This window comes from Halomonas sp. MMSF_3323 (genome assembly GCF_030733595.1).
In the GTDB taxonomy this organism is placed as follows: Bacteria; Pseudomonadota; Gammaproteobacteria; order Pseudomonadales; family Halomonadaceae; genus Halomonas; species Halomonas litopenaei.
The window spans coordinates 1-57,671 of record NZ_JASHIT010000025.1; the positions used below are offsets into that span (position 1 = coordinate 1).

The 57,671-nt window shown below is 64.9% G+C and carries 46 protein-coding genes, 2 tRNA genes and 1 pseudogene (1 of these 49 running past the window's edge); 29 read left to right on the forward strand and 20 right to left on the reverse strand.

Features of this window, described 5'->3' with window-relative positions:
• Nucleotides 1-62: 62 nt before the first annotated feature.
• Both ppk1 and hemB read right to left on the reverse strand, forming a co-directional pair.
• Entirely contained in the window at nt 63-2,285 is a 2,223-nt protein-coding gene (ppk1, locus tag RBB39_RS13525) for a polyphosphate kinase 1 (RefSeq protein WP_306169148.1), read from the reverse strand.
• Between the two features lie 47 nt (nt 2,286-2,332).
• On the reverse strand, nt 2,333-3,340 hold the full coding sequence (gene hemB / locus RBB39_RS13530; RefSeq protein ID WP_108132299.1) for a porphobilinogen synthase: 1,008 nt from the start codon (nt 3,338-3,340) through the stop codon (nt 2,333-2,335).
• A gap of 204 nt (nt 3,341-3,544) precedes the next feature.
• Here hemB and elbB point away from each other — a divergent pair, with 204 nt between their 5' ends.
• Nucleotides 3,545-4,210, forward strand: coding sequence for an isoprenoid biosynthesis glyoxalase ElbB (gene elbB / locus RBB39_RS13535; RefSeq protein ID WP_306169149.1), 666 nt, complete (start codon nt 3,545-3,547; stop codon nt 4,208-4,210).
• A 167-nt stretch (nt 4,211-4,377) separates the two neighbouring features.
• On the opposite strand, the gene tatC is transcribed toward elbB, so the two are convergent.
• The 13 genes from tatC to RBB39_RS13600 form a co-directional block, all read right to left on the reverse strand.
• Nucleotides 4,378-5,154: a twin-arginine translocase subunit TatC gene (tatC, locus tag RBB39_RS13540; RefSeq protein WP_045991159.1), complete on the reverse strand. Its 777-nt coding sequence runs from the start codon at nt 5,152-5,154 to the stop codon at nt 4,378-4,380.
• Nucleotides 5,151-5,600 carry a Sec-independent protein translocase protein TatB gene (gene tatB / locus RBB39_RS13545; protein WP_306169150.1) on the reverse strand — a complete coding sequence of 150 codons (450 nt, stop codon included), beginning with the start codon at nt 5,598-5,600 and terminating at the stop codon, nt 5,151-5,153. Before tatB ends, tatC begins: the two co-directional genes overlap by 4 nt.
• Before the next feature lie 6 nt (nt 5,601-5,606).
• Nucleotides 5,607-5,870: a Sec-independent protein translocase subunit TatA gene (gene tatA, locus RBB39_RS13550; protein WP_045991157.1), complete on the reverse strand. Its 264-nt coding sequence runs from the start codon at nt 5,868-5,870 to the stop codon at nt 5,607-5,609.
• Between the two features lie 57 nt (nt 5,871-5,927).
• A complete protein-coding gene (locus RBB39_RS13555) occupies nt 5,928-6,260 on the reverse strand; it encodes a phosphoribosyl-ATP diphosphatase (RefSeq protein ID WP_045991156.1) in 333 nt (110 codons plus the stop codon).
• A 22-nt stretch (nt 6,261-6,282) separates the two neighbouring features.
• Complete coding sequence (gene ubiB / locus RBB39_RS13560; protein WP_045991155.1) at nt 6,283-7,905, reverse strand: ubiquinone biosynthesis regulatory protein kinase UbiB; 1,623 nt, start codon at nt 7,903-7,905, stop codon at nt 6,283-6,285.
• A complete protein-coding gene (locus RBB39_RS13565) occupies nt 7,902-8,543 on the reverse strand; it encodes an SCP2 domain-containing protein (RefSeq protein WP_045991278.1) in 642 nt (213 codons plus the stop codon). The genes ubiB and RBB39_RS13565 overlap by 4 nt, the downstream gene beginning before the upstream one ends.
• A gap of 7 nt (nt 8,544-8,550) precedes the next feature.
• On the reverse strand, nt 8,551-9,297 hold the full coding sequence (ubiE, locus tag RBB39_RS13570; RefSeq protein WP_045991154.1) for a bifunctional demethylmenaquinone methyltransferase/2-methoxy-6-polyprenyl-1,4-benzoquinol methylase UbiE: 747 nt from the start codon (nt 9,295-9,297) through the stop codon (nt 8,551-8,553).
• A 128-nt stretch (nt 9,298-9,425) separates the two neighbouring features.
• A complete protein-coding gene (locus tag RBB39_RS13575) occupies nt 9,426-9,809 on the reverse strand; it encodes a gamma-butyrobetaine hydroxylase-like domain-containing protein (protein WP_108132301.1) in 384 nt (127 codons plus the stop codon).
• 123 nt (nt 9,810-9,932) lie between these two features.
• Nucleotides 9,933-11,255 carry an ATP-dependent protease ATPase subunit HslU gene (gene hslU / locus RBB39_RS13580; RefSeq protein WP_306169151.1) on the reverse strand — a complete coding sequence of 441 codons (1,323 nt, stop codon included), beginning with the start codon at nt 11,253-11,255 and terminating at the stop codon, nt 9,933-9,935.
• 2 nt (nt 11,256-11,257) lie between these two features.
• Nucleotides 11,258-11,776 carry an ATP-dependent protease subunit HslV gene (gene hslV / locus RBB39_RS13585; RefSeq protein WP_045991151.1) on the reverse strand — a complete coding sequence of 173 codons (519 nt, stop codon included), beginning with the start codon at nt 11,774-11,776 and terminating at the stop codon, nt 11,258-11,260.
• Nucleotides 11,777-12,049: 273 nt separating this feature from the next.
• Nucleotides 12,050-12,784 (reverse strand): SPOR domain-containing protein, encoded by a 735-nt coding sequence (locus RBB39_RS13590; RefSeq protein WP_253028466.1) that lies wholly within the window; start codon nt 12,782-12,784, stop codon nt 12,050-12,052.
• 3 nt (nt 12,785-12,787) lie between these two features.
• On the reverse strand, nt 12,788-14,473 hold the full coding sequence (gene argS, locus RBB39_RS13595) for an arginine--tRNA ligase (protein WP_045991149.1): 1,686 nt from the start codon (nt 14,471-14,473) through the stop codon (nt 12,788-12,790).
• A 139-nt stretch (nt 14,474-14,612) separates the two neighbouring features.
• Nucleotides 14,613-16,838, reverse strand: a complete 2,226-nt coding sequence (locus tag RBB39_RS13600; protein WP_306169152.1) for a primosomal protein N' — start codon at nt 16,836-16,838, stop codon at nt 14,613-14,615.
• 169 nt (nt 16,839-17,007) lie between these two features.
• Between RBB39_RS13600 and rpmE the strand changes: the two genes are divergently transcribed.
• Both rpmE and RBB39_RS13610 read left to right on the forward strand, forming a co-directional pair.
• Nucleotides 17,008-17,220 carry a 50S ribosomal protein L31 gene (gene rpmE / locus RBB39_RS13605; RefSeq protein ID WP_045991147.1) on the forward strand — a complete coding sequence of 71 codons (213 nt, stop codon included), beginning with the start codon at nt 17,008-17,010 and terminating at the stop codon, nt 17,218-17,220.
• 488 nt (nt 17,221-17,708) lie between these two features.
• Nucleotides 17,709-18,980: a malic enzyme-like NAD(P)-binding protein gene (locus tag RBB39_RS13610; protein WP_045991146.1), complete on the forward strand. Its 1,272-nt coding sequence runs from the start codon at nt 17,709-17,711 to the stop codon at nt 18,978-18,980.
• Between the two features lie 296 nt (nt 18,981-19,276).
• On the opposite strand, the gene RBB39_RS13615 is transcribed toward RBB39_RS13610, so the two are convergent.
• Nucleotides 19,277-19,981: a YdiY family protein gene (locus RBB39_RS13615; protein WP_231498599.1), complete on the reverse strand. Its 705-nt coding sequence runs from the start codon at nt 19,979-19,981 to the stop codon at nt 19,277-19,279.
• 147 nt (nt 19,982-20,128) lie between these two features.
• Nucleotides 20,129-22,657 carry a penicillin-binding protein 1A gene (locus RBB39_RS13620; RefSeq protein ID WP_306169153.1) on the reverse strand — a complete coding sequence of 843 codons (2,529 nt, stop codon included), beginning with the start codon at nt 22,655-22,657 and terminating at the stop codon, nt 20,129-20,131.
• A gap of 239 nt (nt 22,658-22,896) precedes the next feature.
• Here RBB39_RS13620 and pilM point away from each other — a divergent pair, with 239 nt between their 5' ends.
• The 12 genes and pseudogenes from pilM (at nt 22,897) to eno (ending at nt 39,309) form a co-directional block, all read left to right on the forward strand.
• Nucleotides 22,897-23,949 (forward strand): type IV pilus assembly protein PilM, encoded by a 1,053-nt coding sequence (gene pilM, locus RBB39_RS13625; RefSeq protein WP_045991143.1) that lies wholly within the window; start codon nt 22,897-22,899, stop codon nt 23,947-23,949.
• On the forward strand, nt 23,946-24,518 hold the full coding sequence (locus RBB39_RS13630; protein ID WP_045991142.1) for a PilN domain-containing protein: 573 nt from the start codon (nt 23,946-23,948) through the stop codon (nt 24,516-24,518). Before pilM ends, RBB39_RS13630 begins: the two co-directional genes overlap by 4 nt.
• Nucleotides 24,515-25,183, forward strand: coding sequence for a type 4a pilus biogenesis protein PilO (locus tag RBB39_RS13635; RefSeq protein WP_045991141.1), 669 nt, complete (start codon nt 24,515-24,517; stop codon nt 25,181-25,183). Before RBB39_RS13630 ends, RBB39_RS13635 begins: the two co-directional genes overlap by 4 nt.
• Nucleotides 25,180-25,671 carry a pilus assembly protein PilP gene (locus RBB39_RS13640; RefSeq protein WP_045991140.1) on the forward strand — a complete coding sequence of 164 codons (492 nt, stop codon included), beginning with the start codon at nt 25,180-25,182 and terminating at the stop codon, nt 25,669-25,671. Before RBB39_RS13635 ends, RBB39_RS13640 begins: the two co-directional genes overlap by 4 nt.
• A 122-nt stretch (nt 25,672-25,793) precedes the next feature.
• Nucleotides 25,794-27,083: pseudogene (locus tag RBB39_RS13645) on the forward strand (type IV pilus secretin PilQ); the annotation flags it as partial.
• Complete coding sequence (gene aroK / locus RBB39_RS13650) at nt 27,083-27,631, forward strand: shikimate kinase AroK (protein WP_045991139.1); 549 nt, start codon at nt 27,083-27,085, stop codon at nt 27,629-27,631. The pseudogene RBB39_RS13645 and the gene aroK, both read left to right, overlap by 1 nt.
• Nucleotides 27,628-28,746, forward strand: coding sequence for a 3-dehydroquinate synthase (gene aroB, locus RBB39_RS13655; protein WP_045991138.1), 1,119 nt, complete (start codon nt 27,628-27,630; stop codon nt 28,744-28,746). Before aroK ends, aroB begins: the two co-directional genes overlap by 4 nt.
• Nucleotides 28,747-29,324: 578 nt before the next feature.
• Entirely contained in the window at nt 29,325-33,770 is a 4,446-nt protein-coding gene (gene gltB / locus RBB39_RS13660; protein ID WP_045991137.1) for a glutamate synthase large subunit, read from the forward strand.
• A 34-nt stretch (nt 33,771-33,804) separates the two neighbouring features.
• Nucleotides 33,805-35,223 carry an FAD-dependent oxidoreductase gene (locus RBB39_RS13665; RefSeq protein ID WP_045991136.1) on the forward strand — a complete coding sequence of 473 codons (1,419 nt, stop codon included), beginning with the start codon at nt 33,805-33,807 and terminating at the stop codon, nt 35,221-35,223.
• Nucleotides 35,224-35,397: 174 nt separating this feature from the next.
• Entirely contained in the window at nt 35,398-37,053 is a 1,656-nt protein-coding gene (locus tag RBB39_RS13670) for a CTP synthase (protein ID WP_045991135.1), read from the forward strand.
• A 5-nt stretch (nt 37,054-37,058) separates the two neighbouring features.
• Nucleotides 37,059-37,910 carry a 3-deoxy-8-phosphooctulonate synthase gene (kdsA, locus tag RBB39_RS13675; RefSeq protein ID WP_045991134.1) on the forward strand — a complete coding sequence of 284 codons (852 nt, stop codon included), beginning with the start codon at nt 37,059-37,061 and terminating at the stop codon, nt 37,908-37,910.
• A 103-nt stretch (nt 37,911-38,013) separates the two neighbouring features.
• Nucleotides 38,014-39,309, forward strand: a complete 1,296-nt coding sequence (gene eno, locus RBB39_RS13680) for a phosphopyruvate hydratase (RefSeq protein ID WP_045991133.1) — start codon at nt 38,014-38,016, stop codon at nt 39,307-39,309.
• Nucleotides 39,310-40,067: 758 nt separating this feature from the next.
• Here eno and fdxA read toward each other — a convergent pair.
• Both fdxA and mutS read right to left on the reverse strand, forming a co-directional pair.
• Nucleotides 40,068-40,391, reverse strand: coding sequence for a ferredoxin FdxA (gene fdxA, locus RBB39_RS13685; protein ID WP_045991132.1), 324 nt, complete (start codon nt 40,389-40,391; stop codon nt 40,068-40,070).
• 251 nt (nt 40,392-40,642) lie between these two features.
• Nucleotides 40,643-43,243: a DNA mismatch repair protein MutS gene (mutS, locus tag RBB39_RS13690; protein WP_371931876.1), complete on the reverse strand. Its 2,601-nt coding sequence runs from the start codon at nt 43,241-43,243 to the stop codon at nt 40,643-40,645.
• A gap of 342 nt (nt 43,244-43,585) precedes the next feature.
• On the opposite strand from mutS, the gene RBB39_RS13695 reads away from it, so the two are divergent.
• The 10 genes from RBB39_RS13695 to RBB39_RS13740 all read left to right on the forward strand — a co-directional run bounded on the left by RBB39_RS13695 (nt 43,586) and on the right by RBB39_RS13740 (nt 52,437).
• Nucleotides 43,586-43,744 (forward strand): YqaE/Pmp3 family membrane protein, encoded by a 159-nt coding sequence (locus RBB39_RS13695; RefSeq protein ID WP_045991131.1) that lies wholly within the window; start codon nt 43,586-43,588, stop codon nt 43,742-43,744.
• Nucleotides 43,745-43,919: 175 nt separating this feature from the next.
• Nucleotides 43,920-44,420, forward strand: a complete 501-nt coding sequence (locus RBB39_RS13700; protein ID WP_045991130.1) for a CinA family protein — start codon at nt 43,920-43,922, stop codon at nt 44,418-44,420.
• A gap of 294 nt (nt 44,421-44,714) precedes the next feature.
• Complete coding sequence (gene recA / locus RBB39_RS13705) at nt 44,715-45,785, forward strand: recombinase RecA (protein ID WP_045991129.1); 1,071 nt, start codon at nt 44,715-44,717, stop codon at nt 45,783-45,785.
• Between the two features lie 145 nt (nt 45,786-45,930).
• On the forward strand, nt 45,931-46,404 hold the full coding sequence (locus RBB39_RS13710; protein WP_045991128.1) for a regulatory protein RecX: 474 nt from the start codon (nt 45,931-45,933) through the stop codon (nt 46,402-46,404).
• A gap of 183 nt (nt 46,405-46,587) precedes the next feature.
• Entirely contained in the window at nt 46,588-49,194 is a 2,607-nt protein-coding gene (gene alaS, locus RBB39_RS13715; protein WP_306169154.1) for an alanine--tRNA ligase, read from the forward strand.
• Nucleotides 49,195-49,307: 113 nt separating this feature from the next.
• On the forward strand, nt 49,308-50,558 hold the full coding sequence (locus RBB39_RS13720; RefSeq protein WP_045991126.1) for an aspartate kinase: 1,251 nt from the start codon (nt 49,308-49,310) through the stop codon (nt 50,556-50,558).
• A 188-nt stretch (nt 50,559-50,746) separates the two neighbouring features.
• Nucleotides 50,747-50,941, forward strand: a complete 195-nt coding sequence (csrA, locus tag RBB39_RS13725) for a carbon storage regulator CsrA (protein WP_045991125.1) — start codon at nt 50,747-50,749, stop codon at nt 50,939-50,941.
• 85 nt (nt 50,942-51,026) lie between these two features.
• A tRNA-Ser gene (locus RBB39_RS13730) sits at nt 51,027-51,119 on the forward strand.
• A gap of 83 nt (nt 51,120-51,202) precedes the next feature.
• A tRNA-Arg gene (locus RBB39_RS13735) sits at nt 51,203-51,279 on the forward strand.
• A gap of 291 nt (nt 51,280-51,570) precedes the next feature.
• Nucleotides 51,571-52,437 (forward strand): DUF1989 domain-containing protein, encoded by an 867-nt coding sequence (locus tag RBB39_RS13740; protein WP_045991124.1) that lies wholly within the window; start codon nt 51,571-51,573, stop codon nt 52,435-52,437.
• A 52-nt stretch (nt 52,438-52,489) separates the two neighbouring features.
• On the opposite strand, the gene RBB39_RS13745 is transcribed toward RBB39_RS13740, so the two are convergent.
• On the reverse strand, nt 52,490-53,521 hold the full coding sequence (locus RBB39_RS13745) for a tRNA-dihydrouridine synthase (protein ID WP_045991123.1): 1,032 nt from the start codon (nt 53,519-53,521) through the stop codon (nt 52,490-52,492).
• A gap of 187 nt (nt 53,522-53,708) precedes the next feature.
• Here RBB39_RS13745 and RBB39_RS13750 point away from each other — a divergent pair, with 187 nt between their 5' ends.
• The 4 genes from RBB39_RS13750 to RBB39_RS13765 all read left to right on the forward strand — a co-directional run.
• A complete protein-coding gene (locus tag RBB39_RS13750; protein ID WP_045991122.1) occupies nt 53,709-53,957 on the forward strand; it encodes an OadG family protein in 249 nt (82 codons plus the stop codon).
• A gap of 72 nt (nt 53,958-54,029) precedes the next feature.
• Nucleotides 54,030-55,841 (forward strand): sodium-extruding oxaloacetate decarboxylase subunit alpha, encoded by a 1,812-nt coding sequence (oadA, locus tag RBB39_RS13755; protein WP_045991121.1) that lies wholly within the window; start codon nt 54,030-54,032, stop codon nt 55,839-55,841.
• 9 nt (nt 55,842-55,850) lie between these two features.
• Nucleotides 55,851-57,173 (forward strand): sodium ion-translocating decarboxylase subunit beta, encoded by a 1,323-nt coding sequence (locus RBB39_RS13760; protein WP_306169155.1) that lies wholly within the window; start codon nt 55,851-55,853, stop codon nt 57,171-57,173.
• 231 nt (nt 57,174-57,404) lie between these two features.
• A protein-coding gene (locus tag RBB39_RS13765; protein ID WP_045991119.1) for a lysophospholipid acyltransferase family protein crosses the window boundary here: on the forward strand, nt 57,405-57,671 show its 5' portion. Its footprint extends 1,512 nt past the window's final position; only the first 267 of its 1,779 coding nucleotides appear in the window; it begins with the start codon at nt 57,405-57,407; its stop codon lies beyond the right edge, outside the window.

The following is a 57,671-nucleotide window of genomic DNA, read 5'->3' on the forward strand; positions in this document are numbered from 1 at the left end:
GCTGGCGAGGGGCCTGGGTGGTGTTGCCGGTGCGTCTGTGGCGCTTTAACGCGCCGCTTTACTCAAGCCCGGGCGGCGTAGGCGTACAGCAGCGTTTCCTGGGCGGAGATCGGTGCGGCCTCGCCCGGATCCTGCTTGATGTAGGTGCCGTCGGCCTGCAGCAGCCAGCTCTGGCAGTTGTCGACCAGATAGGTCTCGAGGTCCTTGCGCACCCGGGCGGCGAGCTTCTTGTCGAGCAGCGGGAAGCAGGTCTCGACCCGATGGAACATGTTGCGCGCCATGAAGTCCGCGCTGGAGCCCCATATCTCGGGCTTGCCGTCGTTGTGGAAGTGGAACACCCGGGTGTGTTCGAGGAAGCGACCGATCACCGAGCGCACCCGGATATTCTCGGAGATGCTGGGCAGGCCAGGGCGCAGGCAGCACATGCCGCGGATGATCAGGTCGCACTCGACGCCGGCCTGGGAGGCGCGGTAGAGCGCCTGGATCAGCTTGGGTTCGGTTAGTGAGTTGCACTTGACGATGATATGGGCGCGCTTGCCCTTGCGCGCGTAGCTTGCCTCCCGCTCGATCATTTCCACGACCCGTTCGTGCAGGGTGAAGGGGGCGTGCAGCAGCTTCTCGATCTGGCGGGTGCGGCCCATGCCGGACAGTTGCTGGAACACCTTGTGCACGTCGGCGCACAGCACAGGGTCCGCGGTGAGCAGGCTGTAGTCGGTGTAGAGCTTGGCCGTCTTGGAGTGATAGTTGCCGGTGCCGAGGTGAGCGTAGTGGCGCAGCGCGCCCTTCTCGCGGCGCACGATGTGCATCATCTTGGCGTGGGTCTTGTAGGCCATCACCCCGTAGATGACGATGGCGCCGGCCTCCTGCAGGCGCGAGGCCAGCGCCAGGTTGTCGGCTTCGTCGAAGCGGGCGCGCAGTTCGATGACCACCGTCACTTCCTTGCCTTGGCCGGCGGCCTCGACCAGGGCGTTGACGATGGGTGAGTCGGCACCGGTGCGATACAGGGTCTGCTTGATCGCCAGCACGTCGGGGTCGCGGGCGGCCTCGCGCAGCAGGTCCTCCACCGGGGTGAACGACTGGAAGGGGTGATGCAGCAGGATGTCGCCTTCCTGCATCGACTGCATGATGGAGTTGGGTTGCTTGACCTGCTTGGGCACGCCGGGGGTAAAGGAGCGGTACATCAGATCGGGCCGGTCGGCGTCACCCAGTACCGACATCATGCGGGTCAGGTTGACCGGGCCATTGACCCGATAGAGGTCACTGGGTTCGAGCTGGAACTGCTTGATCAGGAAGTCGGAGAGTTCCTCGGGGCAGTTGTCGGCCACCTCCAGGCGCACGCCGCTGCCGTAGCGCCGGGCCAGCAGCTCGCCGCGCAGGGCCGAGGCCAGGTCCGAGACTTCTTCGGGATCGACCGTCATGTCGGCGTTGCGGGTCAGACGGAACTGGTAGCAGCCCTTGACCTTCATCCCCGGGAACACCTCGTCGGCGTGGGCGTGGATCATCGACGACAGGAACAGATACTCGGTGAAGCCTTCCTCGCACAGCTCATCCGGCAGCGCGATGACCCGGGGCAGCGAACGTGGCGCCGGCAGGATGGCGAGGCCGCCCTCGCGGCCGAAGGCGTCCTTGCCCTCAAGCTCGACGATGAAGTTGAGGCTCTTGTTGACCAGCCGCGGGAAGGGGTGCGAGGGGTCCAGCCCGATGGGGCTGACCACCGGGATGATCTCGGTGGAGAAGTAATCATGGACCCACTTGCGCTGCTGCTTGGTCCAGTCTCCACGCCGACGGAAGCGGATGTTGTGGGCTTCCATGGCAGGGATCAGCTGCTCGTTGAGGATGCGGTACTGACGCTCGACGTGTTCGTGGGCGATCTTCGAGATCTCGTCGAGCACCGAACGCGGGCTGCGGCCGTCGGCACCGGTGGTGTCGTCGCCCACGGCCAGCTGGCTCTTCAGTCCTGCCACTCGGATCTCGAAGAACTCGTCCATGTTGGAGGAGAAGATCAACAGGAACATCAGGCGGTTGAGCAGCGGGTGCGCCTGGTCCAGCGCCTGTTCCAGCACCCGGATGTTGAACTGCAGATGCGACAGCTCGCGATTGAAGTAGAGGCTCGGGTCAGTGAGGTCGGCCTCAGGGTCCGGCATTGCCTTGGGCTTGATGCCGGTGCGCGTCTGGTTAAGGCGCGGCACCGGGGTATCGGCCTGGGGCGCGTCGCTCATCGAGACGTCGGACTTGCCCAGGGTCGCATGTTCAATCGTGGCGTTGTCGCTCTGCGCGTCTTCCATGGTGGTTCCTCATCGGGGCTCGGGAAGGGCGCCGCTCCCTCCCCTGATCAGCGGGCCAATAGCCTGGCCGCGCGTTTGGCAAAGTAGGTCAGCACGCCGTCGGCGCCGGCACGCTTGAAGCACATCAGCGACTCGAGGATGACAGTGTCAGCGTCCAGCCAGCCGTTGTCGAAGGCGGCCATGTGCATGGCGTATTCACCGCTCACCTGGTAGGCGTAGGTGGGCACGCGCAGCTCGTCCTTGACCCGGCGGACCACGTCCAGGTAGGGCATGCCGGGCTTGACCATCACCATGTCGGCACCTTCGGTGATGTCCATGGCGACCTCGTGGAGGGCCTCGTCGCTGTTGGCCGGGTCCATCTGGTAGGTCGACTTGTCGGCCTTGCCCAGGTTGGCCGCCGAGCCCACCGCATCGCGGAAGGGGCCGTAGTAGCGCGAGGCGTACTTGGCGCTGTAGGCCATGATGCGGGTGTTGGGCAGGCCTTCACGCTCGAGCAGTTCACGGATGGCACCGATACGCCCGTCCATCATGTCGGAAGGGGCGACCACGTCGGCCCCGGCCTCGGCATGGGACAGCGCCTGCTTGATCAGGGTCTCGACGGTGCGGTCATTGGCCACATAGCCGTCTTCATCGAGGATGCCGTCCTGACCGTGGCTGGTGTAGGGGTCCAGGGCGACATCGGTGATCACGCCGAGCTCGGGCAGGGCGGCCTTGAGCTCGCGCACGCTGCGCTGGACCAGGCCGCTGGCGCTGTAGGCTTCTTCCGCCAGCTCGCTCTTCTTGTCGGCGTCGACCACCGGAAACAGCGCAATGGCGGGAATACCCAGCTCGACGGCCTCGCGGGCCTCTTCGATCAACAGGTCCAGCGACAGGCGCTCGACCCCGGGCATGGACGGTACAGCCTCGCGGCGGCCTTCGCCCTCGAGCACGAAGACTGGCCAGATCAGATCGTCGGCACTCAGCTGGTTCTCGCGCATCAGGCGGCGGGAGAAGTCGTCCTTGCGCATGCGACGAGGACGGCTGGCGGGGTAAAGACGAGGGGTAATGGCACTCAAGACGGCACTCCACGGAAGCAAGGATTCGGCGCCACGCGCTAGTCTGGTGGCACTTCATGACAAAAGCATGACATTGATTGAGTATATTCCTCCTCTCCCGTTCGCCGAAAGTCGCGTCTTGTCGCACCCGTGGCGACTCTCTAGAGTAGTGGCAGTCTTGGCCGCGTCCGGCCCCGTTCGCGACGCGCTATAAAGGAGAATGACATGAGTAAACAGGTAGCGATCGTCTTGTCGGGCTGCGGCGTACAGGATGGTTCCGAGATCTACGAGACCACCCTGACCCTGCTGCGCCTGGACCAGCTGGGCATCGCCTATCGCTGTTTTGCCCCGGATATCGCTCACCAGGAGGTGATCGACCACCACAGCGGGGAGGCCGTCGAGGAGTCGCGCAATGTGCTGGTCGAGTCCGCCCGCCTGGCCCGGGGCGAGATTTCGCCGCTGGACGAACTGTCGGCATCGGACTTCGATGCCCTGATCCTGCCCGGTGGCTTCGGGGCGGCCAAGAATCTTTCGAACTACGCCACGGCCAAGTCCGAGATGGAGGTCCACGAGGACCTGGCCGAGCTGTTGATCGAGTTTCACGATGCGCGCAAGCCGATCGGCCTGATGTGCATCGCACCGGTGCTGGTGCCCAAGGTGCTGGGGCCGGGCATCGCCGTCACCATCGGTACCGACCCCGAGGTGTGTGGCTGCATCAGCGCCATGGGCGGCCTGCATCGCAGCTGTGCGGTGGACGATATCGTGGTGGACTTCGAGCATCGCCTGGTGACCACCCCCGCCTATATGCTGGCCACCCGCATCAGCGAGGCGGCGCTGGGCATCAACAAGCTGGTGGATCGCATCGACGAGATGATGGACGTCAACACCTGAGCGCCGTCTCAGCGGGGCCATGCCCCGCTGAGACGCCAGACGATGGCGGATCATTGTCGCCAAGCGCCTTGAACACCACCGGTGCGAGAGCGGTAAAAAAGCAAAGCCCGAGGCCAATGCCTCGGGCTTTGTGCATTCTGCTGACGGGGGCTCTGCCGGTGTGGCGATCACGCCTCGTCCGGCGCTTCCTCGTCATCGCTGCTCCGCCTCTTGACCAGCCGGCCGAACAGCAGCCCGACCTCGTAGAGCAGGTACATGGGTACCGCCAGCAGGCTCTGGCTGACCACGTCCGGCGGGGTCATCAGCATGCCGATGACGAAACAGCCGAGGATGACGTAGGGGCGCTTGGCGCTCAGGCTCTTGACGCTGGCGGCGCCGGTGAGGATGAGCAGGAAGGTGGCAATCGGGATCTCGAAGGCGATACCGAAGGCGAAGAACAGCTTCAGCACGAAGTTGAGATACTGGTTGATATCGGTCATCACCTGCACGTTCTCCGGCCCGGTCTGGGTGAAGAAGGCGAACAGCAGGGGAAAGACCACGTAGTAGGCGAAGGCCGCGCCGAGATAGAACAGCAGGACGCTCGAGGCCAGAAGCGGTAGCGCCAGGGCCTTTTCCTTGTCGTACAGCCCTGGCGCCACGAAGGCCCAGGCCTGGTGCAGGACGAAGGGAATGGCCACGAACACCGCCACTACCAGGGTCAACTTGAACGGCGCCAGGAAGGGCGACGCCACCTCGGTGGCGATCATCTGGGAGCCTTCCGGCAGCAGCTCCATCAGGGGGTCTGCGACAAACTGGTAGATGTCGTTGGAAAAGGCGTAGAGCGCCAGGAAGATCACCAGGATGGCGATCACGGCGCGCATCAGCCGCGAGCGCAGCTCCACCAGGTGTTCGATCAGTGGGGCGTGGCCCTGACTTGACGGCGGAGTGTCACCGGTATCGCTCATCGGGTGGCGGAGTCCTTGTGCTCGGAAGAGGCGGTGTCATCGCTGGGAGCGGGGGAGAGCGTGGAAGCCGAAGCGCTGGACGACGAGGCGCGTGCGGCGCTGTCGACGGCGTCGTCCAGCCGCTGGCCGGCCGAGGCAGACTGGGCGCCGGTGGAATCCGCCTGCCCGCCGTTGCCCTTGTTCGGGGTGTCGGCGATGGATTCCACGCTGCGCTTGGCCTGGTTGACGCTGTCGTCCAGCTTGCGTTCCTGCTCCTTGAGCTTCTGGCGCAGTTCCTCGGCCTCGAGCTGGGCGCTGATCTCGCGTTGCATGCCGGCCACCGAACGCTTGATGCGTCCGATCCACAGGCCGGCGGTACGCGCGGCCTTGGGCAGGCGCTCGGGACCCAGCACCAGCAGTCCCACCACCCCGATGATCAGCAGTTCCAGAAAGCCGATATCGAACATGTGGCGTTACTTGCGCTCGTCGGAGGATTCGGGCTTGCGCTCCGCCTCGACGTCGTAGGTGTTGTTGGGCGTATCGGTCTCGTCATGACGGACCTGGGCCTGGGGCTTGGCCTCCTCCGACTTGTCCTCATCTTCGTTGACGGCCTTCTTGAAGCCCTTGACCGCGCCACCCAGGTCGCTGCCAACGTTGCGGAGCTTCTTGGTGCCGAAGATCAGGATGATGATGCCGAGTACGATCAGCAGTTGCCAGATACTGATACCACCTAACATAAGAACTTCCTCAATATGCGGCGCCAGGCGCCGTGAATCGTTGGTTCCCGCCGAGGCTCAGGAGCGGCGCGAGGCCTTCTCCTCGTGCCCCGATACGCCGAAGCGTCGGGCGAGTTCATCCAGCACCTGCCGATGGTCGAGTCCCAGGTGCGAGAGCATCACCAGACTATGAAACCACAGGTCTGCCGTTTCGGCGATCAACGCCTCGCGACTGGCTGGATCCGCGTCAACATCCTTGGCGGCAAGCACGGTCTCCACCGCCTCTTCGCCCACCTTCTCGAGTATCTTGTTCAGCCCCTTGTGATGCAAGGAGGCAACGTAGGAAGTGTCAGGATCGGCGTGCCGACGTTCGCTGAGGGCGGCGTCGAGCTGGTTCAGAATATCGCTCATCGGTGAAGATTCCATTAAAAGATCAGTTCCAGATCACCAGCAGTGTGCCGATGCCCGCAGCGACCAGGACCGGCCAGGGCTGATCGGTCAACCAGCCGGACAGCGGTTGCCAGGCCAGCGCCACCGCGGCCAGGGCGAGCCCCAGTCGGGTCCGGCGTATTCGCCTTGCCTGGCGGGTCAGCTGGCCGAGAATGTGGGTCATGACCTCGCCCTGCTGGGTGATCTGGCGCGATCGCTTCTCGGTCTGGGACAGCGCCTGGTGGGCCAGCACCGGCAATTCCGGTAGCTGCCGGGTCAGCTCCGGTGCCTGCCGCTTGAACGACTCCCACAGGCCCTGGGCGCCGGCGCGCTCCTTCATCCAGCGCTCCAGGTAGGGCTTGGCGGTGGCCCACAGGTCCAGGTCCGGGTAGAGCTGACGGCCCAGCCCCTCGATATTGAGCAGGGTCTTCTGCAGCAACACCAGCTGGGGCTGGACCTCCATGTTGAAACGCCGCGCGGTCTGGAACAGGCCCAGCAGCACCTGGCCGAACGAGATGTCCTTGAGCGGTTTCTCGAGGATCGGCTCGCATACCGTGCGTACCGCCGCCGCGAACTCGTTGGCGCGGGTATCTTCGGCCACCCAGCCGGACTCGATGTGCAGCGCCGCGACCTCGTAGTAGTCCTGGTGGAAGAAGGCCAGCAGGTTGCGCGCCAGGTAGTCCTGGTCTTCCCGGGTAAGGCTGCCGACGATGCCGCAGTCGATGGCGATGTACTGGGGGTCGGACGGCGCCTGGCGGGAGACGAAGATGTTGCCCGGGTGCATGTCGGCGTGGAAGAAGTTGTCGCGGAACACCTGGGTGAAGAAGATCTCCACGCCGCGCTCGGCCAGGCGCTTCAGGTCGGTGCCCTGGGCCTTGAGCGCCTCGATGTCGGCCACCGGCACGCCGTGGATGCGTTCCTGGACCATCACCTTGTGGCGGGTCAGCGGCCAGTGGATCGACGGCACATACAACAGTGGCGACTTGTCGAAGTTGCGCTTGAGCTGGGAGGTGTTGGCCGCTTCCTTGGTCAGGTCGAGCTCGTCGAACAGGGTGGTCTCGTAGTCGCGGACCACTTCCACCGGGTGCAGCCGGCGCGCTTCCGGCACCTTGTTGAGCGCTCGCGCCACCAGGTACATCAGCGCCATGTCCTGGCGCATGACCCGCTCGATGCCTGGGCGAATCACCTTGACCACCACGTCCTGGCCGTCGGGCAGCCTGGCGGTGTGGACCTGGGCGATCGAGGCCGAGGCCAGCGGCTCACGGGAAAATTCGGCGAACAGTACCTCGAGCGGCTCGCCCAGGGACTCCTCGATCAGTGCCTCGGCCTGCTCGCCGGGGAAGGGCGGTACCTGATCCTGCAGCCGCTTGAGCTCATTGGCGATATCGTCGGGGAACAGGTCGCGACGGGTCGACAACATCTGGCCGAACTTGACGAAGATCGGTCCCAGCGACTCCAGCGCCAGACGCAGGCGTTCGCCGCGGGAGCGCTCGCCGACGGGAATCAGCTTGAGCGGCGACCAGGTGAATATCAGGCGCAGCCACCAGGGCAGCTTTTCCAGCGGCAGCAGGGTGTCGAGACGGTAGCGTGTGACGACCCAGATGATGCGCAGCGGGCGGAGGATCATGAGACGTCGTTCTCCCGGGCCAGGCGACGGGTCAGGCGCTTGAGACGTGCCTCGGTACGGTCGGTGGCCAGCTCCAGTTCGGTCAGCGCCTCGCGCATGGCCTCGAGCTGATGGCGGCCGGGCAGCCAGCGGGCTTCCTCGAAGACGTACTCGGAGACGTCGGCGCACAGCTCACGGTGGGTGCGCAGGCCCCAGCGGGACAGGCCGCGCAGGCCTTCGGCGAGCTGGTGAGCCGGCAGGTCGCCGAGATAGCGGGCAAGCTCAGCCTCCCAGTCCAGGTCGAGATCCAGCAGCAGGTCGCGGGTCGCCTCGAGCAGGTGGATCTTGCCGCGCACCGCCAGACGGCCCTCGAACATCAGCCGTTCCATGTCGGCGCCGCCGGCCAGCCGGCCCAGGGTGTCGCTGTCCAGCTCGACGATGGCGTCCCAGGCGCCTTCATCGACCTCGTCCACCAGCAGCAGGTCAACCCCCTGGGGGTGATAGCACAGCGCCAGCTGGACACGCGGGGACTCCAGGCACATCAGCACCCGCTGGCCGGCCAGCGAGCGCAGCCGAGAAGGCGAGGCAGGGTCGCGTGCGAGCAGGGCGTTGACGGTCTTCTCGATGCCGGCCAGCAGCAGGGTCGGGGTCAAGGCCATCATGTCCTCAAAGCTTGATGCCGCGATGCAGCGCGACGATGCCGCCGGTGAGATTGGTGTATTCGACGCGCTCGAGTCCGGCGGTTTCCATCATGCCCTTGAGCGTTTCCTGATCCGGGTGCATGCGGATCGACTCGGCCAGATAGCGATAGCTGTCGGCATCGCCGGCCACCAGTTCGCCCATCTTCGGCAGCAGACGGAAGGAGTACTCGTCGTAGGCGCGGGTCAACAGCGGATTGTCGGGCTTGGAGAATTCCAGCACCAGCAGGCGGCCGCCGGGCTTGAGGATGCGCGCCATGGAGGCCAGGGCGGCGTCCTTGTCGGTGACGTTGCGCAGACCGAAGGCGATGGTGATGCAGTCGAAGGTATTGTCGGGAAATGGCAGGCATTCGGCATTGGCCTGGACGTACTCGACGTTGCCGCCGACACCACGGTCGATCAGCTTGTCGCGTCCCACCCCGAGCATGGAGGCGTTGATGTCGGCCAGCACCACCTTGCCGCGCGGTCCCACCATGCGCGAGAACTTCAGCGCCAGGTCGCCGGTACCGCCGGCGATGTCGAGTACGCTATGACCAGGCCGGACGCCGGAACGTTCGATGGTCAGGCGCTTCCACAGCCGATGGATACCGAAGGACATCAGGTCGTTCATCACGTCGTAGCGAGCCGCCACGCTGTGGAAGACATCGGCGACACGTGAGGCCTTTTCCTCGACCGGCACGTCCTGAAAACCGAAGTGGGTGGTGCGCTTATCCATGGGACTCCCGAGTCGTGAGCGATGGCGAGAAGAGCCGATGGGGGCTCTTTGGCAGCGGCCATTGTAGCCTTGCCGAGGTGGCTTGTCTTTGACCGTCACCCGGCTTGTCGCTACACCGGTGTCGATCGCTACAGCTGACGGATCTCGATACCCAGCGGCTCGCGACTGGCGCCGGCCTCGTCCAGACGCTGGAGATAGTCGGCCCAGTTGGCCTCGCGCTCGCGGATCAGCCAGTCCAGATAGTCCCAGCTGTAAAGGCCGCTGTCGTGGCCATCGTCGAAGTGCAGCTTGAGGGCGTAGCGGCCCGCCTGGGTGATGTCGGCAAGGCCCACGTCCTTCTTGCCGACCTGAAGGGTGGCGGTGTCGCCGCCGTGGCCACGGACCTCGGCGGAGGGAGAAAACACCCGCAGGTACTCCACCGACAGGCGGTGGCGGGAGCCGTCGGCGTAGCCGATTTCGAGCTCGCGGGCCTTTCTGTGGTAGTGCACCAGGGTCGGAGTGGGGGCGCTCATGGCGATCCTCTCTGTTTCAGCACGGTGGGCGTGCCCGGACGTCAACGTTGGCGGCATCGAAAGCACGACCGGGCCGCGGCGCAGTGCGCGGCGGCCCGGTCATCGAGGGTGCTTGGCCGGTGGTTACAGGATATACCGGCTCAGATCCTCGTCCATGGCCAGTTCGCCGAGCTGAGAATCGACGTAGGCACGGTCGATGACCAGCGGGTTGCCGAGATCCGAGCCCTTGAACGAGGCCTCCTCGAGCAGCCGCTCCATTACCGTGTGCAGGCGACGGGCGCCGATGTTCTCGGTGCCTTCATTGACGTTAAAGGCGATCTCGGCGATGCGCTCGATGCCGTCATCGGTGAAGCGCACCTCGAGGCCGTCGGTGGCCAGCAGCGCCTCGTACTGACGGGTTAGGGCGGCGGACGGCTCGGTCAGGATGCGCTTGAAGTCGTCCGGCGTCAGCGCCGACAGCTCGACACGGATCGGCAGACGGCCCTGCAGCTCGGGGATCAGATCCGAGGGACGCGACAGGTGGAAGGCGCCGGAGGCGATGAACAGGATGTGGTCGGTCTTCACCATGCCGTACTTGGTCGACACCGTGGAGCCTTCGATCAGCGGCAGCAGGTCGCGCTGGACGCCCTCACGGGAGACCTCACCGCCGCTGGACTGACCGCTGCCCTTGGCGACCTTGTCGATCTCGTCGAGGAAGACGATGCCGTTCTGCTCCACCGCCTCCACCGCGCGGGACTTGATTTCGTCCTCGTTGACCAGCTTGCCGGCCTCCTCGTCGCGAAGGATGGTGAAGGCCTCCTTGACCGTGACCTTGCGGGTCTCGGTCTTGCCCTTGCCCATGCCGGAGAACAGGTTCTGTAGCTGGCTGGTCATCTCTTCCATGCCCGGCGGTGTCTGGAACTCGAGGTTGGGCGCCTGGGGCGACACCTGGATCTCGATCTCCTTGTCGTCGAGCTGGCCTTCACGCAGCTTCTTCCTGAACATCTGGCGCGTCGAGGAGTCCTCGCGCGGCTCGTTTTCCTGGCCACGGGGCGGCGGCAGCAGGGCGTCGAGGATGCGATCCTCGGCGGCATCCTCGGCGCGGTGGCCGACCTCTTCCTTGGCCTGCTCGCGTACCAGCTTGATCGCTGCCTCGGTCAGGTCACGGATGATCGACTCGACGTCACGGCCGACGTAGCCCACCTCGGTGAACTTGGTCGCCTCGACCTTGATGAAGGGAGCCTTGGCCAGCTTGGCCAGGCGCCGGGCGATTTCGGTCTTGCCGACGCCGGTGGGGCCGATCATCAGAATGTTCTTGGGGGTGACCTCCTGGCGCAGCTCGCCGTCGAGCTGCATGCGGCGCCAGCGGTTACGCAGGGCGATGGCCACGGAGCGCTTGGCATCCTGTTGACCGACGATGTACTGATCCAGCGCGTGGACGATTTCGCGGGGCGTCATCTGGGTCATGATCAAAGCTCTTCCAGGGTCACGTGATGGTTGGTGAACACGCAGATGTCACCGGCGATCTCCAGCGACTTCTCGGTGATCTCGCGGGGCGACAGTTCCGTGTTCTCGAGCAGCGCGCGGGCGGCGGACAGGGCGTAGTTGCCGCCGGAGCCGATGGCGATGATGCCACGCTCGGGTTCCACCACGTCACCGTTTCCGGTGATGATCAGCGAGGCCTTCTTGTCGGCCACCGCCAGCAGCGCCTCGAGGCGGCGCAGGGCGCGATCGGTGCGCCAGTCCTTGGCCAGCTCCACCGCGGCCTTGACCAGGTTGCCCTGGTACTTCTCCAGCTGGGCCTCGAAGCGTTCGAACAGGGTGAAGGCGTCGGCGGTACCGCCGGCAAAACCGGCCAGCACCTGGCCGTGATAGAGGCGACGCACCTTGCTGGCGTTGCCCTTCATCACCGTGTTGCCCAGTGACACCTGGCCATCGCCGGCCAATGCCACCTGGTCGCCGCGGCGAACGGAAACGATCGTGGTCATGGAGAATTCTCCTTGGGGAAGCCGAGGCCTCCGGTGACTGTCGAGGGGCAGAGCCCTCTGCATAAGCGATAGGCTGGTAGGTGCGGGCAGGTCGCAAGGATTTCAAGCGCGGGCGACTCGGGAATGCGGCTCGCTGCGCCAAGAAGACGGTGCAACAGAGGAAGAGAGACACCGCCACGATGGGTGCTTGAGCGGTGGCCAGCACGCACCAGGCCCAGACGTGACGTTCTGGGCCTGGTGGGCGTAGCTTCAGTAGGAGGAGGTGTGCCGACGTCAGTTCTGCAGCTGGATCAGCAGCGGCTCTATGCCTTGAGTGCTCATCAGATCCTGGGCCCGCGACAGTTCATTGCGATCGCTGTAGGGGCCGACCTGCACGCGATGCCAGGTGGCGCCGCCGGTGGCTTCGACCTCGCTGATCTTGGCCAGCAGGCCGAAGTCCTTGAGTCGCCCGGCGAGCTGTCGGGCATCGTTGACCTCGCGGAAGGAGGCCGCCTGCAGCATGTAGCGACGCTCGGCGCTGCGCGGGGTCTCGGATGGCGTGGACGACGCTTCCTCTTCGCGGGAGTTGGCGGCGATCACCGCGGCGATGGGGTCGTCCGCGGAGATCTCGTCCTCGCTCGGCTGGGCCGCCTCGGGGCGCTTGGCGGTGGACGCCGGCATCTCCTCATCGGAGGCGATGACTTCGGACTCCGGCAGCAGGGTATAGAACTCGAACGTCGGCATCGGCGGCTCGCTTTCGCTGGCCTGTCCGCCTTGTGCACTGCCACTCGCATTGCTGCCCTGCTGCTCGCCGCTGGAGGGCTTGGGCAGCACCGCCGCCACCGGTGAACGGGGATCCTGCCAGGGAGCGGTACCGTTCTGGTGGTGAGCCAGCAGGAAGCCTGCGGCCACGCCGACGGCGGCCCACAGCCAGCCTGGGATACCTCCGCGGGCCTGCTTGGGTGCTTGCCTGCGCTTCTGGCTGGTGGTTGCTCCGCGCTTGCGCGGGGGCGCCTTGCGAGTGGCCATGGCTTACATCTCCTCCGGTGCACCGACGCCCATCAGGTCGAGTCCATTACGCAGCACCTGACGCGCGGCCAGGCCCAGCGCCAGGCGCGCATTGCGCAGGGCGTCGTCGTCGACCATGACTTTGCAGGCGTTGTAGCAGCTATGGAAGTCGGCTGCCAGATCCTGCAAATATTGGGCGATCTGCTGCGGCTCGCGGGCCTTGGCGGCGTGCTCGACCACCTCGGGATAGCGCGCCAGGCGATTGAGCAGGGCCTTTTCCTGGTCTGCCTCGAGCAGGCCCAGGTTGGCCATGGCGGTGGCGTGGTCGAAGGCCAGGCCTTCGCTCTCGGCCTTGCGCAGCACGCTGCACACCCGGGCGTGGGCGTACTGGACGTAGTACACCGGGTTGTCATTGGACTGCGAGCGCGCCAGATCGATGTCGAAGGTCAGCTGGGAGTCGGCGCGACGGGCGGCGAGGAAGAAACGGGTGGCGTCGCGGCCGACCTCGTCGATCAGGTCGCGCAGGGTGACGTAGCTGCCGGCCCGCTTGGACAGCTTGACCTCGACCCCGGAACGGGTGACCAGCACCATCTGGTGCAGCACATAGTCCGGCCAGCCCTGGGGGATACCGACATCCAGCGCCTGGAGACCGGCGCGTACCCGGGTCACGGTGGAGTGGTGGTCGGCACCCTGCTCGTTGATCACGCTGGTGAAGCCGCGCTGCCACTTGTCCAGGTGGTAGGCCACGTCGGGCAGGAAGTAGGTGTAGCCGCCTTCGCTCTTGCGCATCACCCGATCCTTGTCGTCGCCGAAGTCGGTGGTGCGCAGCCACAGGGCGCCGTCCTGCTCGTAGGTGTGGCCGTTGTCGGTCAGGCGACGGGCGGTCTCCTCGACCTTGCCCTGCTGGTACAGCGAGGACTCGAGGAAGTAGACATCGAAGCCGACGCCGAAGGCGCGCAGGTCCAGGTCCTGTTCGCGACGCAGGTAGGCCACGGCGAACTCGCGGATGGCGTCGAGATCCTCCGGGTCACCCTTGGCGGTGACGTGGCGGTCGTCGGCGTGGATGGTCTCGCCGGCCAGGTAGGCCTTGGCTACGTCCTCGATGTAGCCGCCGCGGTAGCCGTCCTCCGGCCAGCCGTCGCTGTCCGGGCCCAGCCCCTTGGCGCGGGCCTGCACCGACAGCGCCAGATTGGTGATCTGGGCGCCGGCGTCGTTGTAGTAGAACTCGCGGGTGACGTCGTAGCCGGTGGCCTCGAGCAGGCGACACAGGCAGTCGCCCACCGCGGCGCCTCGGCCGTGGCCGACATGAAGGGGGCCGGTGGGGTTGGCGGAAACGAACTCCACCTGCACCTTTTCGCCAGCGCCGGCCAGGCTGCGGCCGAAGGCGTCGCCGGCGTCCAGCACCTGGCGCACCACCTGGGCCGCGGCGTCGGTGGCGGCGAAGAAGTTGATAAAGCCGGGGCCGGCGATCTCGACCTTGGACACGGCGGCGCTTTCGGGCAGGGCCGCTACCAGTTTTTCCGCCACCTGGCGCGGTGCGGCCTTGGCCGGCTTGGCCAGCATCAGGGCGAGGTTGGTGGCGTAGTCGCCGTGGGCCTTGTCCTTGGTCGGGTCGACCTTGTAGGCCGGGGAAAGCTCCTGGGGAACGACTTCCTGCTGCTTGAGCTCGGCAAGAGCGGCATCCAGCAGCGCAACGATGGTGTCTTTCATGAGGCGTCTATGTCCTGTGGCACGGTGGCCGAGCGTGGCGAATCCTGGCGGGAGCACCTGTCGGCGGGCAGACCGCGTATTATCGATGATTGCGCCTGGCCTTTAAAGGCCGGGGCGGCAAAGCTCAGCGTATCGGACCTCAGCTCAGGGTCTGCGGATCGACGTCAATGGACCAGCGGATACGCCGCGCCTCGGGCCAGGCTTCCAGACGGTGGGCTAGCCATTCGAGCGCGGGGTGCAGCTGACTGCGTCGCTCCGCCATCAGCGCGATCTGCAGGTGGTAGCGGTTCTGACGGCGCTCCATGGGGGCAGGTACCGGGCCGAGGCAGTCGAGATCCAGAGCCAGGCTACGTACCTGCTCGCGCAATTCGCCGGCGATCTCCCGGGCGAGTGCCGTCAGGGCGTCTTCCCGGGGGCCTTCCAGGCGGACCAGGGCCATGAAGCGCAGTGGCGGCAGGGCGGCGATGCGGCGTTCTTCCAGCAGCGACTCGGCCAGGGCGTCGTAGCCGCGCTCGGCCAATAGACGAAGGCTGGGGTCGTCCGGGTGCATGGTCTGCACCAGCACTCGGCCAGGGTGGGCGGCGCGGCCGGCGCGCCCGGCCACCTGCTCAAGCAACTGGGCCGAGTGCTCCAGCGCGCGAAAGTCGCTGGCGTAGAGGCCGGCGTCGGCGTTGACCACCACGACCAGGGTGACGTGGGGCAGATGGTGGCCCTTGGCCAGCATCTGGGTCCCGACCAGGATCGCTGGTTCGCCACGCCGGACCTCGGTGAGCATCTTCTCGAGCGCGTCCTTGGCCCGGGTGCTGTCGCGGTCGATACGGTGGACCGGGGTTTCGGCAAAGGTTTCGGCCAGGCTCTCCTCCGTACGCTCGGTGCCGCTACCCAGCGGACGCAGGTCGGCGCTGCCGCAGTCCGGGCAGGCGTCGGGAATGACCCGGCGGCGATCGCAGTGGTGGCAGGCCAGCATCGGCGGTTGGCGGTGCCAGGTCATGCGTGCGTCACAGTGGTCGCACTCGGCCATCCAGCCGCAGGCGTGACAGGCCAGGGTGGGGGCGAAACCGCGGCGATTGATGAACACCAGCACCTGGTGGCCGGCATCCAGCGTTGCCTTGATGGCGTCGATGACCGGCGGAATCAGGCCGCCGCGCCGAGGGCGCCCCTTGAGGTCGACCAGTTCCAGTCGAGCGGGAGCGTGGCGAGTGGCCCGCCGGGTCAACCGCAGGTGAGCGTAGTCACCGGTGCGCGCGCGGTGCAGGCTCTCCAGCGATGGCGTGGCGCTCCCCAGCAGCAGCGGAATGCCATGGCGCTTGGCGCGCACCACCGCCAGGTCGCGGGCGTGGTAGCGTAGCCCGTCCTGCTGCTTGAACGAACCGTCGTGTTCTTCGTCGACGATGATCAGGCCTGGACGTGCCATTGGGGTGAAGATGGCCGAGCGGGTACCGATGATAATCGGCGCCCTCCCGCTGGCCGCCGCCTCCCAGGCGTCCAGGCGCTCGTGGTCGGTCAGCCCCGAGTGCAGCGCCACCACCGGGACCCGGAAGCGCTGGCGAAAGCGCCCCAGGGTCTGCGGAGTCAGGCCGATTTCGGGAATCAGCACCAGCGCCTGGCGCTTCTTGGCCACCACCGCCTCGATCAACTGCAGGTAGACCTCGGTCTTGCCGCTGCCGGTCACCCCGTGCAGCAGGCAAGGGTGAAAGCGATCGAGCCCCTGGTGGAGCTGGTTCAGCGCCTTGGCCTGCTCGTCGTTCAGGGCCAGCGCCGGGCTCGCCAGCAGGCCCTGGCCGTCGTCGGGGGTGGGGCCGGTGAGGGTTTCCTCGTGGCAGCTCACCAGCCCCTTGGCTTCCAGCGCCTTGAGCTGGTCGCGGGTGAAGGATTGCGCCTGGATCACATGGGTGGTGAGGCCCTGGGGATGCTGGCGCAGCATCTCCAGCAGTTCGGCCTGGCGCGGAGCCCGGCCCAGGCGGGCAGGATCGCCGTTCAAGGCGACCTGCCAGCGTTCGCGTACCCGCGCCTCCAGCGGGCGTCCCTGACGCAGCAACACCGGCATGGCATGGGCCAGGGTGTCGCCGAGGGCGTGCTGGTAGTAGCGCGAGGTGAATCGACATAACCACAGCCAATCGCCTGGCAGCGGCGCCTTGTCCAGACAGGCCTGGATCGGCTTCAGCTTGGCCAGCGGCAGGTCGCTGTCGTCACGACAGTCGACGATGACGCCCACCACCTGACGGCGGCCGAACTCGACGCGCACGCGCAGCCCCGGCGACCAGCCCCCTGGCGGGGGCGCCCCCTGGGGGAGGTAGTCGAACAGGCGGCGAAGGGGGGATGGAATGGCGATCCGCAGCACGCGCGGGGCAGGAGAGTCAGCCAATTGGCCTCCACAATGAAGTCTGCTAGAATACTCCGCCGCTTCCTTGATGGGAGCGGATCACCGGCCGGCACAGGGGCTTGACGACGCACCAACGAGTGCCCGTGCCATTACCCGTATGCGGTGCCTGGCAATGGATCAGGTGGCGGCATACCGAAAAGTGAGGTTCACGATGAAACAAGGTATCCACCCGGATTACAAGACGGTCAATGCGACCTGTTCCTGCGGCGCCACCTTCGAGGTCGGTTCCACCGCTGGCCACGACCTGAGCCTGGACGTCTGCTCTCAGTGCCACCCGTTCTACACCGGCAAGCAGAAGCAGGCCACCACCGGTGGTCGCGTCGAGCGCTTCAACAAGCGTTTCGGTGCCGCGCTCAAGCGTTGATCGTACGGAGCTGAACGCGCCAGCGAGAAACGCTGGTCGACGATGCTCGGGCAATGTCCCCTTCGAACCCGCCTTCATGGCGGGTTCGTTGCGTCTTGGGGCGCGCAGAGGAACGGGGGCAAAGGACAGGGCCCGCGACCGCGTGAGCGATCCCGTTATTGCGTTGCATCAATGCGCAACGCGCGGCGGGCGACTAGGCTTCAAGCAGCAAAGGGAGGCGATGGTCGGGCCTCATCGTTGTCACGGGGCGAACTCGCGCTTGCCCGAGCGGTGAGCTTCCAGCGTCACCCTTGGCCCATCTCTGCGCTCACCTTCCTTGCATCTTTCTTCATGACAAGGGTTGGTGCAATGCAGCAAAAGTTGTCGACATTGTCAGCGAAAATCCTGAAACGGGCGTATAACTGACGCTTTTCTCAATCATGTTGAGAAATGGAATATTTTTCTATATTGTGTTGCCACCGTTCCACAAGGACATCCGGACACCAAGCATGACGGACGCAAAGAAGCAGGCTGCGCTGGACTATCACGCTCTCCCCATTCCCGGAAAGCTGTCGGTCGAACTGACCAAGCCGACCGCCACGGCCAAGGACCTGGCGCTGGCCTACAGTCCCGGCGTGGCGGAGCCGGTGCGAGAGATCGCGCGGGACCCGGAAAACGCCTATCGCTATACCGGCAAGGGCAACACCGTTGCGGTGATCTCCGACGGCACCGCCATCCTTGGCCTCGGTAACCTGGGGCCGCTGGCGAGCAAGCCGGTGATGGAAGGCAAGGGTGTGCTGTTCAAGTGCTTCGCCGGCATCAACTCTGTGGATATCGAGGTCGACGCCGAGAGTCCCCAGGCATTCATCGATACCGTGGCGCGGATTGCCGACAGCTGGGGCGGCATCAACCTCGAGGACATCAAGGCACCGGAGTGTTTCGAGATCGAGCAGGCGCTGGTCGAGCGCTGCAAGATCCCGGTGTTTCACGATGATCAGCATGGCACCGCCATCGTCACGGCGGCGGGCATGCTCAATGCGCTGGAAATTGCCGGCAAGTCCCTCGATCAGGCGCGTATCGTGTGCATGGGCGCCGGCGCCGCGGCGATCGCCTGCATGAAGCTGCTGGTGGCCTGTGGTGCTCGCCCCGAGAACCTGGTGATGCTCGACCGCAAGGGCGTTATCCATACAGGTCGTGAGGACCTCAACCAGTACAAGGCGATGTTTGCGGTGGACACCGACAAGCGCACCCTGGATGACGCCATCGATGGAGCCGATGTGTTCATCGGTCTGTCCGGCCCTGGCCTGATGACCGCCGATCATATTCGCAAGATGGCCAAGGACCCGATCGTCTTCGCCTGCACCAATCCGGATCCGGAGATCCATCCCGACCTGGCGCGGGAGACCCGCCCGGACGTGATCATGGCCACCGGACGTTCGGACTATCCGAACCAGGTCAACAACGTGCTCGGTTTTCCCTTTATCTTCCGCGGTGCCCTGGACGTGCGCGCCACCCGCATCAACGAAGAGATGAAGGTCGCCGCCGTCCACGCGCTCAAGGACCTGGCGCGGGAGCCGGTGCCCCAGGCGGTGCTGGAAGCCTACGAGCAGGACGCCATGAGCTTCGGCCGTGAGTACATCATTCCGACCCCGGTGGACGTGCGTCTGCTGGAGCGGGTGACCTCGGCGGTGGCCCAGGCGGCGGTGGACTCCGGCGTGGCCAGAAAGCCCTACCCGTCGCACTATCCGCTCAAGACCATCGACGACGTCTACGGCGGCTGAGCCAGGCGCCGATAGATCCAGGCGCCGCTAGATCCAGACGTCTCGACAGCAACGACAAGGCCCTCCAGTGGAGGGCCTTGTCGCGTCTGGTGGCCGTAATCCGATCGGTCCTGGTCGCTAGAACTCGTAGCGCAGTGACGCCGAGGTGATGCGGTCGGTCTTGGCCTCAGCGTCCTCGGGGGGATCCCAAGGGATGGGAGCTGCTTGAGACCTCGCAGCTTAGAACTCGTAGCGCAGCGAGGCCGAGGTGATGCGGTCGGTCTTTGCCTCGGCGTTCTCAAGGGATGAGAGCTGCTTTAGAACTCGTAACGCAGTGACGCCGAGGTGATGCGGTCGGTCTTGGCTTCGGCATCTTCGGGGGGATCCGAGTTGTGCTTGATCTCGTGGGACAGGCGCAGCGACATATGGGCGTTGATGCGGGTATCCAGGGCGGTATAGGAGCGCACCGTCGAGTTCTTGCGGGTGGTCTCCAGCGACAGTTCCTGTTCGAGGGTGGCGCTATCGCTCAGCGCATAGCCGGCCTCCAGGGCGCCGTAGGCCACCGCCAGACGCTGGTCGTTCTCGCCGGGCAGGATGTCGGCACGATAGCCGGGGCCTGCCTCCAGCGCCAGGTGGGCGCGATCGTCGTCGATCAGCTGGCGGCCGTAGCCGGTGATGGCGGTGAACTGGTGGTCGTAGCCGCTGAAGCGATCCTTCTCCCAGCGGCCGAAGCCGAACAGATAGTGCGGGCCGACCAGTTCGCGGCGTTGGCGAAAGGACACCAGATACTGCTCCGCACTGGTCTCGCTGTCCTCGCTGGCGTGGCGGGCCTCGCCGCGCAGGCGTGACAGCCAGGCCCCCTGCAGCCAGGTCAGCTGAGCCTTGCCGAGAAAGGTCTCGCTGTTGGAGTTGCCCGACAGATGGGTGTAGCCGAACTCGACATGGCCGAGAAAGTCCGGCGAGTCGTCATGGACGGGGATCGGGGCGTAGAAGGCGTCCGCCAGCGCGGCTTTTATCGGCACAAAAAGCCCGAAAATGCATAGTGCCGTCGCGGGCAAATAAAAACGGGAAATCACCATAAGGTGGTCTCTAGGAAGGTTCAAGGCGTGGTGGGTAGCGCGAAGTGACAAGGGGCCCCTCCTTCCCGACGGGAAGGAGGGGTAATGGCCTTAGAAGATGGCTTCGTAGGCGCCGGTACCCTGGGAGCCGCTGTGGCGCTCGACGGCGCTTTCGACACGGCGGGGCTGTACGGTGGGCATGTGGTCTTCGTCGAACAGTTCCTCTACGCCGCCACCCTGGCCGTCGCGCAGCAGGCGACCGCTGTTGGCGTCGACCCTGGCGGTGATGATGCCGGGCGGCTGTTCGGGGATGTTCTCCGGCTTGCCGGCCAGCGCCTGGCCCATGAAGTCGACCCAGATCGGCAAGGCGGCCTGGGCGCCGTACTCGGCGGTGGGGGTGTTGTCGTCCTTGCCCACCCACACGGTGGCAGCGTAGTCGCCGTTGAAGCCGGCAAACCAGGCATCACGCTGGTCGTTGGTGGTGCCGGTCTTGCCGACGATGTCGGTGCGCTCGAGTGCCAGGGCGCGGCGGGCGGTGCCGCGCTCGACCACGTCGCGCAGCATGTCGCGCAGCAGGTAGACGGCACGCTCGTTGGCGACCCTGGGCGCCACCTCGTAGGTCTTGCCGTCGATCTGTGTGGTGGTCTGGCCTTCGCTGCATTCGCGGCAGGCCACGCGGGGGCTTGCCTCTTCCACCAGGGTCTGCTGCTCGCCCTGGGTGATCTTCTCGATGAACCAGGGCGACACCCGGAAGCCGCCGTTGGCCAGCACCGCGTAGGCGTTGGTCATTTCCAGCGGGGTCAGGCTGGCGCTGCCCAGTGCCAGCGACAGGCCGTTGGGTAGACGATCACGGGAGAAGCCGAAGTCCACCAGGAAGTCGATGGTGCGACTCAGCCCGATGTTCTGCAGAAGGCGAATGGTGACCAGGTTGCGAGAGCGGGCAAGGCCGACCCGCAGTCGGGTCGGGCCGAGGAAGTCACCGCTGGAGTTGGACGGGCGCCACAGTTCGTTGCTGCCGTCGTTGAGTACCACCGGGGCATCGTTGATGACGGTGGCGGGGGTCACCTCGCCACTGTTCAGGCCCGCCAGGTAGATGAACGGCTTGAAGATGGAGCCGGCCTGGCGACGGGCCTGAATCGCGCGGTTGAACTTGCTGGCGTCGAAGTCGAAGCCGGCCTGGAGCGCGAGGATCGCGCCGGTCTGCGGGTCCATCACCACCAGTGAGCCCTCGGCTCCCGGTTGCTGGGACAGGCGCCAGCTACCGTCCTCGCGCTGGAGGATGCGTACCAGGTCACCCCGGCTGGCGATCTGGGACGCCGAGGAGGGCGCCGCGCCGCGATAGCGGGCGCTCTTGTAGGGCGCGGCCCAGTCCAGCCCATCCCTGGCCAGGGTAATCAGCTCGCCCTCATGGGCCAGCACCTGCATCTCGCGACCTTCGCTCTTCACCACGATGGCGGGTTCCAGCGGACCATAGGTCGGGGTGCGCTCCAGTACCTGCAGCCAGTTGCTGACGTCGCCGTCGACGCCCTCGACGCTGGTCTGGCTGCGTTCGGCCGCGCGACGGGCCGTTTCCATGACCTCGGGGGACTCGGACAGCTCTTCCTCCAGGCCGGTGCGCTCGGTCTTTTCCTGGGCTTCGGCCAGACTCTGAGGAATCTCGGTGTCCTCAGGCCCGCGCCAGCCATGGCGGGTGTCGTAGGCGATCAGGCCATTGGCCAGCGCCTGGCGAGCCATGGGCTGGAGCTCGCTGTCGATGGTGGTGGTGATGCGATAGCTGCCGGTATAGGCCTCGTCACCGAAGCGATCGGTGGCGAACTGACGGGCCATCTCGGCGACATAGTCGGCCTGAACCTCGGCCTTGGCCACGTGGCGACTGGCGGTGATCGGCGCCTGAACCGCTTCGTCATAGGCGCTCCGGTCGATGTAGCCCAGCTCGCGCATGCGAAACAGGATCCAGTTGCGGCGAATCAGCGCGCGCTCGGCGTTGGCCAGGGGGTTGAAGGCCGAAGGCGCCTTGGGCAGGCCTGCGATCATCGCGTGCTGGGCCAGCGTCAGCTCGTCGAGCGGCTTGTCATAGTAGACCTCGGCGGCGGCGGCGATGCCGTAGGCACGGTGCCCCAGGAAGATCTTGTTGACATAGAGCTCCATGATTTCCTGTTTGCTCAGGATCTGTTCCATCTGCAGCGACAACAGGATCTCACGCAGCTTGCGGGTAAAGGTACGATCCAGCGTCAGCAGATAGTTGCGCGCCACCTGCATGGTGATGGTCGAACCGCCCGACTGGATATCGCCACCGCTGGACACCAGTTCCACTGCGGCCCGCGCCAGGCCCTTGGGGTCGACGCCGGGGTGTTCGAAGAACGCCGAATCCTCTGCTGCCATCAGTGCCTGGAGCATTGGTTCTGGAATGTCCTCGAAGTCGACCGGCATGCGGCGTTCCTCGCCGAATTCGCCGATCAGCTGACCGTCGCGGGTGTAGATGCGCAGTGGCGTCTGCAGCTCGAAGTCCTGCAGTTGACGGACATCGGGAAGCCCAGGAGCGAAGTAGAGGGCGGCACCGACGACGCCCAGGGCCGCGGCGGCGCCAAGCGATATCACCAGCCACACGGCGGAGAAAATGAGCGTTCTGAGATACTTCATGAAATCGCGGTGTCCATGCTGAGAACGAAAAACGGCGGGGCGAAGAGATGGGGTAAGGCAGTCCTTTGCGTCGGCCATTATAGGAACTGGGAGGGCCTGTCACCACCATTGTGACGAATTGCCCGTCTTGTTGCACAAAGTGCCGTCATGGATCAGTAAGGCCCGGCCAGGTTTTGGCTAGGCTGGCGCCACAGCGTCGTGCATCGGGCGCGGTGCCATGGTGGCAGTGTGATGGGCTCATGTGGTTTTCCTCGAAGGACAAGGGTCTGGTCGGTGTCGATATCACCTCCGCCTCGGTCAAGTTGATCGAGCTGGTGGAGGACGACGCCGGCCACCGCGTGGCCGGCTACGCGGTCAGACCGCTGCGTCAAGGGGCCGTGGTGGAGCGCCGCATACGTGATATGGGCGAGGTCATCGAGGTGCTGTCGCGGGTGGTCGAGCTGGCCTCTCCAGGGAGTCGAGAGGCCGCCGTGGCGGTGCCATCCCGCGCGGCGATAACCCGGGTACTGCGCTATCCGGCAGCGCTCGATGATGAAGAGATCGAGGCCCGTATCGAATGGGAGTCAGACAAGCACATACCGTTTCCGTTCCGTGAGGTGGCCTTTGACTTCTATCGCCTGGGACGCTGCTCCGACGATCCGCAGTGGCAGGAGGTGCTGCTGGTGGCCTGTCGTCGCCAGGACGTCGAGCAGTTGACCCAGGCGCTGGAGGCCAGCGGGCTCATGCCTGCGGCGGTGGATGTCGAGAGCTTCGCCATCGAGCGGGCCATCGCTGGCCTTTGCCGTCGTCGCCGACTGGGGGACGGCGCTCTGGCCCTGGTGGACGTGGGCGCCTACCTCAACACGCTGCACGTGGTGGTGGCCGGGCGCATCGTCTACAGCCATGACAGCCTGTTCGGCGGCATGCAGCTCACCGAAGCGATCCAGCGTCACTACGGTATCGGCATGGATGAGGCCGGCTTTGGCAAGAAACGGGGCGGTTTGCCGGACGACTATTCGCAGACGGTGCTGGGGCCCTTCGTCGAGACCCTGGTGGAGCACATCCAGCGATCGTTGCAGCTGTATCAGGTGTCGGACCATGTGCGCCCGCTCGAGCGACTGCTGTTGACCGGAGGTGGCAGCCTGGTCGCGGGGCTTGCCGATCGTCTGAGCCAGGCCCTCGGCCTGCCGGTCAGCCAGGTGGACCCGCTGGAGGGGATGGCGCTCAAGCCATCGCTGGACGCGGCGGCACTACGCGGCGAAGCGCCGGCCCTGCTGACCGCCTGCGGCCTGGCCATGCGAGGACGACCATGAAAGATGTGACGATCAACGAGGTCCAGGTCAATCTGCTTGACTGGCGCGAGGCCGCTCGCGCCAGGCGCACGCGACGCTTCTGGCTGGCGGTGGCGCTGTCGGCGTTGGCGGGTGTCGGGCTCGCGTTGACGGCGACGCTGTGGCTGCAGTGGGGGTTGAGGCAGATGGAGGCCCGCCAGCGACATGTCGCCGCTGCCGTCGAGCGTCTGGAAGAAAAGTCCGCCGAGATGGTCGATCTCGAACGCCAGCTCTCATTGCTGGATCAGGAACAGGCGTTGCTCGAGCGGCTGCAGGACGAGCGGCGCCAGACGCTTGCGGTGGTCAACGCCCTGGCAGCCACCCTGGCGCCTGGGGTCCGCTACCAGCGTGTCGAGCGCATCGGCGACAGATTGATGCTCGAGGGCGAGGCCGTCGACAGTGCCAGGCTGGTCGAACAGCTGCGCTCCCTCGAGCGTGCGCAGGTCTTTGCCGAACCGCTGTTGTCGCGGGTGGGGGCCGAGCAGGGCTATCAGCATTTTGCGCTGGAGATGACCCTCGCGGCATTGCCGGCGCTGGAGCCCTTGCCATGAATTCAGAGCAGGGCGGTGATGTCAGCTGGCGTGAGCGCTGGCTCGATGAGTGGCGCCGGCTCAAGGCGCTGGACTGGCGTCGGCTGGAGCTGAGTGAGGCCGGGCGCTGGCCGATGTCGCTGCGGACCCTGGTGGCGATCCTGGCTTTCGTGCTCGCCCTGGTGGCCATGGTGGTGGGCTATCTGCATCCCCTGTCACAGCGTCTGGTGGAGTTGCAGCGTCAGGAGCGAGAGGTGGTCGCCGACTTTGAAGGCCGCGCACGCGAGTTGGCGGAGCTTGATCGCCTCAAGAGGCTGTTGGTGGATCTCGATCAGCGTGTCAGCGAGCGGCGTCGCATGTTGCCGGATGGCGCCGCCATCCCATCGCTGTTGGAAGGCATCGGCCAGGTGGCCAAGCGTCGCGGGCTATCGCTGGAGGAGCTCGAACTGAGGCCGGCGCGCCCCCTGGAGCTTTATGTCGAGCGGCCTTTTGATCTGCGGGTGCGGGGCGACTACCACGCCATCGGTGGTTTCGTGGCTGATCTGGCCAACCTGCCTAGACTGGTGACGTTGCACGATTTCAGCCTGTCGCCGGTCGAGGGAGGGCTTGAGCTGCACGCGCTGGCGCAGACCTACAGTATTGGTGACGGGGCGCGCGTCGCCGATGCGCTGGTGGAGGGTTCATGAGGCGGCGCCGGCTGGTGGGCATGCTGATGGGCGCCTTGTTGGGTGTGGCCCTGACGGGTTGCCAGCAGGCGGACCTCGACGCCCTGGATCGGCGTCTGGACGAGGCGCTGGCGCCGGAACTCGATCGGCGGCCGGTAGCGTTGCCCGAGGTAGTGAGCCTGCCGGTGCTGCAGTATCGCTACGCCAACGCGAGAAGTCCCTTTCGCTTCGAGGGCCAGGGCTTCGGCGGTCAGCGGTTTGGGCAAGGCAGCGGTCTTGCTGCCTTTTCCCTGGACGAACTTGAACTGGTGGGAGTGCTGGGTCGAGGGCAGCGGCATTGGGCGCTGTTCGAGGCGCCCGATGGTCATCTCTATCGGGTGGCGCAAGGGGAGATGCTGGCCAATCCGCCCGCCAGGGTCGCGGCGATCAGCGGTGAGGCCGTCAGGCTGGAGGCGGTTGCAGGCAAGGACTATCGCTGGAAGGAGCGTGTCATGAGGATAGGCGAGTGAGCAGGCGACCTGATATCGGTTCATGTCGGACAGGCGAATCGGCGTTTTCGCCTGGGCAGGCGATCGCGCGGTGGCTGGTGGGGGTGGTGGTCGGTGTGCTGCTGGTGTCGCCGGGCTGGGCGCAGGGTGAGGGCTATCAGGGCGCGCCGATCACTCTGAACTTTCAGGATGTCGAGGTGCGCTCGGTGCTGTCGGTATTGAGTGACTTCACCGGTCTCAATATCGTCGCCAGTGATAGCGTCGCTGGGCGGGTGACCCTGAACCTGGAAGCGGTGCCCTGGGACCAGGCGCTGGACATGGTGCTGGAGAGCCAGGGGCTCGATAGTCGTCGGCAGGGCGACATCCTGCTGGTGGCGCCGGCCTCGGAACTGGCCGAGCGTGATCGCCTCAAGCTCGAGGCGGCCTCGCGGCTGGACGAGCTTGAGCCCCTGGTGACCGAACATATCGAAGTGCGGTATGCCAAGGCGGCGGAGCTCGCCGCCTTGCTGCGTGGCGAGAACGGTTTCGGGCTGTTGTCCGATCGCGGGCGCGTGGCCACCGATCCGCGCACCAATACCCTGCTGGTCCAGGACGTGGCCAGTCAGCTTGACGAGATTCGCTGGACCCTGGCGCGCCTGGATGTGCCGGTACGCCAGGTGCAGATTTCGGCGCGCATCGTGGTGGCCCGAGACAACACCGCCGAGGAGATTGGCGTCAACTGGGGGGCACGCAGCCGCCACGACAAGTTGCCTGTGGGGAGCGGGGACGGTGCCCTGTCCGGGGCGCTGGGTGAATCGGTTCAGATCGGTGATGGGGTCTTCGGCAATCGAGGGGATGCCTACGGTGGCCTGGGGGTGGATCTTGGCGATGCCCTGGATCCGGGAAGCTCTTTCAAGTTCGGCTATCTGGCCGGGGATGTGCTGCTGGATCTGGAGTTGCATGCGCTGGAGAGCGAGGGCAAGAGCCAGACCATCTCCGAGCCGCGGGTGATTACCGCCAATCAGCACACCGCCCTGATCAAGCAGGGCAAGGAGATCCCCTACCAGGAGTCCACCTCCAGCGGTGCTACCAACGTGGAGTTCAAGGAGGCGGTGCTGGCGCTTGAGGTCACCCCGCAGATTACCAGCGATGACCGTATCGTCATGGATCTGACCATCAACAATGACACCCTGGCCGAGCAGAGCTTCGACGGCGAGCCGGCCATCGATACCAACGAGATCCAGACCCAGGTGCTGGTCGAGGACGGCGAGACCGTGGTGCTGGGGGGGATTCTCACCACCCAGCAGCTGCATACGCTGTACAAGACGCCCTGGCTTGGCGATATCCCCTGGCTGGGAAAGCTGTTTCGCTATACCGAGGACGTCAACGATAAGGTAGAGTTGTTGGTATTCATCACTCCCCGGATACTCGACGACGGCCTGGCGACTCACTGATGCAGGAAGTACCCAACCTGATTCTGATAGGCCCCATGGGGGCGGGAAAGAGCACCATCGGCCGCCTGCTGGCGGCCGAATTGTCACGTCCGTTCTACGACAGTGACCACGAGATTCAGTCACGCTGTGGCGCGGATATCCCCTGGATATTCGATGTCGAGGGCGAGAGCGGCTTTCGTGACAGGGAAAGCGCCATGATCAGCGAGCTGGTGGACTACGACAAGGTAGTGATCGCCACTGGCGGCGGCGCGGTGCTGCGCGAGGAAAATCGCCAGCGTATCCGCGAGGGCGGTACCGTCATCTATCTGTTCACTACCGTGGAGCAGCAGTTGAAGCGCACCGCCAAGGATCGCAACCGGCCGCTTCTGCAGCGCGGCGATCGCGAGCAACTGCTGCGCGACATGTTCGCCCTGCGTGACCCGCTGTATCGCGCCACCGCGGACCTGGTGATCCGCACCGACCGCCGCGGGCCGCGCTCGGTGGTCAACGATATCGTTCGTCGCGTCCATCGCCTCCTCGACCCTCTCACCTGCAAGGCCTCATCATGAGCACACCCACGTCCGTGAATCCCTTGACCCTGACCGTCGCCCTGGGCGATCGCAGCTACCCCATCCATATCGGACCGGGGCTGGTCGATGACGGTGAGCGTCTGGCCTCCTATCTCAGTGGTCGCCAGGTGATGGTGGTGACCAACGACACCGTCGCCGCGCACTATCTCGAGCGGTTGACCTCGGCGCTGTCAGCGGCCGACGACCGCCTCAGGATAGAGACCCTGGTGCTGCCGGATGGTGAAGCCCACAAGAATGTCGATGGCGTCTCGCGCATCTGGGACGCCCTGCTGGAGGCCGGTTTCAACCGCAAGGCCACGCTGGTGGCGCTGGGCGGCGGGGTGATCGGCGATATGGTCGGCTTCGCCGCGGCGTCCTACCAGCGCGGCATCTCCTTTATCCAGGTGCCCACCACTCTGCTGTCCCAGGTGGATTCTTCGGTAGGGGGCAAGACCGGGGTCAATCATCCGCTGGGCAAGAACATGATTGGCGCCTTCTGGCAGCCCCGCGCAGTGCTGATCGATACCGCCACGCTCTCGACCCTGCCCGAGCGGGAGCTGTCCGCGGGTCTTGCCGAGGTGATCAAGTACGGACTGATCCATGACAGTGACTTTCTCGGCTGGCTGGAAGATGAGATGGCTGCGCTGCGTGACCTCGACGATGTTGTGCTCGCCAAGGCCATCGAACGTAGTTGCGCGATCAAGGCCGAGATCGTCGCCCTCGACGAGACCGAGCAGGACGTGCGGGCGCTTTTGAATCTGGGGCACACCTTCGGGCACGCCATCGAGGCCTACATGGGTTATGGCACCTGGCTGCACGGCGAGGCGGTGGGTGTGGGCATGCTGATGGCGGCGGACCTGTCGATGCGCCAGGGCTTTATCGAGCAGGCCGATGTGACGCGCACCCGTCGAGTGATCGAGCGGGCGGGTCTGCCGGTGGCGGCGCCCAGGGAAATGACGGTTGAGGATTTCGTGTCGCGCATGAAGCTCGACAAGAAAAATACCGATGACCGCATGCGCCTGGTGCTGATGCGCGCGCTCGGTGAGGCCTGCGTCTACGATCAGACCCCGCCGGCGCTGCTCGGCGAATGCATCGAGGCCTACCCGCGGGCCTGATGATGCCAGTCTCCAGCGTATCGACTGCGACGCCCGCCTTGCGCGGGCGTTGTCGTGTCTGGGGCACGCCGAGCTGCAAGGTTGGCTTTGGTTGGCACGGGTGGCTTTGGCGTGGCTTTGGCGTGGAAAGGAACGGCAAGAGACGGGACAGGTATTGGCCGAACAGGGCTTCACGGAGTGCGGTACGAGGTGCTGTCGACGGCTTCGGGATGGGGGGAATAGGCGCCGCTCATGCGTGGATCTGTATGTCGTATGCCTGATCGGCATGGGGTGTCGACAGTTTTTGCGACTAAAGTCTAGTGGCGAAAGGCGTACAGCAAGACTTGCTGGAAACGGCTTCCAAGTCGTTGACCTGATAAGGTTTTTTTTCGAAGCCTTGGTGCAAGCATCAGATTTACGGTGTTTTTTTATGGGGCGTGCGCGGCGGGGAGATTGCGCGAGGGCGGGGGGCTGGCTATGCTGGGTACCCATTTTTCGTGCAGTTAGCGAAAGCCCTTAAGGGCTTAAAATCAAAAGAAAAACCTATAATAATATCGCGATTATGCTGTGACTACAACCCTTTCACCTGAGGCGCGCCCATGAACAGAGGTCTTCACCAGCCCGGCGAGTTCCGTGACAACTGCGGGTTTGGCCTGATCGCCCACATGGAAGGGCAGGCTAGCCATGAACTGCTCAGTACTGCCATCGAATCCCTGACCTGCATGACCCACCGTGGCGGTATCGCTGCCGACGGCAAGACCGGTGACGGCTGTGGCCTGCTGTTGAAGATGCCCGACGGCTTCATGCGCCACGCCGCCAAGGAAAGCCTGGGTATCGAACTGGGCGACAGCTATGCCGTGGGCGTGATCTTCCTGCCCGACGACGACCAGCGTGAGGAGCGCGCCCGCCAGGTGCTCGAGGCGAGCCTGACAGAGCGTGGTGTCAAGGTGCTCGGCTGGCGCGAGGTGCCGGTGGACCCCAGCGTGTGCGGCCCGATGGCGCTGGAGTGCCTGCCGCGTATCCGTCAACTGTTCGTCGAGCCCGGTGACGCCGAGGAAGCCTTTGACGTCTCGCTGTTCATGGCCCGCCGACTGGCCGAGCAGGCGCTGATCGACGAGCCGGACTTCTACGTCAGCTCGCTGTCCAGCGACGTCGTCTCCTACAAGGGACTGGTGATGCCGGTGGACCTGCCGGCCTTCTATCAGGACCTGGGTGACGAGCGCCTGGAAACCGCCATCTGCGTGTTCCACCAGCGTTTCTCCACCAACACCGCGCCGCGCTGGCCGCTGGCTCAGCCGTTCCGCCTGCTGGCCCACAACGGCGAGATCAACACCATCGAGGCCAACCGTGGCTGGGCCAACTCGCGCAAGGAGAACTTCGTCTCCGAGCGGCTGCCCGACATCGCCAGCCTCGACCAGATCGTCAATACCACCGGTTCCGACTCCTCGAGCATGGACAACATGCTCGAGGTGCTGCTGACCGGCGGCATGGAGCTGCATCGGGCGGTGCGCATGATGGTGCCGCCGGCCTGGCAGAACGTGGAGATCATGGACGGCGACCTGCGTGCCTTCTATGAGTATAACTCCATGCACGTGGAGCCCTGGGATGGTCCCGCCGGTGTGGTCATGACCGATGGCCGTCAGGCCCTGTGCATGCTCGACCGCAACGGCCTGCGCCCGGCGCGCTGGGTGATCACCCGCAACGGCTTCATCACCCTGGCTTCCGAGATCGGTACCTACGACTACAAGCCCGAGGACGTGGTGGCCAAGGGCCGTGTCGGCCCCGGTCAGGTCCTCGCCGTGGACACCGAGACCGGCGAAGTGCTGCACACCAGCGACATCGACGAGCGGTTGAAATCGGCCTATCCCTACAAGCGCTGGCTCAAGCAGGAGGCTCAGTTCCTGGAGTCCGCGCTGACCGAGCTCGCCGCCTTCAAGAACATGGACTCCGACACCCTTCAGGTGCAGCAGAAGATGTTCCAGGTCAGCTTCGAGGAGCGTGACCAGGTGCTGCGTCCGCTGGGCGAGAGCGGCCAGGAAGCGGTGGGCTCCATGGGTGACGACACCCCTATGGCGGTGCTCTCCGGCAAGCACCGGATGCTGTCGGACTACTTCCGTCAGAAGTTCGCCCAGGTCACCAACCCGGCCATCGATCCGCTGCGCGAAGCCATCGTGATGTCGCTGGAGACCTGCATCGGTGCCGAGCGCAACGTGTTCAAGGCGACCCCGGAGCACGCCCACCGTATCGTGCTGACGACCCCGATCCTGTCGCCGCGCAAGTTCACCGCTCTGGTAGGCCAGGACGACCCGGCCTTTGCCAGCCAGCGTCTGTCGCTGGGCTATGACCCGGAGCAGACAGGGCTCAAGGCGGCGCTGCTCGAGCTGTGTCGCGAGGCCGAGGCGGCGGTTCACGAGCACAAGGTGATCCTGGTGCTGTCCGACGCCGACCTGCCCCAGGGGCAGGTGCCGATCCATCCGGCGCTGGCGGTGGGCGCGATCCACAACGAACTCGGTCGCAAGGCCCTGCGCCCACGGGTCAACCTGATCGTCGAGACCGGCTACGCCCGTGACGCCCACCAGATGGCGGTGCTGTTCGGGGTGGGCGCCACCGCGGTCTATCCGTGGCTGGCCTACCAGGTGATGGCCGACATGCATCGCACCGGCGAGCTGTCCGGCAATCCGGCGGACGCCCGCGAGAACTACCGCAAGGGCCTGCAGAAGGGACTGTTCAAGATCCTCTCCAAGATGGGCATCTCGACCCTGGCCTCCTACCGTGGTTCGCAGCTGTTCGAGGCGGTGGGTCTGTCCTCCGAGGTGATGGATCTTTGCTTCACCGGCATGGCCTCGCGCATCGAGGGCACCGGCTTCAACGAGATTCAGCTGACTCAGGTGGCGCTGGCCAAGGACGCCTGGAAGCCGCGCAAGGGCATCTCCCAGGGCGGCCTGATGAAGTACGTCCATGGTCACGAGTACCACGCCTACAACCCCGATGTGGTCAAGGCGTTGCAGGAGGCGGTGCAGGAGGGCGACTACGCCAAGTGGAAGAAGTTTGCGCAGCTGGTCAATGATCGCGCGCCCGCCACCATCCGTGACCTGCTGAAGCTGAAGCCCGCCGCCGAGGCGTTGCCGCTCGAGGAAGTCGAACCGGTCGAGGACCTGCTGCCACGCTTCGACAGCGCCGGCATGTCGCTGGGTGCGCTGTCGCCGGAGGCTCACGAGGCCCTGGCCCAGGCCATGAACGAGGCCGGTGGGCGCTCCAACTCCGGTGAGGGTGGTGAGGATCCGTCGCGTTACGGCACCATCAGAAGCTCCAAGATCAAGCAGATCGCCTCCGGGCGCTTCGGTGTCACCCCGGCCTACCTGGTCAACGCCGAGGTGCTGCAGATCAAGGTGGCCCAGGGCGCCAAGCCCGGCGAGGGTGGCCAGCTTCCCGGTGGCAAGGTCAACGAGTTGATCGCCCGGCTGCGTTATTCGGTGCCGGGGGTGACCCTGATCTCGCCGCCGCCGCACCACGACATCTACTCCATCGAGGATCTGGCCCAGCTGATCTTTGACCTCAAGCAGGTCAATCCCGACGCCCAGGTGTCGGTCAAGCTGGTCTCCGAACCCGGCATCGGCACCATCGCCACCGGCGTGGCCAAGGCCTACGCTGACCTGATCACGGTGTCCGGCTACGACGGCGGCACCGCGGCGAGCCCGCTGACCTCGATCAAGCACGCCGGTTCACCCTGGGAGCTGGGCCTGCCGGAGGTGCATCAGGCGCTACGCATAAACGGCCTGCGCGACAAGATCCGGCTGCAGACCGACGGCGGCCTGAAGACCGGCCTGGACGTGATCAAGGCGGCGATTCTTGGCGCCGAGAGCTTCGGCTTCGGTACTGCTCCGATGGTGGCGCTGGGCTGCAAGTACCTGCGTATCTGCCACCTCAACAACTGCGCCACCGGTGTCGCCACCCAGATGCAGTACCTGCGCGACGAGCACTTCCGTGGCACCGTCGACATGGTCAAGCACTACTTCCGCTTCATCGCCGAGGAAGTGCGCGAACTGATGGCGCTGGTGGGTGTGCGCAAGCTCACCGACCTGATCGGGCGCACCGACCTGCTCGAGGTGTTCGAGGGGCTGACGCCTTCGCAGCACAAGCTTGACCTGACGCCGTTGCTGGCCAACGACCATGTGCCGGCAGATGCCCCTCAGTATTGCCAGGTCAGCCGTAACGTGCCCCATGACCCGGGCGCCAAGAACCTCGAGGTGCTGGAGGCGCTCAAGGACGCCATCGAGTCCAAGGGCGGGGCCGACGTGTCCTTCACCATCACCAACTGTGATCGTTCGGTGGGTGCGCTGACTTCCGGCGCCATCGCCAAGCGTTACGGCGAGGCGGGTCTTGACGACGCGCCGGTGACCGCGCGCTTCACCGGTGTCGCCGGTCAGAGCTTCGGGGTGTGGAACGCCCGCGGACTCAATCTGTACCTGGAAGGTGACGCTAACGACTACGTCGGCAAGGGCATGAATGGCGGCAAGATCGTCATCACCCCGCCGAAGAGCAGTCGGTTCGAGAGCCACAAGACGGCGATCATCGGCAACACCTGCCTGTACGGCGCCACCGGCGGCAAGCTGTTTGCCGCGGGTACCGCCGGCGAGCGCTTCGGCGTGCGCAACTCCGGCGCCCACGCGGTCATCGAAGGCTCGGGCGATCACTGCTGCGAGTACATGACCGGCGGCATCGTCTGCGTGCTCGGCGAGACCGGCGTCAACTTCGGTGCGGGCATGACCGGCGGCTTCGCCTACGTGCTCGACGAGGATCGCTGCTTCGTCGACCGTTACAACCACGAACTGGTGGAGATCCATCGGGTCAACACCGAGGCCATGGAGGCCTATCGGAGACACCTCAGGGAAACCATCGAGGAGTATGTGGCCGAGACCGGGTCATTGCGCGGTCAGGCGATCCTCGAGGACTTCAGCGACTTCATCCGCCACTTCTGGCTGGTGAAGCCCAAGGCGGCGAGCCTGAATGGCCTCTTGGCCCAGTCCACGCGTCAGCCCGAATAACCCGACGGCGTCCCGAACAAGGCAGGAGAACATCATGGCAAACCGTTTGAACAACGACTTTCAGTTCATCGACGTCGGTCGTCAGGATCCGCAGAAGAAGGCGGCGCGCACCCGCGCCCGCCAGTTCGCCGAGATCTACGAGCCGTTCAAGCCCATGGAGGCGGCCAGCCAGGCGCATCGCTGCCTGCACTGCGGTAATCCCTACTGCGAGTGGAAGTGTCCGGTCCACAACTACATTCCCAACTGGCTGCAGCTGGTCAGCGAAGGCAACATCCTCGAGGCGGCGGAGATGTCGCATCGCACCAACTCGCTGCCCGAAGTGTGTGGCCGGGTGTGCCCCCAGGACCGCCTGTGCGAGGGTGACTGCACCCTCAATGACGGCTTCGGCGCGGTGACCATTGGTTCGGTGGAGAAGTACATCACCGACACCGCCTTCGCCATGGGCTGGCGCCCGGACATGAGCCAGGTGACCTGGACCGACAGGAAGGTCGCGATCATCGGCGCGGGCCCCGCTGGCCTCGGCTGCGCCGACATCCTGGTGCGCAACGGCGTCAAGCCGGTGGTCTTCGACAAGTACGCCGAGATCGGCGGCCTTCTGACCTTCGGCATCCCCGAATTCAAGCTCGAGAAGACGGTAATGGAACGTCGTCGTGCGGTGTTCGAGGAGATGGGCGTGGAGTTCCGCCTCAACGTCGAGGTGGGCAAGGACGTCGCCTTCGAGGATCTGTTGGCGAAGTACGACGCCGTGTTCCTCGGCATGGGCACCTATACCTATATGGAAGGTGGCTTCCCCGGCGAGGACCTGCCCGGGGTGCACAAGGCGCTCGACTACCTGATCGCCAACGTCAACCACCGCCTGGGCTTCGAGAAGAATCCCGAGGACTTCGTCTCGCTGGAAGGTCAGCGTGTGGTGGTGCTGGGTGGTGGCGATACCGCCATGGACTGCAACCGTACCGCCATTCGCCAGGGCGCCCGTGAGGTGACCTGCGCCTACCGCCGTGACGAAGAGAACATGCCGGGCTCCCGGCGTGAGGTGGCCAATGCCCGCGAGGAAGGCGTGGACTTCCTGTTCAATCGTCAGCCGGTGGCGGTGGTCGGTGAAGAGCGGGTCGAAGGCGTCAAGGTGGTGCGTACCCGCCTGGGCGAAGCCGACGAGAACGGCCGTCGCCGTCCCGAGGTGGTGCCGGGCTCCGAGGAGATCATCCCCGCCGACGCCGTGGTCATCGCCTTCGGCTTCCAGCCGAGCCCGGCGCCCTGGTTCGAGTCGGTGGGCATCGAGGTCGACGAGCGTGGCCGGGTCAAGGCGCCTGAGCATGGCAGCTTCGCCTTCCAGACCACCAACGAGAAGATCTTTGCCGGTGGCGACATGGTGCGCGGCTCCGATCTGGTGGTGACTGCGGTCTATGAAGGTCGCCAGGCCGGTGAGGGCATCCTCGACTACCTCGACATCTGAGGCTCTGCCGAGCCCCGTCCCCCGCGTGAGAACCATGGCGGAGGGGCGGGGCGGTTTCTCCAGGATGACTTCCTGTTGTGCAAATTGAGCCGTTAGTCGATATCTGCTAGTCTGTCGTCCCATCCTGGCGCGGCTTCCTGCCGGGCCTACCGATCACGTTTCGACAGGTTCTCCATGACACGATATATCTTCGTGACCGGCGGCGTTGTGTCCTCTCTTGGCAAGGGCATTGCGTCGGCCTCGCTGGCGGCGATTCTCGAGGCTCGCGGCCTCAAGGTCACCATGCTCAAGCTCGACCCGTACATCAACGTGGATCCGGGCACCATGAGTCCCTTCCAGCACGGCGAGGTGTTCGTCACCGAGGATGGCGCCGAGACCGACCTGGACCTGGGCCACTATGAGCGTTTCATCCGCACCAAGATGACCCAGTCCAACAACTTCACCACTGGCCGGGTCTACGAGCACGTGCTGCGCAAGGAGCGTCGTGGCGACTACCTGGGCGGCACGGTGCAGGTCATCCCGCACATCACCGACGAGATCAAGCGTCGCGTCTACGAAGGTGGCGAGGGCTTCGACGTGGCACTGGTGGAGATCGGTGGCACCGTGGGTGACATCGAGTCGCTGCCGTTCCTCGAATCCATCCGTCAGATTCGCAGCGAGAAGGGCGCCAGCAACGCCATCTTCATGCACCTGACGCTGGTGCCCTACATCCAGACCGCCGGCGAGACCAAGACCAAGCCGACTCAGCACTCGGTCAAGGAGCTGCGCTCCATCGGTATCCAGCCGGACATCCTGATCTGCCGTAGCGAGGTCGAGCTGGAAGAGACCGAGCGTCGCAAGATCGCGCTGTTCACCAACGTGGAAGAACGCGCGGTGGTACCGCTGCAGGACGCCGATACCATCTATCGGATTCCGCTGATGCTGCACGAGCATGGGCTCGATGACATCGTCTGCGACAAGCTGCGCCTCGAGGCCGACGAGGCCGACCTCAGCGAGTGGGTCAAGGTGCTCGACGCCAAGCTCAACCCGCTCAAGTCGGTGAACATCGCCATGGTCGGCAAGTACATGGAGCTCCTGGACGCCTACAAGTCGCTGAACGAGGCGCTGATCCACGCCGGCATCCAGACCCGCGTGAAGGTCAACGTCGACTACATCGACTCCGAGGACATCGAGCGTCACGGCACCGACCGGTTGGCCGGCAAGGACGCCATCCTGGTGCCCGGTGGCTTCGGTGAGCGCGGTGTGGAAGGCAAGATTGCCACCGCGCGTTTCGCCCGCGAGAACGACATTCCCTACCTGGGCATCTGTCTGGGCATGCAGGTGGCGGTGATCGAGTACGCGCGCCATGTGGCCGGCTGGAACGATGCCGACTCCACCGAGTTCACCCACGACACCCAGCACCCGGTGGTGGGCCTGATCACCGAATGGCTCAACCCCGAGGGCAAGATCGAGGTGCGTGACGAGGCCTCCGATCTGGGCGGCACCATGCGTCTGGGTGGCCAGGAGTGCCGTCTGGCCAAGGGGTCCAAGGCCCGCGAGGCCTACGGTGACGACATCATCGTCGAGCGTCATCGTCATCGCTTCGAGGTCAACAACCAGTTCATCGAGGATCTGGAGAAGGCAGGCCTGGTGGTCTCCGGACGCAGCGTCGACAACTCCCTGGTGGAAATGGTCGAGCTGCCGGACCACCCTTGGTACGTGGCCTGTCAGTTCCACCCGGAGTTCACCTCGACGCCGCGTGATGGCCATCCGCTGTTCACCGGCTTCGTCAACGCGGCCCTGGGTCACAAGGCCAAGCGCACCCGGGCCCAGTCCGCGCACCAGGAGTGATTAACATGTCAGACGTCCAGCGTACCATCGAATTTGCCGGCCTGAGGGCCGGCAATTCATTGCCTCTGGTGCTGTTTGCAGGGATGAACGTGCTCGAATCCCGTGAGCTGGCCCTCGAGGTCGCCGAGGCCTACGTCGAGGTGACCGGCAAGCTCGACATCCCCTATGTGTTCAAGGCCAGCTTCGACAAAGCCAACCGCAGCTCGGTGCATTCTTACCGCGGTCCCGGCCTGGACAAGGGGCTCGCGATCCTCGATGAGGTCAAGTCGCGCTTCGGGGTGCCGGTGATCACCGACGTTCACGAGCCGCACCAGGCGGCGCCGGCGGCCGAGGTGGCCGATGTCATTCAGCTGCCGGCGTTTCTGGCTCGCCAGACCGACCTGGTGGTGGCGATGGCCGAGACCGGTGCGGTGGTCAACATCAAGAAACCGCAGTTTCTGGCCCCCCACGAGATGCGCCACATCATCACCAAGTTCCAGGAAGCCGGCAACGAGCGGCTGCTGCTGTGCGAGCGCGGCTCGAGCTTCGGCTACAACAACCTGGTGGTGGATATGCTCGGCTTCGGCGAGATGAAGGACACCGGCTTCCCGCTGCTGTTCGACGTGACCCACTCGCTGCAGCGCCCGGGCGGGCGCAGTGACAGCGCCGATGGCCGCCGCGCCCAGGTGCTGGACCTGGCCAGGGCCGGGGTGGCGGTAGGCATCGCCGGGTTGTTCCTGGAAGCCCATCCCGATCCCGATTCAGCAAAATGCGACGGCCCCTGTGCACTCCCGCTTGATAAGCTCGAGCCTTTCCTGTCGCAGATCAAGGCGCTGGATGACGTAGTAAAAAAACTACCGTCGATCGAGATACGCTGACGCTACCTCCGTTGGATCGTGTGTTCTGGCCCTGGGGCCTATGGTGTCACCCGGGCGGATCGACAACGTTGACACGAGTTTTTCACCCACAAGGATCCTCAAGATGACCAAGATCGTCGATATTCGTGCCCTCGAGGTGCTGGACTCTCGCGGCAACCCCACCGTGCAGGCGGAAGTCCGCCTGGAAAGCGGCGCGATCGGTGTCGCCTGCGCACCGAGCGGCGCCTCCACCGGCTCTCGCGAGGCGCTGGAGCTGCGTGATGGTGACAAGAGCCGCTACCTCGGCAAGGGCGTGCTGAAGGCGGTGGACGCGGCCAACGGCAAGATCCGTGAGCGTCTGCTGGGTATGGACGCACGCGATCAGCGCGGGCTGGATGATGCCATGCTCGAGCTCGACGGCACCGACAACAAGGAAAACCTGGGCGCCAATGCCATCCTGGCGGTCTCCCTGGCCGCGGCCAAGGCCGCCGCCAACGCCAAGGGCGTGCCGCTCTACGCGCACATCGCCGAGCTCTACGGCCAGCCGGGCAAGTACCTGATGCCGGTGCCGATGATGAACATCCTCAACGGGGGCGAGCACGCCGACAACAACGTCGACATCCAGGAGTTCATGGTCCAGCCGGTCGGCTCGCCGAGCTTCCGCGAAGGGCTGCGCGTCGGCGCCGAGATCTTCCATGCGCTGAAGAAGGTGCTGTCGGCGCGTGGTCTGGCCACCGCCGTCGGTGATGAGGGCGGCTTCGCCCCCAACCTGGCCTCCAACGCCGAGGCGCTGGCGGTCATCAAGCAGGCCGTCGAGGATGCGGGTTACGCGCTGGGCAAGGACGTCACCCTGGCGCTGGACTGTGCCGCCAGCGAGTTCTACAAGGACGGGCAGTACCTGCTGGCCGGCGAGGACAAGAGCTTCGACGCCGAGGGCTTCGGTGACTACCTGGTGGGCCTCAGCGACGAGTACCCGATCGTGTCCATCGAGGATGGTCTGGACGAGTCCGACTGGGACGGCTGGAAGTCGCTGACCGCCAAGCTCGGCGATCGCGTGCAGCTGGTGGGTGACGACCTGTTCGTGACCAACACCCGCATTCTCAAGCGCGGCATCGACGAGTCCATCGGCAACTCCATCCTGATCAAGTTCAATCAGATCGGCTCCCTGTCCGAGACCCTCGATGCCATTCGCATGGCTCAGGACGCCGGCTTCACGGCGGTCATCTCCCACCGCAGCGGTGAGACCGAGGACACCACCATCGCCGACCTGGCCGTGGGCACCTGTGCCGGTCAGATCAAGACCGGCTCTCTGTGCCGCAGCGATCGTGTGGCCAAGTACAACCGTCTGCTGGTCATCGAGCAGGAGCTGGGTGAGCGTGCGAGCTATCCGGGCCGCTCCGCCATCAAGGGGCAGGCGTAGGCCCTTGGCAAGGCACCGATGGTGCTAGTGTCGACGCGTCTTGTAAGAGATTGACTACAGTTCTTGTAAGACATTGACTATTTTGGCGTCGAAAAGGCTCGCAACCGTGTTGCGGGCCTTTTTTATCGCCTTGATTTTTCAATGCTTTTTCCGACAGGCCCTCTCGGTCTGCGTCATGGGTGAGAAAAGTAGGGTGCTTGTGATGACCCCAGAAACTGACAGAATGGCCACACGAATCGAGAGGTCAGGCTTCGCGGCGGCAAGTCGCCCGTCTGTCCCACGGAAACTTCATTGTTTCGGCATCGTTTCCGCAAGGAGGTGGAGTCGACGTCGGCAGTGAAGGGGCATGGATGTCCTCGGTGGTTGACACCCGGATGGGCCGGACTTGCCACTCTTCGGTTCAGGTAGGTGTTTTCGGGATGCGTTCAGGAGTCAAGAGCGCGCCTGGTGCGACAGGAAGTCGCTTCTGGGCACGGAGGGCGCTCAGGGAGTAGGGCGGAGGGAGCCGCCCAAGGAAACGCTTGGAGCGGGCGGCCTACGGGCCGCCTTTTTTTATGCCTGCCTGTCGGGCACCTGCTTCGAAAGGCCATTGCGCCACGTCCTTCCTGCGCCGATGTCGGGCAGAAGTCCGGGCCGGTCGATGCTTGTCCGGGGGCGAGTGGGCCGGAACCCTTCTTCAAGATTTGCTTTACACAAACGCGACAGCCGCCCGGATAAGGCGGCTGTCGCGTTTGTTCAGGTACTGCCTGGCGCGGTGCTCAGCGCTCGAGCTTTTCCAGCTTGCCCGGCTTGCCGTCCCACTGCTCGGCGTCTTCCGGCGGATCCTTCTTCTCGGTGATGTTGGGCCACACCTCCGCCAGCTCGGTATTGATCTCCAGGAACTGTTCCTGGCCCTCGGGCAGTTCATCCTCCGAGTAGATCGCTTCGGCCGGGCATTCCGGCTCGCACAGGGCGCAGTCGATGCATTCGTCGGGGTGAATCACCAGGAAATTGGGGCCTTCGTAGAAGCAGTCCACCGGGCAGACCTCGACACAGTCGGTGTACTTGCACTTGATGCAGTTTTCGGTGACGACGAATGTCATGCCAGTCTCCCTTCCTCGGGCCAGCGCCTTGCCGGCCTCTCTGTACAGTGGTGGCTTTCGCCCGGGTCGTTGGTGACGTGCGTGCGGCGTGGCGCCCATGCAGGCCATGCAACCTTCGCGTCCGGCGTAACATGCCGGCGCGTCTTAATCCTTAATGTTATATAGAAATGGCTTTTTATAATCTACGGTCCTTGGGTGCCACATTCTAGTCCTCGCGCCGCTATCGGGCAAGAGTATGCCTCACAAGGGCCTCACAGTGCCGACTTCCAGCGGTACAGCAGTTCCAGTGCCTGGCGTGGACTGAGGTCATCGACCGCCAGGCCGCCGAGTTCTTCCACCAGTGGGTGGGGGGCGCTGGCGAACAGGTCCGCCTGCTGGGGGGCGGACTGGTGGTGTCGGCTTCCGCCATCCGGATCAGCGCTCCTGCGGCCATGATCGATCTCCTGCTGCTCCAGGGCGGCAAGCTTGGTCCGTGCCTCGGCGATGACGGTCTGGGGCACACCGGCCAACTGGGCCACCTGCAGGCCATAGCTCTGGCTCGCGGGGCCGTCCTCGACCCGGTGCATGAAGACGATGCCATCATTGTGTTCGGCGGCGGTCAGGTGGACGTTGGTCACCGCCGGCGCCTCTGTGGCCAGCGCCGTCATCTCGAAGTAGTGGGTGGCGAACAGGGTAAAGGCGCGGGTACGGGTCAGGTGTTCGGCGCTGGCCCAGGCCAGTGACAGGCCGTCGAAGGTGCTGGTGCCCCGGCCGATCTCGTCCATCAGCACCAGGCTGTGGTCGGTGGCGTTGTGCAGGATATTGGCGGTTTCGGTCATCTCCACCATGAAGGTGGAGCGCCCGCCGGCCAGGTCATCGCTGGAGCCGATGCGAGTGAAGATGCGATCCACCGGGCCGATGGTGGCGCTGTCGGCGGGCACAAAGCTGCCGCTGTGGGCGAGCAGGGTGATCAGGGCCGCCTGGCGCATGTAGGTCGACTTGCCGCCCATGTTGGGGCCGGTGATCACCAGCATGCGGCGATCGTCATCCATGCGCAGGTCGTTGGGCACGAAGGGGCCGTCGCTGACCTGTTCGACCACCGGATGGCGACCACCGCGGATATCGAAGCCTGGGGTCTCTGACAGCGTCGGGCGGACAAAGTCCAGCGCCCGGGCACGCTCCGCCAGGGTGCACAGTACGTCGAGTGCGGCCAGCGCCCTGGCCGTCGCCTGGAGCCTGGCAAGTTCGGCGTTGAGGCTGTCGAGCAGGCTGTCGTACAGCAGTTTTTCCCTGGCCAGGGCGCGGGACTTGGCCGACAGCGCCTTGTCCTCGAATTCCTTGAGCTCCGGGATGATGAAGCGTTCGGCGTTCTTCAGCGTCTGGCGGCGAATATAGTCGGCCGGGGCCTCCTTGGCCTGGGCACGGGGGATCTCGATGTAGTAGCCGTGAACCCTGTTGTAGCCGACCTTGAGCCCGGCAAGCCCGGTGCGCGAGCGTTCGCGGGTCTCGAGCTTCACCAGGTAGTCGCCGGCGTGTTCGGCCAGGCCCCGGTGCTCGTCGAGCTCGTCGTCGAAGCCTTCGGCGATGACGCCGCCGTCGCGGATCACCACGGGAGGATTGTCGACCAGGGCTCGGGTCAGCAGTTCGGCCAGCTCCGGGAAGGGGCGAATGTGCTGGCGCAGGCCGTCGAGCGTGGTGCCGTCGGCGTAGCCGGCAAGGCTCGCCTCGAGTGCCGGCAGGGCGTTGAGGGCGTCGCGCAGCCGTGCCAGGTCCCGCGGGCGGGCACTGTTGAGGGCCACCCGGGCCAGAATGCGTTCGACGTCACCGATCGCCTTGAGGTCGTCGCGCAGCGGCTCATGGCCGTCATGGTCGAGCAGCAGGCTGATGGCCGCCTGGCGCCCCATGACCTGCTCGCGATCACGCAGCGGTCGATTGAGCCAGCGCTTGAGCAGGCGTGAGCCCATGGCGGTGGTGGTGGTGTCGAGCACGCTGGCCAGGGTGTTGTCGCCGCCCCCGCCAAGGTTGGTGTCGATCTCCAGGTTGCGCCGGCTGGCAGCGTCGATGACCACGGTGTCGTCGCGACTCTCGACGCCGATGGCGGTGACATGGGGCAGGGCGCTGCGCTGGGTGTCTCTGGCGTAGTCCACCAGTACCCCGGCGGCGATGATCGCCGCGTGCAGGTGGGCGCAGCCGAACCCCTTGAGGTCCTGCACGCCGAACTGGTCACACAGCACCCGATGGGCGCTCTCGTGGTCGAACAGCCAGTCGCTCTGACGCCGCAGGCCCCGGCGTTCGCCAAGCGCCGGCGGCAGCTCGGTACTATCCGGTACCAGCAGCTCCGCCGGGTCCAGGCGGGTCAGCTCCGACAGCATCTCTGCCTCGATTTCCACCTCGAGCACGCTGAAGCGGCCGCTGGAGACCTCGAGCCAGGCCAGGCCGATGCGCTCGCCCTGGGGCGCGATCGCCACCAGCAGGTTATCGCGGCGGGCGTCGAGCAGGGCTTCGTCGTGGAGGGTGCCGGGGGTGACGATACGCACCACCTTGCGCTCCACCGGTCCCTTGGAGGTGGCCGGGTCGCCGATCTGTTCACAGATCGCCACCGACTCGCCGGCGCTGACCAGGCGTGCCAGGTAGCCCTCGGCGCTATGATAGGGAATGCCGGCCATGGGAATCGGCTTGCCGGCGGACTGCCCGCGCTGGGTCAGGGTAATGTCGAGGGCCGCGGCGGCGCGCTTGGCGTCCTCGTAGAACAGCTCGTAGAAGTCCCCCATGCGGTAGAACAGCAGCACCTCGGGGTGCTCGCGCTTGATCCGCAGGTACTGGGTCATCATCGGCGTATGGCTGGGGGCGCTGGGCTTGGCCATGTCGTTCATGGGATCTCGAAGCGATGTTGATGAGTCGTCGGCGGCGGGCCGGCATCGCGAGGGACGCTGGCGAAAGGCGTCAAGGATAGCATGGGCGCAGGGCGCGCCTGTACCGCTGTGCCGAGATCCGTCTCGGGCTTTCTTCCCGGGGGCCAGGCGTGTCAGCATGATGTATCCACGATGCAGCATTTGTGGGGCCAGAGGGTGTCCGTCTACCCTTGTGGGTGATCGGTCGACGCCTTTTCTGGTGAGTGCGGAGCGATTTTCAAGGAACTCTCTTCCCTTGCGGGACTCTCTCAAGGAGTCGCCTACAAGGAACTGTCTTTACGGACTATTCAAAGGAGCTGTCATATGGACGTTGTACGCATTATTCTCGCGATCCTGCTGCCCCCGCTGGGCGTCTTCCTGCAGGTGGGCTTTGGTCTGCACTTCTGGCTCAATATCCTGCTGACCCTGCTGGGCTATATTCCCGGTATCGTTCACGCCATCTGGATCATTGCCAAGCGCTGAACCTGCCTGGATGACGGGTATCACTGTCGCGGCGATGCGTTGGTGGGCGCTGTACCTGTCGGCTTGTTGTCGCGGTTGTCGTGGCAAGACGTTTCCGAGGCGACGACGAGCCTGTCATTGTTGTCGTGATGTCGTATCGTGACACCCTGTTTTCACCACAAGAGACGGGCCTGCGATGACAAATGCAGACGATCGTGTTCGTCGCCTGGCGATTCGGCTGGGTGAGTTGTGTGTCGAGCGTGGGGTCTCGGTGACCGCCGCCGAGTCCTGTACCGGTGGCGGCGTGGCCGCTGCCATTACCGATATCGCCGGCAGTTCACGCTACTTCGAGACCGGCTACGTGACCTACTCCAACGCCGCCAAGCAGCGGCTGCTGGGGGTGCCCGGCGAGACCCTGGACGCCCATGGCGCCGTCAGTCAGCCGGTGGTGGAGGCGATGGTAGAGGGCGCTTGTCGCGACAGTGGTGCCCGACTTGGCGTCTCGGTCAGTGGCGTCGCCGGTCCGGATGGCGGCAGCGCTGAAAAGCCTGTCGGTACGGTGTGGTTTGCCTTCGCCGTCGACGGGCGGCTCGAGGCCGATCGGCAGCGCTTTGCCGGCGGTCGCGATGAGGTTCGCCAGGCCGCCGTGGTCCATGCGCTCGAAGGCCTGATCAGGCGGCTCGAGAGCCTGACCTGAGCCTTGCCGGTGATGCCCCTTGATGTGCCCGTGGGCGTAGCGTCCAGCGCCGTGTGCCGGGCGTGGGGCGCAAGCGTTCCGGCCCCGCGGCTGTGGCGGTGCAGCGATCAACCCCTCATCCACTATTGATTTGCCCTATGCGCTCGATTCGTCACCTCGAAGGGCTGGTCGTCGTCCGCAAATTTCGTCATACTACTGTTCAGTCATACAGTAATTGCCAGGGTCCGGCGCAGGGCCCGATGGGGACTCGGGCAAGGCGCTCGACCCCGATCCATTGTCTACAGGAGCTCCGTAATGGCGCAGGATCAGAACCGCAGCAAGGCGCTGGACGCCGCCCTTTCCCAGATCGATCGCCAGTTCGGCAAGGGTACGGTGATGCGTCTGGGAGACGCTCCCAGGGTGGTGATGCCGTCGGTATCCACCGGCTCGTTGGGTCTCGATATCGCACTTGGCATCGGCGGTCTGCCCTATGGTCGAGTGGTGGAGATCTTTGGTCCAGAGTCCTCGGGCAAGACCACCCTGACACTGTCGGTGATCGCCCAGGCCCAGAAGGACGGCAAGACCTGCGCCTTTATCGACGCCGAGCATGCCCTCGATCCCAGCTACGCCGAGAAGCTTGGCGTCAATCTGGATGATCTGCTGGTGTCGCAGCCGGATACCGGTGAGCAGGCGCTGGAAATCTGCGACATGCTGGTGCGTTCCGGTGGCGTCGACGTGATCATCATCGACTCGGTGGCGGCGCTGACGCCCAGAGCCGAGATCGAAGGCGAGATGGGCGACTCCCACGTCGGCCTGCAGGCCCGACTGATGTCCCAGGCGCTGCGCAAGATCACCGGCAATATCAAGAACGCCAACTGCATGGTGGTGTTCATCAACCAGATCCGCATGAAGATCGGGGTGATGTTCGGTAGCCCCGAGACCACCACCGGCGGTAACGCCCTGAAGTTCTACTCGAGCGTGCGTCTGGATATCCGTCGTACCGGCTCGGTCAAGCAGGGCGACGAGGTCACCGGCAACGAGACCCGGGTCAAGGTGGTCAAGAACAAGGTGGCGCCGCCCTTCCGTCAGGCCGAATTCCAGATCCTCTACGGCAAGGGCATCTACCACGCCGGCGAGGTGGTGGACCTTGGCGTTCAGTGCAAGCTGGTGGACAAGGCCGGCGCCTGGTACAGCTACCAGGGCAACAAGATCGGCCAGGGCAAGGCCAACGCCGCCCAGTTCCTCGAGGACAACCCGGCCATCATGGAAGAGATCGAGTCCCAGATTCGTGCCCAGCTGCTGACCCAGCCGGAGCCGAAGAAGAGCGAGAAGGAAGCGGAAGCCGCGGCGCCCGCTGGCGACGACCTTGGCGACGATCTGCTGTAGCAGGTCGACTCGCGGCAGGCCGGCACGCCGGCCTGTGACGTCGCAACGTACGACTTTCCTCGGGCCCCTCGACAGGGGCCCGAGGCGTTTGTGAAAGGGGGCTCGCGCCGTCGGTGCTCGCCGTCCCGTGCCAACAGGAGATGACATGCACAAGGCTGCCAGCCAGATGTCCCCACGCGAGCACGCCATCGATCTGCTCGCTCGACGCGAATACGGCCGTGAAGAGCTGCGAGGGCGATTGCTGGCCAAGGGGCACGCCCTCGAGGACGTTGAGCAGGCCCTGGAAGCGCTTGCCGATCAAGGCCTGCAGAGCGACCGGCGCTTCGCCGAGAGCTTTCTGCGCGGTCGGTTGATGCGTGGGCAGGGGCCGGTGAAGATGCTGGCGGAACTGGGCCAGAGGGGCGTCGATCGAGCGCTGGCCAGGGAGGCGCTGGCGGAACTGGAGCGCGAGGAGTCCGTCGACTGGTATCGACTGGCCAGCGAAGCGCTGGAGCGGCGCTTCGGCCGAGAGCTGCCAGCGGATGCCAGGGAACGTGCTCGACGTGAACGCTTTCTGGCCGGGCGCGGTTTCGACTTCGACCATGTGCGCGAGGCGATACGGGCCCTCGGCGATGATTGAACCGCCGCCAGACGGGCCTTCTCGGATGCGGTTTTGCACGACCCACTTTAGTCGCTTGACAACTACGCTATAATGTCCCCTTTTGCGACAGCCCCGGGTCGCGGTTTCATGCTCGGATGCTCCGGCGTGCCACGGCAGTGGGCCGGTTCGACGCGCTCTATCGCTCATCGCCACGGATATTTCATGAAAAGCGCAGATATCAGACAGGCCTTTCTGAGGTTCTTCGAAGAACAGGGTCATACCCGCGTGCCGTCCAGTTCGCTGGTGCCGGGCAACGATCCGACGCTGTTGTTCACCAACGCCGGCATGGTGCCGTTCAAGGACGTCTTTCTCGGGCGTGACCCCAGGGACTATGTGCGGGCTACCTCCTCCCAGCGCTGCGTGCGCGCCGGTGGCAAGCACAACGATCTGGACAACGTCGGTTACACCGCGCGTCATCACACCTTCTTCGAGATGCTGGGCAACTTCAGCTTCGGCGACTACTTCAAGCGCGACGCCATCGGCTTTGCCTGGACCTTCCTGACCGAGGTGCTGGGACTGCCCAAGGAGAAGCTGTGGGTCACCGTCCACGTCAGTGATGATGAGGCCGAACGCATCTGGAAAGACGAGATCGGTATCGATCCCGAGCGCTTCTCCAAGCTGGGCGAAGACAACTTCTGGCAGATGGGCGACACCGGCCCTTGCGGTCCCAGCTCCGAGATCTTCTACGATCATGGCGCCGAGGTGTGGGGCGGCCCTCCCGGCAGTCCGGAGGAAGACGGTGATCGCTACATCGAGATCTGGAACCTGGTGTTCATGCAGTTCGATCGCGACGCCAGCGGCGAGATGAAGCCGCTGCCCAAGCCGTCCATTGATACCGGCATGGGGCTGGAGCGCATCGCCGCGGTCATGCAGGGGGGCCACTCCAACTACGAGATCGACCTGTTCCAGAATCTGCTCAAGGCCGCCGCCGAGGCGACCGGTGCGAGCGACCTGGAGGCGCCGTCGCTGCGCGTGATCGCCGACCATATCCGTTCCTGTGCCTTCCTGATCGCGGACGGCGTGCTGCCTTCCAACGAAGGTCGTGGTTACGTGCTCAGGCGGATCATTCGCCGGGCAATCCGCCATGGTCACAAGCTGGGCGCCCAGGGAGCCTTCTTCCATCGCCTGGTGGCGGCGCTGGACGCCGAGATGGGCGAGGCCTACCCGGAACTGCGCCAGGCTCGCGCACAGATCGAGCGCGTGTTGCTGAAGGAAGAAGAGCAGTTCGCTCGCACCCTGGATCATGGCATGGGCCTGCTGGAGCAGGCGCTGGCCGCGCTCGACGGTGACACCCTGCCGGGCGAGACGGTGTTCAAGCTCTACGACACCTACGGCTTTCCCTATGACCTCACCGCCGATGTCTGCCGTGAGCGTGGCGTCACCCTGGATGCCGAAGGCTTCGAGCGGGAGCTCGAGGCGCAGCGTGAGCGGGCCCGGGCGGCCAGCCAGTTCGGCGCCGAGTACAGCGCCACCATCGAGCTCGAGGGCCAGACCGAGTTCACCGGCTACGACCGCCTCGAGGACAGCGCCAGGGTGGTCGCGCTCTATGACAGCGAAGGCAATGCGCTCGAGCGCCTGACGCCTGAGCATCCCGCCGTGGTGGTGCTGGACCGCACCCCCTTCTACGGCGAGTCCGGTGGCCAGGTCGGTGATACCGGCTACCTGAACGTCGAGGGCGGACGGTTCCTGGTCAAGGACACCCAGAAACAGGCGGGGCATCACCTGCATCAGGGGGTGTTGCTCGAAGGTGAGCTGGTGGTCGGCAGCGAGGTCACGCCCCAGGTGGACGAGAGCCTGCGTGCGGCGACGGTGCGTAACCACTCGGCGACCCACCTGCTGCACAAGGCCCTGCGTCTTGTGCTGGGCGATCATGTCCAGCAGAAGGGCTCGCTGGTGACGCCTGAGCGCCTGCGTTTCGACTTCAGCCACTTCGAGGCGATGAGCGCCGAACAGCTCAAGGAAGTGGAGCGCCTGGTCAACCAGCAGGTGCTGGCCAATGCGCCGACCCGGATCGAGAGCATGACCCTCGATGAGGCCAAGGAGAAGGGCGCCGCTGCCCTGTTCGAGGCCAAGTACGCCGACAGCGTGCGGGTGCTGACCATCGGTGCCGACGACTTCTCCATCGAGCTGTGTGGTGGTACCCACGTGGCCCGCAGTGGCGACATCGGCTGCTGTCATATCGTCGCCGAGAGCGGCATCGCCTCAGGCGTGCGGCGGATCGAGGCGATCACCGGTGAGGGGGCGCTGGCCTACTTCGGCGAACAGGAGGCGCGCCTTGCGCGTGTGGCCGAGCGCCTCAAGGCCAAGCCCGAGCAGCTCGAGGAGCGCGTCGACAGCCTGGTCGAGCGTAATCGCGGCCTGGAGAAGGAGCTCGAGCGGCTCAAGGCCAAGCTCGCCAGCGCCGCCGGCAGCGACATGCTGGCAAGCGCCACCGAGGTCAAAGGCGTCAAGGTACTGGCGACGCACCTGGATGGCGTGTCGGGCAAGGAATTGCGTGGCGTGCTTGACCAGCTCAAGAACAAGCTGGGCTCCGGCATCATCGTGCTGGGGGTGGCCGACGAGGCCGCCGGCAAGGTCAGCCTGATCGCCGGGGTGACCGATGATCTGACCGCCAGGGTCAAGGCCGGGGAGCTTGTCAATCACGTCGCCGGGCAGGTCGGCGGCAAGGGCGGCGGTCGTGCCGACATGGCCCAGGCCGGCGGTAGTGACGTCAATGCACTGCCGGCGGCGCTGGAGAGCGTCCCGGCCTGGGTGGACGCCAAATTGTGATCCCTCTGGGGTCGGGGGCTCGAGAGGGTCCCCGGCCCTTTTTTCTGCCCTGACAAAACTTCGCAGAGACAACAGTTTCATTCATTGAATCCAACGAGCGAGGAAGACGGCATATGGCACTATACGTACAGAAGTTCGGTGGGACGTCGGTCGGCTCGGTGGAGCGCATCAAGGCCGTGGCCGAGAAGGTCAAGGGCTTCCGCGACCAGGGCCATCAGGTCGTGGTGGTGGTCTCCGCCATGAGCGGCGAGACCAACCGCCTGATCGGGATGGCCAACGAGATCAACGACGAGCCGACCCCCCGTGAGATGGACATGCTGGTGTCCACCGGCGAGCAGGTGACCATCTCGCTGCTGGCGATGGCGCTGCACAAGCTGGACGTGCCGGCAACGTCCTACACCGGCTCTCAGGTCGGCATCATGACCGACAGCGCCCACACCAAGGCGCGTATCCAGCGCATCGAGACCGACGAGATGCGTGAAGACCTGGACGCTGGCCAGGTGGTGGTGGTCGCCGGCTTCCAGGGGGTCGATGAGGAAGGCAATATCACCACCCTGGGTCGTGGCGGCTCGGACACTACCGGTGTGGCGCTGGCGGCCGCGCTCAAGGCCGACGAGTGCCAGATCTACACCGATGTGGACGGCGTCTACACCACCGACCCGCGGGTCTGCTCCAAGGCCCAGCGCCTGGATTCGATCACCGTGGAGGAGATGCTGGAGCTTGCCAGCCTCGGCTCCAAGGTGTTGCAGATTCGCGCCGTCGAATTTGCCGGCAAGTACAATGTTCCGCTGCGCGTGCTGTCCAGTTTCGAGGACGGCCCCGGCACCCTGATCGTTGCAGACTCCGAACAAGACGAGGATTCCATGGAAGAACCGCTGATCTCAGGCATCGCCTTCACCGCCAACGAAGCCAAGCTGACCCTGCTCAACACGCCGGACGTGCCGGGCGTGGCCTCGCGCATCCTGGGCCCGATCGCCGACGCCAACATCGAGATCGACATGATCGTGCAGAACGTGGCGCCGGCCGGTGACTACACCGACTTCACCTTCACCGTAGCCAAGGGTGACTACAAGCAGACCATGCGCATCCTCGAGCAGCAGGTCATCCCCGATCTGGGCGGTGGCGAGTTGCGTGGCGACGATAATATCGCCAAGGTGTCTCTGGTAGGGGTGGGTATGCGCTCACACGCCGGGGTCGCCTCGAAGATGTTCCGCGTGCTGTCCGAGGAAAACATCAACATCCGCATGGTCTCGACCTCGGAGATCAAGATCTCCGTGGTGATCGACGAGAAGCAGATGGAATTGGCAGTACGTGCGCTGCACAAGGCATTTGGTCTCGACAAGGCCGATATCGAGAGCGAATAAGTTTCTCGGCGCGGCGCACACCTTCTACGCTTTAAGGAGTCCCCTCGCCAATTCGGCCGGGGGCTTCCCTTAAACGGCACAATCAGGTGTCATGAGTCGCTAGTGCTCGCCACCAAGAAAGAGGGCACGTCGTCCGGAAGCGTGACGGCGTAGCGACTCACGTAACAAGTCTGAGAAGGAGATCAGTCATGCTCATCCTGACACGCCGCGTCGGCGAAACCCTGATGATCGGGGACGATATCACCGTCACCGTTCTGGGGGTGAAGGGAAATCAAGTGCGTATCGGCGTGAATGCGCCCAAGGACGTTGCCGTCCACCGTGAAGAGATCTACCAGCGCATCCAGCGCGAGAAGGCTGACGATGGCGCTGCCGATGATGAGTGAAGGTGGTGGCCGAGCGGAGAACTTTTTTCGCCTCGGGCTGGACAAAGGCCTTACGTCTCGGTAGGATACGCACCGTGCCGATGAGGGAGAGGTGGCCGAGTGGCTGAAGGCGCTCCCCTGCTAAGGGAGTATGGGGTTTATAGCCTCATCGAGGGTTCGAATCCCTCCCTCTCCGCCATTTTACGATGCATGTCGTGAAGCGGCTTCATGGGTACCGATGATCAGGCATGTTGGATGCCTGGTGCATCAAGAGATTGATACGCGCCCGTAGCTCAGCTGGATAGAGTACCTGACTACGAATCAGGTGGTCGGAGGTTCGAATCCTCCCGGGCGCGCCAGATTCAGACCCGCTCTCTTCGGAGGGCGGGTTTTCTGTTTCCTGCCAAGTTTCCTGTCCAGTTTCGTGCTGACCGGCTGGCGACCACTGCCGGTTGCGATCGTTTAGGCGCCTGTCGAAGGATGGGCGCCTTTTTTTATGCTGTTTCCTGCCAAGTTTCCAGACAAGTTCCGTGCTGACCGGCTGACTGGTGTCGATCCGTTATGAACGGTGCTGTGTCGAGCGTCGGTCGTTGTCTCCCCTGGCCTGGTCTAGGCTGAAGCCTGACATTCACGCATCGGGAGGGCGGCGCATGGGCGGCAAGGTGGCGGCGGCGTATCAGGCGACCAGGGGGTCAGTGCTCGACGTGGATCGCGCCTTCTATGACGGCCTGACCGAGCGGGCGGGGAGGCGGCGGCGGGTGGCCAGTCACCGGGTCCCGATTCGTGATGGGCTGGCATGGGAGGTCAAGGCGGGGCAGGTCTTTCGCATCGCCATCGTCGATGGCGCCCAGGTCGGTGACTTCAACATGTGGCATCGCCATGACCCGCGCGAGCGCATGTGGGCCTCGCGCACCCGTCAGCTGCAGCGGGCCCATGTCAGCACCTACGACAGGCTGTGGTCGACGCTGCCCTTTCTGCGTCCCATGGCCACCATCATCGACGACACTCTGGCAGGCTACGGTGAGGACGCCGAAGGCGGGCGTGTGCATGACCTGCTGGGAACCCGCTGCGATCCCTACGTCAATCGCCTGTTGACCGGCGAGGATTTCGACTTTCACTGCCATTCCAACCTGGTGAGGGCGGTCGCGCCCTGGGGGTTGACCGAGTTTGACGTGCATGACGTGCTCAATGTCTTCCAGTGCACCGGGCTCAACGACGATGACCAGTACTTCATGAAGGCCTGTCCGGCGCGGCCTGGGGACTATCTTGAGCTGTTTGCCGAGATCGACCTGTTGTGCGCGCTGTCCTGCTGTCCCGGTGGCGATCTGTCGGTGGATCTATGGGGGCCGGACGCCAGGGATCCGCTGTCCACCTGCCACCCCTTGGCGGTGGAAGTGTTCGAGGTCGAGTCCGAGCGGCTGGCGCAGTGGCAGCCGCCCGAATCTCCGGCCTATGCAGGCGCCCACGGGCGGCGTGATCCCGATGTGGATTGGGCCGATCTCAAGGACAAGAGCTAGGCGCTGCTCCGATCGGATTCCTCTCCGGGAGGGGAGGTTGGCCTGCCTATCCCTATTGGGCGGCGGCGACTGCCTCGCTTCGGTGCTTGGGTGAGGCGAGATTCTGGCGCAGTGTGGCGTCAGGTGCGGTTTCTGGCGCTGCGTCTGATTCGATGCGCTGGGCGCCGAGCCCCGCAAGGAATTCATCGAGATCGGTGATGCGGCGCAGGGCCTGAAAGCGGGAGGCGGCCTCGCGGTCGCGCGCCTTCATGTGGTTCATCCACTGCTTTAGTAGCGATACCACCACTTTTGCCGGGAGTGTGGTACGCTGCATTGCAGCATAGGACGTCAGGATACCGGCTCGCTGGGCCCATGTCGTGGCCGGCAGGCGCTCTCCGGTGCACTGCCAGTGGCGGATGCGCGGGGCGAGTTTCGGGTCGGCCAGGGCGCCGCGGCCAAGCATGACGTCGCGACAGCCGGACAGGGTGCGTGCCTTCCAGTAGTCCTCGAGGGTCCAGATGTCGCCGTTGGCGACGACCGGGATGCGCAGGCGCTGGTTGATGCGGCCGATCCACTCCCAATGGGCCGGCGGGCGATAGCCCTCGTCCCGGGTGCGGGCATGCACCACCAGTTGGGTGGCGCCGGCGGCCTCGGCGGCCAGGGCGCAGTCCAGCGCCCGGCGGCGGTCGGAGAAGCCCAGGCGGATCTTGGCAGTGACCGGGATGCTGTCGCCCACGGCACGGTGGACGGCGTCCACGGCACGCTCCAGGCGTCGCGGATCGCGCAACAATGAGGCGCCGCCGTCATGGCGGTTGACCAGCTTGGCTGGGCAGCCGAAGTTCAAGTCCAGGCTGATGGCGCCGAGGCGCAGCGCCTGGCGGGCATTGGCAGCCAGGGCGTCGGGGTCGGAGCCGAGCAGTTGCAGGTGCACCGGGATGTGGTTGGGGGTGATGACGCCCTCGGTCGCCAGTTCCGGGCAGTGCTTGTAGAACACTCGAGGCGGCAGGCGCGCGTCCACCACCCGTACGAACTCGGTGACCGTCCAGTCGAAGCCGGCGTCACGGGTCAGCAGGTCGCGGGTGTGGGCGTCGATCACGCCCTCCATGGGCGCGAGCCCGATGCGACCTTCGTCTAACCCCTGTTTATGTAGTAATTTAACAACCAAAACTGCTACCTTTAGACCATGGTGCTGTGCCGGGGATGTGGCAGGGTATAGCATCAAAATTTTTGCGCAAGCCGTATGATCCAGAAAGATCAAGGCAACTTTGGCGCTACAACGCGGAGGATCCCGCATGCAAGACACTCAGTTGCTCAACGAGGGCCTCAGCCTGATGGCGCTCGGCATGGGTTTTGTTTTTGTTTTTCTTACGGTGCTGGTGATCACCACCACGCTGATGTCTCGTGTCATCGGTCGCTACTTTCCCGAACCGGTGCCGGTCGAGGCGCCCAAGCGCGGGGCGGCACCCGCCGCGCCGGGCCAGGACGATGCGGTGATGGCGGCGATCTCGGCCGCGGTTCACCGCTACCGCCAGCGTCGCTGAGGTCGTCCGTACCAGGCGACGACCCTGACCGTGAATTTCGACAAAGCGCTTCATAACGATAAGGACCCAGCCATGAGCGAATCTGCACGCCCGCTAGGCATCACCGATGTCGTGCTACGCGACGCCCATCAGTCTCTGTTCGCCACCCGCATGCGTATCGACGACATGCTGCCCATCGCCGAGAAGCTCGACAAGATCGGCTTCTGGTCGCTGGAATCCTGGGGCGGCGCCACCTTTGACGCCTGTATCCGCTACCTCGGCGAAGATCCGTGGGAGCGGATACGGGCGTTGAAGGAAGCCATGCCCAATACGCCCCAGCAGATGTTGCTGCGGGGCCAGAACCTGTTGGGCTATCGCCACTATGCCGATGACGTGGTCGACCGCTTCGTCGAGCGCGCCAAGACCAACGGGGTCGATGTCTTCCGCGTGTTCGATGCGATGAACGACCCACGTAACCTCGAGCGTGCGATCCAGGCGGTCAAGGCCAACGATGGCCATGCTCAGGGTACCATCTCCTACACCAAGAGCCCGGTGCACACCCTGGATAGCTGGGTGGAATTGGCCAAGTCCATCGCCGACATGGGCGCCGACTCCCTGGCGATCAAGGACATGGCGGGGCTTCTGACTCCCTATGACGCCTTCGAGCTCGTCACCAAACTCAAGTCGGCGCTGAATATTCGCATCCATCTGCACTGCCACGCCACTACCGGGCTTTCGTCGGCGACCGCGCTCAAGGCCGCCGAGGCAGGCGTCGACAACGTCGATACCGCCATCTCCTCGATGTCGATGACCTACGGCCACAGCCCCACCGAATCGCTGGTGGCGATGCTCAAGGACACCGAGCGCGATACCGGCCTGGACCTGGAGGCCCTGGAAGATATCGCCGCCTATTTTCGTGAGGTGCGCAAGAAGTACGCCGCTTTCGAGGGCTCGCTCAAGGGCATCGACTCGCGCATTCTGGTGGCCCAGGTGCCGGGCGGCATGCTCACCAACATGGAAGGCCAGTTGAAGGAGCAGGGCGCCGGTGACCGTCTCGACGAGGTGCTCAAGGAGATTCCTCGGGTCCGTGAAGACCTCGGCTTTATTCCGCTGGTGACCCCCACCTCCCAGATCGTCGGCACCCAGGCGGTGATGAACGTGATGATGGGGGAGCGCTACAAGTCCATCTCCAAGGAGGTGCAGGCGCTGCTCAAGGGCGAGTACGGCGCTGCGCCGGCGGACTTCGACAGCGAATTGCAGAGCCGGGTGCTGGACGGTGCCTCGCCGATCACCGAGCGTCCTGCGGATCGGCTGGATCCCGAGATGTCGCGGTTGACCGATGAGCTGGCCGCCAAGGCCAAGGATGACGGCATCCGTCTGGCCGAAGGCGAGCGTCAGGTAGACGACGTTCTGACCTACGCACTGTTCCCGCAGATCGGGCTCAAGTTCCTCAAGAACCGTGACAACCCCGACGCCTTCGAACCCGCTCCCAGTGTCGAGGCGGCGACGCCCGCTGCGCCCGCCAAGGCGACGGCGGCCAAGGCTGGTACCGCCGGACCCGAGACCTACACCGTCAAGGTCAACGGCACCGCCTACGTGGTCGAGGTCGCCGAGGGTGGCGACATTTCCCAGGTCAAGGAAGCGCCCGCCGCTGGCTCTTCTGACGCTGCACCGGCGGCGCCGGCAGCTTCCTCCGGCGAGACCATCGATGCACCGCTGGCCGGCAACATCTTCAAGGTCAACGTCAAGCCCGGCGACAGCGTGGCCGAGGGTGACGTGGTGGTCATCCTCGAGGCGATGAAGATGGAGACCGAGGTCCGCGCTGCTGCTGCCGGCACCGTGTCTGACGTCCAGGTCGCCGAGGGCGACAGCGTCTCCGTCGGCGACACCCTGATCGTGCTTTAAGGACCTCCCATGGAGAAGATTCTGACCCTATGGTACGGCTCCGGGCTGTACAACCTGACCCTGGGCCAGGCGGTGATGCTGGTGGTGGGCCTGCTGCTCTTGTGGCTGGCCATCGCCAAGAAGTTCGAACCGCTGTTGCTGGTGCCGATCGGCTTCGGCGGCATCCTGGCCAATATTCCCGAGGCAGGGCTGGCGTTGTCGGCGGCAGAGCAGGCGGCCCACCTGGGCCGTCCCGAGCTGCTGGCGCAGATGGCCCAGGCGCTCGGCACCAGTCTGCCAGCTGGCGCCGACGTGGATACCTGGCGCTACGCCATCAGCGAGACGCTGCACGGTGATATCTCGCCGGCGCTGCTTCGTACCGCCAACGACCTGGCCATGGATGGGGGCTATTCCCATGGCATGCTGTATCAGTTCTACAGCGTGGCCATCGCCTCCGGTATCGCGCCGCTGGTGATCTTCATGGGGGTCGGCGCGATGACCGACTTCGGTCCGCTGCTGGCCAACCCGCGCACCCTGTTCCTCGGCGCCGCCGCCCAGTTCGGCATCTTCGCGACCCTGATCGGGGCGGTGGGCATGACCGCCATGGGCTGGATGGACTTCAGCCTCAACCAGGCTGCGGCCATCGGCATCATCGGTGGAGCCGACGGTCCGACCTCGATCTATGTCTCGAGCATCCTGGCCCCCGAGCTGCTGGGTGCCATCGCGGTGGCGTCCTACTCCTACATGGCGCTGGTGCCGTTGATCCAGCCGCCGATCATGAAGGCGTTGACCACCAAGAAGGAGCGCAGCATCGCCATGACCCAGCTGCGTCCGGTGTCGAAGCTCGAGAAGATCGTGTTTCCGCTGGCACTGCTGATCCTGGTGGTATTGTTCCTGCCGGATGCGGCGCCGCTGCTCGGGATGTTCTGCTTCGGCAACCTGATGCGTGAGTGCGGGGTGGTCGAACGGCTCTCGGACACGGCGCAGAACGCCCTGATCAACATCGTGACCATCTTCCTCGGACTGTCGGTGGGCTCCAAGCTGATGGCCGACCGCTTCCTGGCGGTGGAGACCCTGGGCATCCTCGGGCTCGGCATGGTGGCCTTTGCCATCGGCACCGCCTGCGGTGTGCTGATGGCCAAGCTGCTCAACCTCATCAGCAAGCATCCGATCAACCCGTTGATCGGCTCCGCCGGTGTCTCGGCGGTGCCCATGGCGGCGCGGGTGTCCAACAAGGTGGGGCTCGAGTCCAATCCCCACAACTTCCTGCTGATGCACGCAATGGGACCCAATGTTGCTGGTGTCATCGGCTCGGCGGTAGCCGCCGGGGTGATGATCAAGTACCTGGGATGATGATCGGGTCCCCGACATGATGGTCCCGGGATGGTGATCAAGACCCGGGAGTAGAGTCATCCGGGCCCGCAGCCCAGGTTTGACCGAACGCAGCGCCCCCGCCGCCAGGTGGGGGCGCTGCTTTTGTAGCTGACTCTGGTCGAGCCCGTCATCCCGCTTACACGCGATCGCCACGGTGCTGTCATGCGCGCTTTCTAGTCTGGCGGCTATTGCCACCGACGGAGGACGGGCATGATCGATGTCGAAAAGGCCTTGATGGCCAAGGTGCCGAAGGCACAGAGCTGGCCAGCCTGGTGCCGCCGCCTGTTGAGCGCCGGCCTCAAGGGGCTGGTGCACGAGCGCGAGATCAATGCCTTTCTCGAGCGTCATCGCCGCGCCGGAGGGCTCGAGTTCATCGACGCGGTGCTCGATCAGCTGAACTTCGGCTATTCGCTGTCGTCGCGTGATCGCGACAACATTCCGGTCGCCGGCAGGGTGGTGATCGTCGCCAATCATCCC

Coding starts and splice junctions, on each gene's coding strand:
- ppk1 (WP_306169148.1), bottom strand. CDS start 2,285: ATGGAAGACGCGCAGAGCGACAACGCCACGATTGAACATGCGACCCTG.
- elbB (WP_306169149.1), top strand. CDS start 3,545: ATGAGTAAACAGGTAGCGATCGTCTTGTCGGGCTGCGGCGTACAGGAT.
- tatC (WP_045991159.1), bottom strand. CDS start 5,154: ATGAGCGATACCGGTGACACTCCGCCGTCAAGTCAGGGCCACGCCCCA.
- tatB (WP_306169150.1), bottom strand. CDS start 5,600: ATGTTCGATATCGGCTTTCTGGAACTGCTGATCATCGGGGTGGTGGGA.
- tatA (WP_045991157.1), bottom strand. CDS start 5,870: ATGTTAGGTGGTATCAGTATCTGGCAACTGCTGATCGTACTCGGCATC.
- RBB39_RS13555 (WP_045991156.1), bottom strand. CDS start 6,260: ATGAGCGATATTCTGAACCAGCTCGACGCCGCCCTCAGCGAACGTCGG.
- ubiB (WP_045991155.1), bottom strand. CDS start 7,905: ATGATCCTCCGCCCGCTGCGCATCATCTGGGTCGTCACACGCTACCGT.
- RBB39_RS13565 (WP_045991278.1), bottom strand. CDS start 8,543: ATGGCCTTGACCCCGACCCTGCTGCTGGCCGGCATCGAGAAGACCGTC.
- ubiE (WP_045991154.1), bottom strand. CDS start 9,297: ATGGATAAGCGCACCACCCACTTCGGTTTTCAGGACGTGCCGGTCGAG.
- RBB39_RS13575 (WP_108132301.1), bottom strand. CDS start 9,809: ATGAGCGCCCCCACTCCGACCCTGGTGCACTACCACAGAAAGGCCCGC.
- hslU (WP_306169151.1), bottom strand. CDS start 11,255: ATGACCCAGATGACGCCCCGCGAAATCGTCCACGCGCTGGATCAGTAC.
- hslV (WP_045991151.1), bottom strand. CDS start 11,776: ATGACCACGATCGTTTCCGTTCGCCGCGGCGACCAGGTGGCATTGGCC.
- RBB39_RS13590 (WP_253028466.1), bottom strand. CDS start 12,784: ATGGCCACTCGCAAGGCGCCCCCGCGCAAGCGCGGAGCAACCACCAGC.
- argS (WP_045991149.1), bottom strand. CDS start 14,473: ATGAAAGACACCATCGTTGCGCTGCTGGATGCCGCTCTTGCCGAGCTC.
- rpmE (WP_045991147.1), top strand. CDS start 17,008: ATGAAACAAGGTATCCACCCGGATTACAAGACGGTCAATGCGACCTGT.
- RBB39_RS13610 (WP_045991146.1), top strand. CDS start 17,709: ATGACGGACGCAAAGAAGCAGGCTGCGCTGGACTATCACGCTCTCCCC.
- RBB39_RS13620 (WP_306169153.1), bottom strand. CDS start 22,657: ATGAAGTATCTCAGAACGCTCATTTTCTCCGCCGTGTGGCTGGTGATA.
- pilM (WP_045991143.1), top strand. CDS start 22,897: ATGTGGTTTTCCTCGAAGGACAAGGGTCTGGTCGGTGTCGATATCACC.
- RBB39_RS13630 (WP_045991142.1), top strand. CDS start 23,946: ATGAAAGATGTGACGATCAACGAGGTCCAGGTCAATCTGCTTGACTGG.
- RBB39_RS13635 (WP_045991141.1), top strand. CDS start 24,515: ATGAATTCAGAGCAGGGCGGTGATGTCAGCTGGCGTGAGCGCTGGCTC.
- RBB39_RS13640 (WP_045991140.1), top strand. CDS start 25,180: ATGAGGCGGCGCCGGCTGGTGGGCATGCTGATGGGCGCCTTGTTGGGT.
- aroK (WP_045991139.1), top strand. CDS start 27,083: ATGCAGGAAGTACCCAACCTGATTCTGATAGGCCCCATGGGGGCGGGA.
- aroB (WP_045991138.1), top strand. CDS start 27,628: ATGAGCACACCCACGTCCGTGAATCCCTTGACCCTGACCGTCGCCCTG.
- gltB (WP_045991137.1), top strand. CDS start 29,325: ATGAACAGAGGTCTTCACCAGCCCGGCGAGTTCCGTGACAACTGCGGG.
- RBB39_RS13665 (WP_045991136.1), top strand. CDS start 33,805: ATGGCAAACCGTTTGAACAACGACTTTCAGTTCATCGACGTCGGTCGT.
- RBB39_RS13670 (WP_045991135.1), top strand. CDS start 35,398: ATGACACGATATATCTTCGTGACCGGCGGCGTTGTGTCCTCTCTTGGC.
- kdsA (WP_045991134.1), top strand. CDS start 37,059: ATGTCAGACGTCCAGCGTACCATCGAATTTGCCGGCCTGAGGGCCGGC.
- eno (WP_045991133.1), top strand. CDS start 38,014: ATGACCAAGATCGTCGATATTCGTGCCCTCGAGGTGCTGGACTCTCGC.
- fdxA (WP_045991132.1), bottom strand. CDS start 40,391: ATGACATTCGTCGTCACCGAAAACTGCATCAAGTGCAAGTACACCGAC.
- mutS (WP_371931876.1), bottom strand. CDS start 43,243: ATGAACGACATGGCCAAGCCCAGCGCCCCCAGCCATACGCCGATGATG.
- RBB39_RS13695 (WP_045991131.1), top strand. CDS start 43,586: ATGGACGTTGTACGCATTATTCTCGCGATCCTGCTGCCCCCGCTGGGC.
- RBB39_RS13700 (WP_045991130.1), top strand. CDS start 43,920: ATGACAAATGCAGACGATCGTGTTCGTCGCCTGGCGATTCGGCTGGGT.
- recA (WP_045991129.1), top strand. CDS start 44,715: ATGGCGCAGGATCAGAACCGCAGCAAGGCGCTGGACGCCGCCCTTTCC.
- RBB39_RS13710 (WP_045991128.1), top strand. CDS start 45,931: ATGCACAAGGCTGCCAGCCAGATGTCCCCACGCGAGCACGCCATCGAT.
- alaS (WP_306169154.1), top strand. CDS start 46,588: ATGAAAAGCGCAGATATCAGACAGGCCTTTCTGAGGTTCTTCGAAGAA.
- RBB39_RS13720 (WP_045991126.1), top strand. CDS start 49,308: ATGGCACTATACGTACAGAAGTTCGGTGGGACGTCGGTCGGCTCGGTG.
- csrA (WP_045991125.1), top strand. CDS start 50,747: ATGCTCATCCTGACACGCCGCGTCGGCGAAACCCTGATGATCGGGGAC.
- RBB39_RS13740 (WP_045991124.1), top strand. CDS start 51,571: ATGGGCGGCAAGGTGGCGGCGGCGTATCAGGCGACCAGGGGGTCAGTG.
- RBB39_RS13745 (WP_045991123.1), bottom strand. CDS start 53,521: ATGGAGGGCGTGATCGACGCCCACACCCGCGACCTGCTGACCCGTGAC.
- RBB39_RS13750 (WP_045991122.1), top strand. CDS start 53,709: ATGCAAGACACTCAGTTGCTCAACGAGGGCCTCAGCCTGATGGCGCTC.
- oadA (WP_045991121.1), top strand. CDS start 54,030: ATGAGCGAATCTGCACGCCCGCTAGGCATCACCGATGTCGTGCTACGC.
- RBB39_RS13760 (WP_306169155.1), top strand. CDS start 55,851: ATGGAGAAGATTCTGACCCTATGGTACGGCTCCGGGCTGTACAACCTG.